The organism is Microbacterium sp. ANT_H45B (assembly GCF_008369345.1).
Taxonomy (GTDB): Bacteria; Actinomycetota; Actinomycetes; order Actinomycetales; family Microbacteriaceae; genus Microbacterium.
On the sequence record NZ_VOBK01000001.1, the window covers coordinates 624,065 to 680,031 of the forward strand.

Sequence of the window (55,967 nt, forward strand, 5' to 3'; positions counted from 1 at the left end):
GCGACCATCTGCGTGTGGAACGCCTTCGGCGCGAGCTTGGTCGTCACAGAGAGACCCACCGGCGAGATCAGCAGCTCGGCGATCGTGAAGACGAGCAGGATCCCGACGATCGCGAGCAGCGGTGTCGAGTTCGGCCCGCCACCCGCGAAGGGGAGGAACAGCAAGAAGGCGGAGCCCATGATCATCGCCCCCAGCGCGAACTTCACCGGCGTCGACGGCTGGCGGGTGCCGAGACGCGTCCAGATCGCGGCGAACACCCCGGAGAGGATGATGATGAACACCGGATTGATCGACTGGACCCATGAGACCGGCATCACGAACCCGAGGATGTTGCGATCGAGTCGCTCGTCCGAATAGACCGTGAGCACGGTGAACTGCTGCTGGTACAGCGACCAGAACGCGACGCTGGTGACGAACAGCGGCAGGAATCCCCACACGCGCGAGCGCTCGGTGCCGTCGATGAGACGGCTGCTGAGGATCACGGCGAAATAGGCCACGGCCGCGACGACCGTGCCGATGATGACGATGGTCGACAGGTTGTCGGCCCTGATCACCCCGACCATCACCAGCACGACGATCGCGGCGATCGCGGCCAGCGCGATGATCGCGACGAGCGGGTAGCGCGCGGAGGGCAGCGGATTCGGGACGCGTCGGGCCTCGTCGGGCAGAGCGCGGCGCCCGAACGAGTACTGCACGAGACCGAGGGTCATGCCGATCGCGGCGAGGCCGAAGCCGTAGTGGAATCCGAGCGAGGATTGCAGGATGCCGGTCAGGATCGGCCCCATGAACGCGCCGAGGTTGATGCCGAGGTAGAACAGCGAGAAACCGGCGTCGCGGCGGGTGTCGTCGGCGCTGTACAGGGTTCCGACCACCGAGGTCGCGTTCGCCTTGAGACCGCCCGAGCCGAGGGCGACCAGGACGAGACCGACGCCCACCCCGAGGAACCCGGGGAGCAGGGCGAGGGCCACGTGCCCGGCCACGATGACGATCGCGCTGAGGAACAGCACCCGCTCCGAGCCCAGCATCCGGTCGGCGATCCACGCTCCGAGAATGGTGGAGAGGTAGACGGATCCGCCGTACGCACCGACGATGCCGCCGGCGACGGCCTGGGAGAGCCCGAGCCCGCCCTCGCTGACCGAGAAGTACAGGTAGATCAGCAGGATCCCCTGCATGCCGTAGAAGCTGAAGCGCTCCCACATCTCGACGCCGAAGATGTGGACGAGGGCCCAGGGCTGCCCGAAGAACCGGGTGTCGGACGTCTCGGCGGTGGTGTCGCTGGTTGACATCCCTCCACGGTACGCCGAGCGAGCGCGCACGGTATGCCCATCCGCCTGCCGTTCGGCCGTTTCCGGGGCGGGCGATTCCGAAATCGGCGGTGGGGAGGGCAGACTGGGGGCGTGCGAACCATCCGTGATCTCGACACCGTTGAACTCATCATCGACGCGCAGGGGCTGCTCGACTCCATCCGTGGACCCGAGCGAGTCATCGACGCGGGGACGCTGCGCGCGCTGCAGCAGTCCGGCAACTACGTCGTCGGCCTGTTCGATGCCGAGGGCGGAGAGGAGCGGATGGTCGGTGCGTCGATCGCCTTCTTCGGCGCTCCGGCACGACGGGCGATGCACTCCCACATCACCGCGTTGCGACCCGAGTACCGCGGACGCGGCTGGGGCCGGGAGCTCAAGGAGCACCAGCGTCAGTGGGCCTTCTCCCGCGACGTCGGCCGCATCACCTGGACATTCGATCCGCTCGTCGCCCGCAACGCGCACTTCTTCCTCACGGTGCTCGGCGCCCGCGCGACCGGATACTCGGTCAACCGCTACGGCATCTTCGGCGGTGGCGACGCGGGAGATGAGAGCGACCGGCTCGATGTCGAATGGGCACTCGCCGACATCGCCAAGCCCCCGGCATCCGAATCCGTCGTGGAGACGCTGGAGATCCCGTCCGACATCGAGACCATCCGCGTCGAGAATCCGCAGGCCGCGCACGAGTGGCGCACCCGCCTGCGCGCGCAGATGGAGGGGCTTCTCGGCAGCGGCCTCACCCTCGCCGGATTCGACGTCGCGAAGGGCTACCTCTTCACGGCCTGAGAGTCGTGGCCCCGTGACCGCTCGTGTCGCGCGGATAGGATCGAAGTGCCCGTCGTCACGGGCTCGCCCCTGCGACCTCTGGAGCCACCGTGGCCGAACAGTCCCGCCTCGACAAGGTCATCGCCCTTGCTCGCCACCGCGGGTTCGTCTTCCAGACCGGTGAGATCTACGGCGGCTCCCGGTCGGCGTGGGACTACGGGCACCTCGGCACCGAGCTCAAGGAGAACATCCGCCGCCAGTGGTGGCAGACGTTCGTCCGTGGCCGCGGCGACATGGTGGGACTCGACTCGAGCGTCATCCTCCCTCGGCGGGTGTGGGAGGCCTCGGGCCACGTCGCGACCTTCAGCGACCAGCTCGTGGAGTGCCTGAACTGCCATCGGCGCTTCCGTGCCGATGCCGTCGTGGAGGAGGCCGAGAGGCGCGCGGCCCGCACCGTCGACGCCGCTCTCGCGGTCGCCCCGTGCCCGAACTGCGGAACCCGAGGGCGGTACACCGAACCCGCATCGTTCTCGGGGCTCGTGAAGACCCATCTCGGCGTCGTGGACGACGAGTCCGGCCTGCATTACCTGCGTCCGGAGACCGCGCAGGGCATCTTCGTCAACTTCTCGAACGTGCTCACCACCAGCCGCAAGAAGCCGCCGTTCGGGATCGGGCAGGTCGGCAAGGCGTTCCGCAACGAGATCACCCCCGGCAACTTCATCTTCCGCACCCGAGAGTTCGAGCAGATGGAGGTCGAGTTCTTCACGGCGCCGACCGACGCGCAGACGTGGTTCGCGCACTGGGTCGAGGCCAGCTGGGACTGGTATCTCGATCTCGGCCTCGACCCTGCCAACCTCCGCCGGGTCGACGTGCCCGACGGTGACCGCGCGCACTACTCGGCCGCCACGATCGACGTCGAGTACCGCTTCGGATTCGCGGGCAGGGAGTGGGGCGAGCTCATGGGGGTGGCGAACCGCGGCGACTACGACCTCGCCCGTCACAGCGAGGCGTCGGGGCAGAGCCTGACGTACTTCGACCAGGCGACGGGCGACCGGTACACCCCGCACGTGATCGAGCCGTCGTTCGGGCTGACGCGCTCGATGCTGGCCTTCCTCGTCGACGCCTACCGCGAGGAGGAGGCGCCCAACGCCAAGGGCGGCACGGATGTGCGCACGGTGCTGCGGCTCGACCCGCGCCTCGCTCCCGTCAAGGTCGCGGTGCTGCCGCTGAGCCGGAACGAGCGGCTGTCGCCGCTGGCGCGCGAGGTGGCGGATGCGCTGCGGGGCTCCTGGGCCGTGGACTTCGACGATGCGGGGGCGATCGGCCGACGCTACCGACGCCAGGACGAGATCGGGACTCCGCTGTGCGTGACCGTCGACTTCGACTCGCTCGACGACCACGAGGTCACCGTGCGCGATCGCGACAGCATGGCGCAGGAACGCATCCCCATCGACCGCCTGCACGACCACCTCGCCGCGCTCCTGCGCGGCGCCTGACAGCAGTGCGCCTGACAGCAGTGCGCCTGACTACCCGGTGCTGACTGCCCGGTCCTGAAAGCAGCGCGCCCGGCTCGCTATTTCGTCTTCGCCGCCGCCTTCACGGCCTTCTTGTGCTCGCGGACCTTCGTGAGCGACTCGGGCGAGACGATGTCGGCGACGCTGCGGAACGATCCCTCGACGCCGTAGTCGCCCGCCGCCTCCCGCCATCCGTCGCCGGTGAAGCCGTACTGCTTGCCCAGCAGCGCGAGGAAGATCTTGGCCTTCTGCTCCCCGAAGCCCGGCAGGGCCTTGAGACGTCTCAGCACCTCAGCGCCTGAGGGATCGCCGTCCGTCCAGATCGCGGACGCGTCTCCGCCCCACCGGTCGACGAGCTCCTGGCAGAGCGACTGCACGCGGGCGGCCATCGAGCCGGGGAACCGGTGCACGGCGGGCGTGGTCTTGAAGGCGTCGAGGAACTCGTCCGGGTCCATCCGGGCGATCGTGGCGGCATCCGCGGCCCCGGTGCGCTGTTCGATCTTGAGCGGACCGGCGAACGCCGTCTCCATCGGCACCTGCTGATCGAGCAGCATCCCGACGAGCAGCGCGAGCGGGTTGTCGGACAGCAGGGCGTCGGCGTCGGAGTCGCCGGTGATGTGCAGGGCCATGAATCCAGTGTGGCACCGGCTGCTCGCCGCCGCGATCAGGCGCCGCTGTGATCAGGCTGTGTCGAGCACCCGATCAGGCGGTGGCGGCGTCGTCCGCCGCCGGGGCGACCTGGTCGATCCCGTACAGGGTCGACAGCGCCGCAGCGAACTCGTCCGCGCGGCCGGTGGCGGCCAGCTCGTGCGCCCGTGTCGTCGGGGTGTGCAGCAGGACGCCGGTCAGGTGTCGGAGCGCCTGCTCGACGCGTCCGTCCTCGTCGCCCCGGGCGCGGGCCCGCGAGATCTCGGCCTCGAGAAGACCGAACATGTGCGACCGCAGTGCCACCACCGAGGGGGTGACGCTCTGTCGGCTGCCGACGACGTGGAAGGTCTCGGCGGCCTCGCGCACGACCGAGCGGGCCGCATCCGTCGCCTGCAGCTCTTCGAGCGGTGCGTGCAGGCTGATCGTCTCGAGGTCGAGGAGGGCGACCCCTTCGAGGGTGGCGACGGCGGGGTCGACGTTGCGGGGCATCCCGAGGTCGACGACGAGCTGGCTGTGCGACGCCACGGGGCATCCCTCGACCGCGATGCCGGTGGGGGCGTGCAGGTGCTCGGGTGTCAGCACGGGTGCGGTCGCGGTGGTGCAGGTGATCAGCAGGCTCGAGCGCGATGCGACCCGCGCGTAGTCGGCCTCGGCGACGGGGCGGATGCCGTGCTTCGCCGCGAACTTCTCGGCTCGCCCCGACGGCGAGTACACCGAGATGTTGACGGCACCCCGCTCGCGCAGCGTCGCAAGCGTGACCGCGGCGTAGGCGCCGGTGCCCACCAGCAGCACGCGCTCGGTCGACCAGTCGACGACGCGGCTGTCGGCGAGCTCGAGTGCGAGGCGCACGAGCGAACGGCCGGCGCGGCCGAGCGCCGTGACGTTCTTGACCTTGCGCTGGGCCTGGCTCGCCCGCTGGAACAGGCGCTCCAGTTCGGGGGAGGTGGTGCCCTCCTTGCGAGCGGACTTGAGTGCACGGCGCACCTGGCCGGCGATCTCGCCCTCGCCGGAGACAACGGATTCGAGGCCGGAGGCGACCGAGAAGAGGTGCTCGGCCACGCGGCGACCGGCGTGCACCTCGTAGGCGCCCTCAAGTTCCTCGGCGCGGATGCCGGTCGACGACTCGACGGCCTCCAGCACGGCCTCGACGCCGATCGCGCCCGCGGCCGTGACCGGTTCGTCCATCTCGACGTAGGCCTCGAAGCGGTTGCAGGTAGCCAGAACGACCGCACCCTGCACGCAGGACGCCATGTCCACCACGGTGGAGGCGACGTCTTCGGGGGTGCGGCTCAGTCGTTCGAGCAATTCGAAGGAGGCGGTCTTGTGACTCGCCGTGACAACCAGCAGCACAGATCGATTCTACCTGAGCCGCAGGGCACGTCGGCCCGGACGCGGGTGGGAGGATGGAGGCATGGCTCTCTCCGACGCTCCGCTGCTGCGCGCCCTCACCGGCCCCCGCCCCGAGCACGCCCCCGTCTGGTTCATGCGACAGGCCGGACGATCGCTGCCCGAGTACCGCGAACTGCGCGTCGGCACGCGGATGCTGGACGCCTGCCTCACCCCCGATCTCGCGGCGGAGATCACGCTGCAGCCGGTGCGCCGCCACGGCGTGGACGCCGCGGTGTTCTTCAGTGACATCGTGATCCCGCTGCGTCTCGCCGGGGTCGATGTCGAGATCGAGCCCGGCCGCGGACCGGTGTTCGCGAACCCCGTGCGCTCGGCCGCGGACGTCGATCGTCTCACCGCGATCGATCCGCTCTCCCTCGATGGCACGGCCATCGCCGAGGCCGTCGGCATCGTCACCGCCGAGCTCGGCGACACCCCGCTCATCGGCTTCGCGGGCGCGCCGTTCACGCTCGCCGCCTATCTCGTCGAAGGCGGCCCGTCGAAGGAGCACCTGCGCGCGAGGGCGATGATGCACGCCGACCCGGACTCCTGGAACCGGCTCGCCGGCTGGCTCGCCCTGGTTTCGCGTCGCTTCCTCGAGGTCCAGCGCAACGCCGGAGCCTCCGTCGTCCAGCTGTTCGATTCGTGGGCAGGGTCGCTGAGCACCTCCGACTACCGGAGGTTCGTCGCTCCCCACTCGCGCGTGGCGCTCGACGCCATCGGCGTGCCGAGCATCCACTTCGGCGTGGGCACGGGGCCGTTCCTGCAGGACATGCGCCTCGGAGGCATCGCTGACGCGGTGGGGGTCGACTGGCGGCTTCCTCTCGACGAGGCGGCGGGGATCCTCGGACCCGACGTCACGGTGCAGGGCAACATCGACCCCGCGCTGCTCGCGGCGCCCTGGCCGGTGCTGGAGGCGCACGTGCGCGATGTGGTCGATCGTGGGCGCGCGGCGCGCGGTCACATCGTGAACCTCGGACACGGTGTGCCGCCCGAGACCGACCCCGACCAGCTGACGCGCATCGTCGAGCTCGTCCATTCGCTCTGATCTGATCCCGGCCCCGGACGCCCCGACCAGCTGACGGGCATCGTCGAGCTCGTCCACTCGATCTGATCGGACCCGGCCCGGACGCTCTGATCGGATCCTGGTCCCGGACGCCTCGACCATCGCTCTTGCCGACCCCGCGGCCCTCGCAATATAGCCTGAGTGCTAGATTGCGAACATGGCAGATGACGCGTCCGACATCTTCTCGGCGTTGGCCCACCCGACGCGACGGCAGATCCTGCAGGATCTGAAGGAGGGTGAGCTGGCGGCGGGCGAGATCGCCTCGCGGTTCTCGTCGAGCGGCCCCACCATCTCGCGTCACCTGGGTGTGCTGCGCCAGGCGGGGCTCGTCACCGAGCGGCGCGACGCGAACCGCATCCTGTACTCGCTCGTGGGGGAGCGCCTGGCGCTGTCCGTCGGCGACTTCCTCTCGGCGGTGTGCCCGGAGCAGATCGTGCTCCGCGAGGTGCGCAAGCGCGGCACCGGGAGCAGCGCGCACACCCCCGCCGAGGCGTGATCCGGTTCTTCCGGCCCGAGACCGGATCGACGCCGCGTCGTGGATGAAAGGATTGATCCATGACCTCGAAGCCCGTGAAGCCCGCGAACAGTGAGTCGTCCCGCCCCGAGCCCGTCGACCTGGCCGCCCGTGCCGCGACGCGGCACATCGTCGTGGTCGGCGGGGGCGTCGGCGGACTGATCGCGGCACGCGAATGCGTCAAGGTCGGCATGCACGTGACGCTGCTGGAGGCCTCGGATGCCGTCGGCGGTGCGATCCGGCGCGCGGAGCTCGACGGGGTCGTGGTCGATGCCGGCGCCGAGAGCTACGCGACGCGGGGCGGGCGGGTCCGCGCGCTGCTCGCCGAACTCGACCTCTCCGATCGCATCGTCGCCCCGGCGGCAGGAGGAGCCTGGCTGGCCGGCATCCCCGGAGTCGGCGCCGCTCCGCTTCCGGTCGGCGGGATCCTCGGCATCCCCGGCAACCCGTTCCAGGAAGACGTACGCCGCGTCATCGGATGGTCGGGAGCGTGGCGGGCATACCTCGACCGGATCCGCCCCCCTCTGACGATCGGCCACAACCAGAGCCTCGGCAGACTCGTCTCGTCGCGCATGGGGGCGAAGGTGCGCGATCGCCTCGTCGCCCCCGTCACGACCGGCGTCTACTCCGCGTCACCCGACGACGTCGACGTCGACATCGCCGCCCCCGGACTCAACGCGGCGCTCACGAGCGTCGGCTCGCTGTCGGGAGCCGTCCAGGCGCTCCGCGAGCAGGGGGCCGCGCGCGCCGCCCAGGCGCAGGTCCCGGCCCAGGCGCCCGGCGCCGCGGTGGAAGGGCTGCAGGGCGGGATGACGGTGCTCGTCGAGGCGCTCGTCGCCGACATCGAGAAGCTCGGCGGCGTCGTGCGCACCGGGGCCCGAGTGACGCGGATCGCGTCGTCGGGGGACGGCTGGGTCGTGCGCGCCGACGCCGCGGATGTCGGCCTGAAGGATTCCGACGCCGCAGATGCCGACGCCACGGCGGGACTCGCCGAGGAGGCGACGGAGCAGCTCGACCTCGCGGCCGACGGGGTCGTGCTGGCCACGTCGGAGCACGCCGCGCGACGTCTTCTCGAGGAGGCCGCACCGGAGCTCTCCCTGACGACGGCGGCGGATGCCCCGGAGATCGAGATCGTGACGCTGCTGCTCGCCGCTCGGGCGCTCTCGGGCGCTCCACGCGGTACCGGTGTGCTGACCGTCCCGGGGAGCCACACCGCCAAGGCGCTCACCCATTCGAGCGCGAAGTGGGACTGGGTGCGCGAGGCCGCCGGTGACCGCCACCTGGTGCGCGTCTCCTTCGGCGCGCAGGGCGAGCCTGCTGCGACGGCCGGGCTCGATGACGCCGCCGCCGCCCGAGTCGCTCTGCGTGAGGCGTCGGCCCTGCTCGGGGTCCCGCTGGCGGAGAGCGATCTCGTCGACGCGCACCGAGCGCGCTACGTGCAGTCCCAACCCGCGTCGATCATCGGCTCCGGCGCTCGACGCGAGGCCGCACGCCGCGCGATCCACGCGGTGCCCGGCATCGCGGCGGTGGGGGCGTGGCTCGCCGGAACCGGTCTCGCGCAGGTCATCCCCGATGCGCAGGAGGAAGCGGATCGGCTGCGCCGATCGCTGCTCTGGGACTGACGGCGACTCCCTGGGCGGGGCCGACGAGCCGCGGATGCGGGAGCACGGGTGACCCGCAGGATGAAGAGGAAAGTCGGCCCGCTGTCAACCCTCTGCCCCGGTAGATGCCGAATTCGGCATACGGGGCTACGCTGGACTCCTGCCAGGCGGCACCGGGCCGTCAGTTCGCCCCAGGGCGTTCTACCGGAACAACGTGAGGAGACCCCATGAAGGGGAAGATCGGACTCGTCGTAGGGCTCGGAGCGGGATACGTCCTCGGAACGCGCGCGGGCCGCGAGCGCTACGAGCAGATCAAGACGCAGTGGCTCAAGGTCTGGAACCTCGACCCGGTGCAGGAGCAGGTCGACAAGGTCAAGGGCTACGTCGGCGACAAGGCCGCCGCGGTGCCCGGCGCGATCTGGAACGGCGTGCAGAAGGTCGTGAAGTCGGTCGGCGGGAACGACAAGACCGCCGGACAGCGACTGGACTCCGCCGTCGCCGCGGGCAAGAAGGCTGCGGACGACATCGTCGATGCGACCGAAGACGCCGTCGACGAGGCGAAGGACACCGCGAAGAAGCCCGCCGCGAAGAAGCCGGCCTCATCGCGGTCCACCGCCGCGAAGTCCGGGAGCTGACATGCCCCGCGGATACCGCGATCGTGCAGAGGACAGCCTGCTGTCGCTGATCGGCGACCTCCCGGAGCTCATCACGAGCCTCGTCAAGGCCGAGATCAACGCGGCCAAGGCCTGGGTCTCGCGCGTCGCGAAGGATGCAGGCATCGGATCCGTCTGGTTCCTCGTCGCGCTGTTCTTCCTGTTCTGGGCCGTGCCGGTGATCTTGGTCTTCGCGATCGCCGGGTTGTCGTCGTGGTGGCCGGTCTGGCTGTCGGCGCTCGCCGTGCTCGGCATCCTGATCCTCGCCGTGCTGCTGTTCGCGCTGCTCGGCATCCTGAAGTTCCGCAAGGTGCTCGCCCGGAAGAACCCCGTCCAGGCGGTGGGCGAGGACGTCCGACTCGTGAAGGAGGCCGGCCGTGACGAACTCTGACATCACGAGATCGCTGCCGAAGACCGCGGTCCCCGCAGGGATCGTCGACCCCGTCGAATCGGCGCGCGCCGAGCTGAAGGCCGCTCTCGCGGCGATCGAGGTCAAGGGCAACTTCCCCCGCCGCATCGACAAGGCCTCGAAGCGCGCCGTCGCCAAGGCGCGGGTGCTCGCCGACCGCAACCCGGGTGCCGCCATCGCCGGTGCAGTCGGTGTCGCCGTGGTCGTCGGAGGGGCCGTCTGGGCGATCGCTCGGGCACTCGCCCGCTGACCGAACGCCCGTTGGCCGGACGCCCGACCGACGGCACATCAGCGCAATCCGACTCGCGTTCGCGAGCTCTCCACGAAGGGGGCAGACTGGAGCCATGTCCGATGAACGCGAAGAGAACCCGTCCGGCTTCACCCTCTGGGCGGTCTGGCGACGGAACCCCGATGTTCCGGTCACCGAATCCGATTCCACCGAACTCGAGACGATCGTCTCGTACGTCGAGGATTCCGGCGTAACGGTCCGCGGCTTCTACGACCTCTCCGGCCTGAAGGCCGACGCGGACCTGCTGGTCTGGCTGCACGGCGACACGGCGGAGGGTCTGCAGAAGGCGCTGCGTCGCCTGCGCCGCACGGAGCTGCTGCGCACCCTCCTCCCCGTCTGGAACGTGATGGGCGTGCACCGTGACGCGGAGTTCAACCGCGCGCACGTTCCCGGATTCCTCCGCGGTGTGGAGCCCAAGGACTGGCTGTGCCTGTACCCGTTCGTGCGCACGCCCGAGTGGTACCTCGCACCGGAGGAGGAGCGTCGCAAGATGCTCGCCGACCACGGTCGCAAGGGTGCCGCGTTCACGGGCGTCATCGCGAACACGGTCGCGGCCTTCGCGCTCGGCGACTACGAGTGGATCCTTCCGCTCGAGGCCGACGAGGTCACCGAGCTGGTCGACCTCATGCGCGACCTGCGGTACACGGATGCGCGTCTGTACGTGAAGGAGGAGATCCCCTTCTACACGGGACGTCGTCTCCGGTTCGACGAGATCGCAGACGTGCTGCAGTAAGCCGACCATGAGCATTCTTCGCACCAGGACCGCCCCGATCCGACTGGGGACTCGACGCAGCGCGCTGGCGCAGGCCCAGTCCGGCCACGTGGCCGCGGCTCTCGAGAAGATCACCGGGCATCCGGTCGAGCTCGTGCCGATCACCAGCGAGGGCGACACCAATCGTGCATCGCTGTCGGAGATCGGCGGACAGGGCATCTTCGCCACCCGTCTGCGCGAGGCGCTGCTCGCAGGGGAGTGCGACTTCCTCGTGCACTCGCTGAAGGACCTGCCGACCGCGATCCCGGACGGTCTCGTGATCGCGGCGACACCCCGTCGCGAGGACGCCCGCGACGTGGCGATCACTCGCGGAGGCACACCGCTGCATGCGCTGCGTGCGGGCAGCCGAGTGGGCACGGGTTCGCCGCGTCGCATGGCGCAGGTGCATCGCCGGGCCCCGCATGCCGAGGTGGTCGACATCCGCGGCAACGTCGACTCGCGTCTGCAGCGGGTCGCGTCGGGGGAGCTCGAGGCCGTGATCCTCGCCGCCGCGGGCCTCTCGCGTCTGGGCTCCGATTCGCCGCTGCGGCGTGAGGAGCTCGGCCTCGCCGAGTGGCCGACCGCGCCCGGGCAGGGCTCGCTCGCGGTGGAGACCCGCACCGATGCTCCGGCCGACCTTCTGGCTTCGCTCGCCGAACTGGACGATCACGACACCCGTGTGGCCGTGACCGCGGAGCGCGCCGTGCTCGAGGGGCTGGACGCCGGATGCCAAGCTCCGATGGCCGCACATGCGGTCGTCGAGGGAGGGGATATCCGCGTGCGGGCGGTCGTCTACGCCTCCGACGGGGGCCGTCGGATCGGCCTCGACGTCACCGAACCCCTGAACGGGGAGTATATTCGTCGGAACGGCAGCGGCAACGGAGCGGATGCTGCCGATGGTGCACCCCCGATGCACGCGGCACGCGAGATCGGGTTGTCTGTCGCCCATCGGCTGCTCGATCAAGGGGCGGCCGACCTCGTCTCCCGAGAGCATCCTTCATCATGACCAATACGAAGCAGGACCGACCGTTGGACGGCTGGCGCATCCTCGTTCCCCGTGGGGGCCCGTGGGGCGACAGCGTCGCCGCGAGCCTGCGCGCGCAGGGTGCTGTGCCCGTCGTCGCGCCGCTGATCAACTTCGCGCCGACGACCGACCAGGCGGCGCTGGACGTGGCCCTCGCGCAACTCGCCGGCGGATCGTACGACTGGCTGACCGTCACGAGTGCGACGACCGTCGACGTCATGTTCGCGCACCGGGCGGTGGTGCCGCGCAGCACGCGGATCGCCGCTGTCGGCGAGACCACCGCGGCGGCGCTGCAGGCGGTCGGGTACGAGGTCGCGCTGGTTCCCGAGCAGGACAACTCGGCCGAGGGGATGGCGGAGCAGCTGATCGCTCTCGAGACGCAGCCGCGCCGCATCCTCGCCCTGCGCAGCGAGATCGCGAAACCCGTGCTCAGCGTGCTGCTGCAGGACGCGGGCCACGATGTCGACAGCGTCGTGGCGTACCGCACGGTCGGCGTTCCGGTGACCGATCGCATCAAGCGTGACGTCGAGAACGGCCGCATCAACGCGATCCTGATCACGAGCGGATCGGTCGCGGCTCAGGTGCGCGAGCAGTTCCCCGAGATCCCTGACGACACGCTGCTGGCGGCCATCGGACCGCGCACGGCGAAGGATGCCGACAAGGCCGGCCTCCCGATCACGGTCGTCGCCGACAAGCAGACCGTCGATGCGCTGATCGATGCCGTGTCGAGCTTCACCCTCCCGCACGCGGCGGATGAGCTCGCACCGTGAGCTTCCCTGAGGTCCGGCTGCGCCGGCTGCGCCAGTCGCCCGCTGTACGCGGTCTCGTGCGGGAGACCTCGCTCGAACCCCGGCAGCTGGTGCTGCCGCTCTTCGTCCGCGAGGGTCTGACCGCGGCGGCACCGATCGGATCGATGCCGGGAGTGGCGCAGCACTCGCTCGACTCTCTGCGGGTCGCGGCGACCGAGGCCGCCGAGGCGGGTGTCGGCGGCGTGATGCTCTTCGGCGTCCCGGCGGTGCGCGATGCACGGGGCTCGGGCGCGGATGACCCCCAGGGCATTCTGAATGTGGCGACCGAGGTGCTGGCCGCCGAGGTCGGCGACGCCCTGGTCGTGCAGACCGATCTCTGCCTCGACGAGTTCACCGACCACGGGCACTGCGGTGTCCTCGGGGCCGACGGCTCGGTCGACAACGATGCCACGCTCGAGCGCTACGCCTCGATGGCGCTCTCCCAGGCGCGCGCCGGATCCCAGCTGCTGGGTCTGTCGGGAATGATGGACGGCCAGGTCGCGGTCATCCGCGAGGCGCTCGATTCCGAAGGATTCACCGACACTCTGCTGCTCGCGTACGCCGCGAAGTACGCGAGCGCCTTCTACGGGCCGTTCCGCGAGGCCGTGGACTCCCAGCTCACCGGCGATCGCCGCACCTACCAGCTCGACCCGGGCAACCGGCGCGAAGGCGTGCGGGAAGCCGTGGTCGACGAGGAAGAGGGAGCCGACATCGTCATGGTGAAGCCGGCGATGGCCTTCCTCGACGTGCTGCGCGAGGTGCGTGACACCGTCCACATCCCGGTGTGGGCGTATCAGGTGTCCGGCGAGTACGCGATGATCGAGGCGGCATCCGCGAACGGCTGGATCAACCGCCGCGCGTCGATCCTGGAGTCGCTGCTCTCGATCCGTCGGGCCGGCGCCGACGTCGTGCTGACCTACTGGGCCATCGAGGCCGCCCGCTGGCTGCGCGGCTGACCTGAGTCGGCCCGGCCCGGGTACTTCACCCAGCCCAGGTCTTCGGGTCTGAGTCCTGTCTTCGGGTCTGAGTCCTGTCTTCGGGTCTGGGTCCTGTGCCCAGGTCTTCGGGCTAGCCTGGAGGAGATGCCGGGAGACCTCCGCGCATCGCTGAGGAGTGTGCTGTGACCGACCGCAATGACGACCTGTTCTCCGCTGCCCGTGCGGTGATCCCCGGTGGCGTGAACTCGCCGGTGCGCGCGTATGGTTCGGTCGGTGGAACGCCGCGCTTCCTCGCGTCGGCGTCGGGTGCGACGGTTACCGATGCCGCGGGCACCGACTACGTCGACCTGGTCGCGTCGTGGGGTCCTGCACTGCTCGGCCATGCGCAGACCGAGGTCGTCGCCGCGGTGCAGGAGGCGGCGACCCGCGGTCTGTCCTTCGGCGCTCCGACCGAGGGCGAGGTCGAACTCGCGTCCGTGATCGCCGAGCGCGTGCGTGTCGGCGAGGCCCGGCCCGTCGAGCGCGTGCGTCTGGTGTCGACCGGCACGGAGGCCACGATGACGGCGATCCGTCTCGCTCGTGGTGCGACGGGACGCGACCTGCTGGTGAAGTTCGCCGGCCACTATCACGGACATTCCGACGGCCTGCTCGCCGCGGCAGGTTCGGGTGTCGCCACGCTCGCCCTGCCCGGTTCGGCGGGTGTCCCCGCACCGATCGCGGCACAGACGCTCGTGATCGACTACAACGACCCCGGGGCGCTGGAGGCGGTGTTCGCCGAGCACGGCGATCGCATCGCCGCGGTGATCGTCGAGGCGGCTGCGGCCAACATGGGCGTCGTGCCCCCCGCGCCCGGCTTCAACCGGCTGCTGGCCGACACCGCCCACGCGCACGGCGCGCTGCTGATCCTCGACGAGGTGCTCACCGGCTTCCGCGTGCATCCGGCGGGATTCTGGGGCCTGCAGGCGGAGGCGGGAGAGCAGTATCTGCCCGACATCATCACCTTCGGCAAGGTCGTCGGCGGGGGGATGCCTCTTGCTGCTCTCGGTGGACGCGCAGAGGTCATGGACATGTTGGCGCCGCTCGGCCCGGTGTACCAGGCGGGCACGCTCTCGGGTAACCCGCTCTCGGTCGCCGCGGGTCTCGCCACGCTGAGGCTCGCGACGCCGGAGGTCTACGCCACGGTCGATGCCGCGGCCGCCCGGGTCTCGGCGGCGCTCGATGCCGCGCTCACGGATGCCGGCGTGACCCATGCCGTCGCTCACGCCGGCAGCCTGTTCAGCGCGTCGTTCCGCGCGTCGTCGCCGCGCACGTACGCCGACGCGCTGGCGCAGGAGTCGTTCCGCTACGCGCCGTTCTTCCACGCGATGCGTGAGCAGGGCGTCGCCCTGCCGCCGAGCGTGTTCGAAGCATGGTTCCTCACCGCCGCGCACGGCGAAGAGGAGCTGCAGAGGATCGAGGCGGCGCTGCCGATCGCGGCTCGTGCCGCTGCCGCCGCCACGGACCCGGCAGCGACTGCCCCCGACGCGACGGCGTGAGCACGCGGCCGTCTTCGCTCTGACCGTCACGCGAACGTCTCGGGTCGTCACGCGAACGTCTCGGGTCGTCACGCGAACGCATTCGGCGTCACGGTCACGGGTCGTCACGCGACCGTGCCACGTCGTCATGCGAACATCTCGGGCCGTCACACGTCCGCCCCACGTCGTCATGCAAACCCCACGGGTCGTCATACGAACATGACCCGGCGCGGCGGAGTATCGCGGTAGGTGCGTCCGAGCGGACTCCGCCAGTCGATGGTTCCGTCAGGGAGCTGATGGGCGGTCCATCGATGGTCTTCGCCGACGTCGGGATGCTTGAGCACATGGTGGGTCGCGCACAGGTGACCCAGGTTGTGGATCTCGGTCCTGCCGCCTTTCGCATGATCGAACGTGTGGTCGAGCTGGCATCGATGCACCGGCATCCTGCATCCCGGGAATCGGCAGTGCTGATCTCTCGCCCGCAGGAATCGTCGCATCGATTCGGTCGGGGTGTAGGCATCCGTCTCCACGACGAGCCCTGATGGATCGAGGAACAGACGTGACCACCCGCCGTTGCGTCCCGCGAGGTCGCGGGCCACGTCGGGGTGCAGCGGTCCGTGTCCGTCGAGGTGGGCAGGACGGTCATCGATCCCGGCGAGCGTCGTCGCCGCGACGGTCACCTGGATCCGAGCCTGGATGTTGTCGAGACCCGAGCCGTTCGCCGCGCTCGGGTCGGAGGTCAGGAGCAGGTCGATGAGGAGGTCGGTGCGCACCTGGTCGATGGAGCGTGAGTCCGTCATCTCGACCTGGATCCCGTCGCCGCCCCGCCCCGCGATCACCACCCGCGCCAGCCGGGTGAGACGGTCGTGGATCGCCGTGGCGAGGTGTTCGGGGAGGACGACGCTCAGGACGGAGAGGCCGTCGTCGGCGGACCGCAGCGTGACGGTGCGCTCCGATGTCGCTCGTGCGTGACGCTCCACCGTCGTCGAGCCGGCGAGGGCGGCGGCGAGCTCGCGCATGTGCGCGCGGGTGCGGGCCGGCGTCTCGTGCTCTGCGACGATGACCGCCGCGCTGTCGTAGAACGGCAGCGCATCGGAGTCGGCCCGTCCGTTGTTCACGGCCTCTCGGACCACTCCCGCCGCCCGCACGATCTCGCGGACGTGTGCGGCCGAGATCGCTCCGGCTCGGAACGCCTTCTGCACGCGCGGGTGGCGGCCGTCGGCGAGGAATCCCGCGTCTGTGAGCGCGTACTCGACGCTGCCCTGGCTCATCTGCCCGGCGGCCGCGTACTCCGCGACCATGGACCGATGGATCGCGTCACGGTGGTACGGGTGCTCTTCGGACTCGGCCGTGCAGAGCCGCATCCGCTCGGCGAGGATGTCAGACGCCTCCGCCTCCAGTCGGGCGATCTGACGTCGCTTCTCGACCCAGGAATCGAGCAGCGCACCGCGCTGCTCGAGGCTGAGGTCTGTGGTCGAGGTCATGCTCCGATTCTAGTACGTTTGTTCGAATGTCGAGCAGAACATCGGAATGGGAGAAAGACGTGGACACCTGGGAACCGACAAGGGATCGTTGCCTTCCTGTGAGCAAGACACAGACATCTGGGCGGGTGCCGCTGGCAGACTGGACGCATGGTGACGTTGCTGCTTGATCAGACGCGACTCGAGATCGTGCTCTCGCCGATCGAGCGGGCTGCGAGCTTTCACCGCGACAATCTCCGCATCGAGCGAGAGACCATCGCGAAAGTGCAGCTGATCGACGACGCGTGGACGTGGCTTCGGGGAGTTCCCAATCCCGGGACGCATATTCCGGGCATCCTCGCCGCCGGAACGTGGAAGGCCGCCGGCAGTACCGACTTCGTGCTGATCCGCAGGCGGCGACCGAGCGTCGTCGTCGACCTCCTCGGCGATGACCAGTACCGGCGACTGATCCTCACCACGAGCCACGGTCTCGCACTGACGCAGGCGCTCCGGCTCGACGTGACGGATGAGCCCGCGGATGTCGAGGAGATCGTCGCCACCTCCCCGATCCCCGTGTCGAAGGGAAGCCGGCGTCCGGTGATCCGCCCGCGTCCGGCGTGAGGCCGGGGAGCGCCGAGACTCCCTCATGAACGAGGAACGCCCTCCATCGCCGTGCGGCGTGGAGGGCGTTCTCGTCAGGTCTCAGTAACGATGAGGCTCGGAGTCGTCCTGCTCCGAGTCGTCGTTCCTGTCCGCCTCGTTCTCGGCAGCATCGTTCTGGTGCTCCGAGTGGTGGTCCTCGGCGTGCTCGTGGTCGTCGGCAGCACCCTCGTCGGCAGCACCCTCGGGCGCAGCGCCCTCGGGCGCGGCCTCGTCGATGCTCTCGACGACGCTGTCCTCGCTCGACGCGTTCTCGAGCGGGTACTCCCTCGGCTCGTCCTCGTAATACGCCCGAGCCGCCTGGGCGAGCATGGAGCTGACGGCTGCGGACCGCGGGTCCTCGTCCTCCGCCTCGTCGTCTGCAGTACTCGCCGGCGTCGTGCCGAACAGGATCTCGTCGAAAGACGGTGCGATGGCGGACTCGGCAGGTGCCTCGAATCCGGTTGACGCCGCATCCTCGGCGGATTCGGCGGGTGCCTCCTCCTCCTCGGCTGCCGACTCCTCGGCAGGTGCCTCGGACTCGACAGGCGCCGACTCCTCGGCAGGCGCTTCGCCCGGGACGTCGGTCTCGTCGTCCGCAGCCGCGACGGCAGAATCAGTCTCAGCCTCGACAGCCGCATCCGCCTCGACAGCCGCATCCGCCTCGACAGCCGCATCCGCCTCGACAGCGGCAGGCGCCTCGATCGCCGCAGGTGCCGCGTCGGCGCGCGGCTCGAACCGGCCGCCGCGCACGAGATCGATGAAGACGTCTTCGAGGGTGGGTCCGCGCTGCACGAGCGTGCTGAGCGCGATCCCGGCCGATGCCGCGATCGCACCGACCGTTCCGGCGTCGCTGCCGCGCACCGTGAGTCCCGAGCGGAGCACCTCGACCTCGAGCCCGGCGGCCGAGAGCGCGGTGGTGAGCGCGGCGCGATCGGCGGCGTCGACGACCACGGATCCGGACGACGGATCGGCGAGCGTCTCGATGCCGCTCGAGAGCATCAGCTGGCCCTTCGAGAGCACGAGCACGTTGTCGGCGACCTGTTCGACCTCGCTCAGGACGTGCGAGGAGACGAGCACCGTGCGACCTTCGTCGGCGAGCCGGCGCATCAGGAGGCGGATCCAGCGGATGCCCTCGGGGTCGAGGCCGTTCGCCGGCTCGTCGAAGACGAGAGCGCCCGGGTCGCCGAGCAGGGCGTGCGCGACGCTCAGACGCTGGCGCATGCCGAGGGAGAAGCTGCCGATGCGGCCCTCGGCCTCGTGCTCGAGACCGACCAGCGCGAGCACCTCGTCGACGCGGGAGAGCGGGATGCCGTTCGCCTTGGCCGCGATGGTGAGCTGGCGTTCGGCCGAGCGGCGGGGACGGTAGGCCGTCTCCTCGAGGACCGATCCGATGGTGCGCAGCGGATGACGCAGGTCGGGGAACGCGACACCGCCGATCGTCGCGGTTCCGCTGGTGGCGCGCACCTGACCGAGGAGGATGCGCAGCGTCGTCGTCTTTCCGGCTCCGTTCGGGCCGAGGAAAGCGGTCACGACGCCGGGCTCGACTCGCGCGGAGAAGTCGGACACCGCCGTCACGTCATTGAAGCGCTTGGTCACGTGCGTGAACTCCAGCACCTGTCCGTCGGGCATCTGCGACCTCTCGTTGCAGTGGGCAGTTCCGTCTATCCTGCCGGAAAAGCCGCCGGATCGCGTATTTACCCCACGAACGGCCGCCGTGGCAAGGCCGAATGTACGGGGTAGCCTGGCACCCGTGACCGATTCCCTCGACGTCTCCCGGGTCCTCGTCCGCACCGACGGCGCCCTCGGCAGGCTCACCCTGAACAGGCCCGAAGCCATCAACGCGCTCGATTTCGGAATGGTCCGGCTGCTGGCCGAGGCCCTCGAGGCGTGGCGGGACGACACCGACGTGCAGATCGTCGTCATCGACGGGGCGGGCGAGCGGGGGATGTGCGCCGGCGGCGATGTGAGGGGCCTGCATGCGCAGATCGTGGCGGGTCATGCGGACGAGGCGGCGGAGTTCTTCCGTGCGGAGTACGCGCTCAACGCGATGATCGCCGAGTACCCGAAGCCGATCGTGTCGATCGCCGACGGCATCACGATGGGCGGCGGGGTCGGGCTCTCCGGGCACGCCTCGATCCGCGTCGTCACCGAGCGCTCGAAGATCGCTATGCCGGAGACTCGCATCGGGTTCACCCCGGATGTCGGCGGGACGTGGCTGCTCGCGCGGGCGCCCGGGCGATTCGGGGAGTACTTCGGTCTCACCGGCGGCACCATGGACGGCGCCGATGCGGTGCTGCTCGGGTTCGCCGACCATTTCGTGCCCTCGGACCGGCTCGACGCCCTGCGCGAGGCGCTCGCCTACCGCGCGGACCCGACCGGGCCCGCCGAGATCGTGCTGCTCTTCGACGAGACCCCCGAGCCGTCCGCTCTTCCCGAGTCCCGCGGATGGATCGACGAGGCGTTCTCCGCCGACACGGTCGCGGGCATCCTCGAGCGCCTGCACGCGCACGATGCTCCCGAGGCCGCCGCGGCCGCCGAGGTGCTTGAATCCCTGGCGCCGACCGGGCTGGCGGTGACCCTCGACGCCGTCCGCGAGGCGCGCGAGCTCCCGGGGCTGCGCGCAGCGCTCGAGGGCGAATACCGGCGTGTGATGTGGTTCGTCACGCGGCACCCCGACCTCGTCGAGGGGATCCGTGCGCAGCTGATCGACAAGGATCGGAACCCGCGGTGGGATCCGGCATCCATCGCCGACCTGCCCGCGGATGCCGGTTCCGGTGCCCGCGAGTTCGTGCCGGAGCCGCGGCTGTTCTGACGACGGCGAGGCCGCCGGGCGGGTGGCGTCGGTTCGCTGTGAGCGAAGGTCCACCGGCAGGGGGATACGAATGTCGGCGGTTCGTGGCACTCTAGCTTGTGCGCGATCGTCGGCCCGCGTCCGCCCGCCGAGAGATCAGCGACGCCATCCTTCCTAGAAAGTCCGCCTGTGCTGGGAAAAATCCTCGTCCGATATCTGTCCCGCTATAAGTGGTTGCTCGTGGCCGTGCTGGTCTTCCAGTTCGCCAGCGCGATCGCGACCCTCTACCTGCCCCGTCTGAACGAAGACATCATCAACAAGGGCGTCGCGCAGTCCGACACCGACTACATCTGGCGCACCGGGCTGTTCATGCTCGCCGTGTCGCTCGGGCAGATCACCGCGTCGGTCATCGCCACGTACTTCGCCGCGCGCGCGTCGATGAGCGCCGGTCGCGACATCCGCGCCGACGTCTTCGGAAAGGTGAGCGGATTCTCCGAGCGCGAGGTGTCGCAGTTCGGTGCGGGCTCGCTCATCACCCGCAACACCAACGACGTGCAGCAGGTGCAGATGCTCGCGATGATGGGTGCGACGATGCTCGTCACCGCGCCCCTCCTCGCGATCGGCGGCATCATCTTCGCGGTGCAGACGAACATCGGCCTCAGCTGGCTGATCGCGGTCTCCGTTCCGCTGCTGCTGATCGTGGCGGGTCTCGTCGTCAGCCGGATGGTGCCCCTCTTCCGCAGCTACCAGGGCAGGCTCGACACCGTGAACCGGGTCATGCGCGAGCAGCTGACCGGAGTCCGCGTGGTGCGCGCCTTCGTGCGCGAACGCATCGAGGAGGAGCGCTTCCGCGGCGCGAACACGGACATCATGGTCGTCGGTCGCAAGGTCGGCTCCCTCTTCGTCCTCCTGTTCCCGCTGTTCATGCTCATCCTCAACGTCACCGTGGTCGCCGTCGTCTGGTTCGGAGGAATCGAGGTCAACAGCGGCACCGTGCAGGTGGGAACGATCTTCGCCTTCATGCAGTACATCGGTCAGATCATGGGCGGCGTGATCATGGCCAGCTTCATGGCGATCATGATCCCCCGTGCGGCCGTCTCGGCCGAGCGCATCGGAGAGGTCCTCGACACGGAGTCCAGCATGGAGCGTCCGACGAACGGCGTGACCGACTTCCCGACGCCCGGATCCGTCGCCTTCGACGGCGTCGAGTTCACGTACCCGGGTGCCGATTCGCCTGTGCTCACGGGCATCAGCTTCGGCGCAGAACCCGGAGAGACCGTGGCGATCGTCGGATCGACGGGTGCGGGCAAGACCACGCTGGTGTCGTTGATCCCCCGCCTGTTCGACGCCTCGGGCGGCGCTGTCTCCGTCGGGGGCGTCGACGTGCGCGAGGCCGATGTGGAGTCGCTGTGGGCGACGATCGGCCTCGTGCCGCAGCGCCCGTTCCTCTTCACCGGAACCGTGGCATCGAACCTCCGTTACGGACGCGAGGAGGCCACCGACGAGGAGCTCTGGCATGCGCTCGAGATCGCGCAGGGTCGCGACTTCGTCGAGGAGATGCCGCAGGGGCTCGAGTCGCGCATCACGCAGGGCGGTACGAACGTGTCGGGCGGTCAGCGGCAGCGTCTCGCGATCGCCCGCGCGATCGTCCGGCAGCCGCAGATCCTCGTCTTCGACGACTCGTTCTCCGCTCTCGACCTCACCACGGACGCCCGTCTGAGGCAGGCGCTGTGGCGCGAACTGCCCCATGTCACGAAGATCGTGGTCGCTCAGCGAGTGTCCTCCATCACGGATGCGGACCGCATCGTCGTGCTCGAGGGAGGCACCATGGTCGGCGTCGGCACGCACGCGGAACTGCTCGAGACGAGCACGACCTATCGGGAGATCGTCGAGTCGCAGCTGGGGGTGGACGCATGAGCGAGCAGAACACGCCGAAGACCCGACGTGGTCGCGCCGCCGCCCAGACGGACGTCGCGCAGCCGGCCGAGCCGGAACTGACCGAGGAAGAGAAGTACGAGGCCGAGCTCGCCGAGAAGGCACGCCAGAACGGCGGCGGCTGGGACAGCGTCGCACCGGGCAAGGCCGACAACTTCGGCAAGAGCTTCAGCCGGATGATCGGTCTGCTCAAGCCGTCCGCCGTGTGGTTCATCCTGGTGTCGATCGCGGGTGCCGTCGGCGTCGTGCTGACGGTGGCCGCCCCCAAGGTGCTCGGCGAGGCGACCAACCTCATCTACAAGGGCTTCATCTCGGTGCAGCTCGCGCAGGCGAACGGGGACTTCCCGGGCTTCCCCGCCGGCACCGCGAAGGACGACGTGGTCGAGGCGCTCCGCCAGGGAGGACAGGACGACTACGCCAACCAGATCTCGGCCCTCGGCGACTTCCGGGTCGGCGAGGGGGTGGACTTCGAGGCGCTGCGGTGGGTCATCATCGCCGTGCTCGCGATCTACATCGTCGCGGCCTTCCTCAGCTGGATCCAGGGCTACGTCATCAACGTCATCATGGTGCGCACCATGTGGCGCCTGCGCGAGTCGGTCGAAGCGAAGATCAACCGCCTGCCGCTGTCGTACTTCGACAAGGTGCAGCGCGGTGACCTGATCTCGCGTGTGACCAACGACATCGACAACATCACGCAGACCATGCAGCAGTCGCTGTCGGGCGCGATCACCGCCGTGCTGACGGTCGTGGGCGTGCTGGTGCTGATGTTCTCGATCTCCTGGCAGCTCGCTCTCGTCGCCCTCGTCGCGCTGCCTCTCATGGGCGTGATCTTCGGCGTCATCGGTCCGCGGTCGCAGAAGGCCTTCGGAACGCAGTGGCGCAAGGTGGGGCGTCTGAACGCCCGCGTCGAGGAGGCGTTCTCGGGACACGCGCTCGTCAAGGTGTTCGGTCGCGAGAAGGACGCCCTCGACAAGTTCAAGGACGAGAACGAGGAGCTGTTCCAGGCGAGCTTCAAGGCGCAGTTCCTCTCCGGCATAATCATGCCGGCGATGACCTTCGTCGGCAGCCTCACCTACGTCGGCATCGCCGTGCTCGGCGGGCTCATGGTCGCGAGCGGCCAGCTGCGTCTCGGCGACGTGCAGGCGTTCATCCAGTACTCGCAGCAGTTCACGCAGCCGCTGTCGGAGCTGGGCGGCATGGCTGCGGTCGTGCAGTCCGGAACCGCATCGGCGGAGCGCGTGTTCGAGCTTCTCGACACCGACGAGCAGGAGGCCGACGAGCCCGATGCGCCGATGCTCGCCGACGGCGAGGGCGTCGTCGAGTTCGAGAACGTCGCGTTCTCGTACACGCCCGATCGTCCGCTGATCACCGACCTGTCGTTCCGCGTCGAGCCCGGTCAGACCGTGGCGATCGTCGGACCGACCGGAGCGGGAAAGACGACACTGGTCAACCTGATCATGCGGTTCTACGAGCTCGACGGCGGACGCATCCTCCTCGACGGCCAGGACATCTCCGAGATCACGCGGGACCAGCTGCGCTCGCGCACGGGCATGGTGCTGCAGGATCCGTGGCTGTTCGCGGGCTCCATCCGCGAGAACATCCGGTACGGGCGGTCCACTGCGACCGACGCGGATGTGCTCGAGGCCGCGAAGGCGACGTACGTCGACCGCTTCGTGCACGCCCTCCCCGAGGGATACGACACCGTGCTCGACGAAGACGCCTCCAACGTCTCCGCGGGAGAGCGCCAGCTCATCACGATCGCGCGAGCGTTCGTCGCCCAGCCGTCGATCCTCATCCTCGATGAGGCGACGTCGGCCGTCGACACCCGCACCGAGCTGCTGCTGCAGAACGCGATGGCCGCGCTGCGACAGGGGCGCACGTCGTTCGTGATCGCGCACCGGCTGTCGACGATCCGTGACGCCGATCTCATCCTCGTCATGGAGCACGGAGACATCGTCGAGAAGGGCACGCACGACGAGCTCATCACGGCACAGGGCGCCTACTGGCGGCTGTACCAGTCGCAGTTCGAGCAGGCCGCGACCGACATCGATGCCGAGGACGCGCTCACCGGGACGACTCCGGTGGTCGTGAGCGGCGATGCCGACGATGCGGCGAGTGCCGCGCAGATCGGCGCGTCGGTCGGGGCGCAGGTCCCCACCGCCGAGGCGGCCGCGGCCCAGGCGGTCGTGGAGCGCCCGGATGCCGGAGAGACCACGCACTGACCGCAGACGGCGAACGCCCCACCCGATCATCCGGGTGGGGCGTTCGCTTTCTCGTTCCTGCGCCGAAGCCGCTCGCTGCCGGGGTCAGCGCTGCTCGTCGGCGAGGCCGAAGAGCTCGAGAGGGTGCGTCAGGCGCCACCAGGGACTCGGTCCCTCGACGTCGTCGACCAGGGAGACCGAGGTGGTCACGGTGTTCAGCGGACCGACGCTCGTCGCCGTGCCGATCGCCTCACCCGACTCACGGTTCTCGCCGAGGGTGAATGTCGTGGTCGTCTGCGCGGATGTTCCGTTCCACAGCACGAGTTCGGCGTCGGCATCCGTCACGACATCCGTGGTCGTACCCCAGCGGGTCGTGACGGCGCCCACGACCGTGCCCTTCGGGACGGCGGGTGCCTGGCCCGTCAGTGCGGTCTCGATCTGCGAGAACAGGGAGCGCGTCTCCGCCAGCCGCTGTGCATCGTCGGTCTGGCCGAGCACGGCGGCATACAGGTGCACCGTCGTGTCGTCGACGGTGATGTCCTTCGCCGTCAGCAGATTCCAGCTGTCGTCGAGCGTGCCGGTCTTCACTCCGACCACTCCGGGGTCTGCGAGCATGCCGTTGGTGTTCACGACGGTTCCGGCTCCGGGCAGATCGACCGACGGGGTGCCCACGATACCTACGAACACCGGATTCTGCATCGCGAGTTCGGCGAGCGCCACCAGCGCTTCCGGGGTGGCCGTGTTGCGGGCGTCGAACCCCGAAGGCGTGACGATCGTGATGCCGTCGAGACCCCGATCGCCCAGCCATTGCGCGGCGGCGGAGGTGAACGCCGACTCCGACCCCCAGATCTCGCGGGAGAGACGATCGATGTAGTTGTTCGCGGATCCGAGCAGTGTGCCCTGCAGCATCTGCAGCTCGGTGAGGGTGCCGCCCACCGGCACGTCCAGGGCGGACTGGTCGGAGCGGCGGTAGTCCCAGTAGGCGAGGTTGTCGGCGCGGGTGAAGGCGAACTCGGGCCCCTGCTCGCCGACCGCGAGCGGCATCCTGTCGAGCACCATCAGGCTCGAGACGACCTTCGTGACGCTGGCGATCGCGGCCTGGTCGACGGAGGACGACGCGGTGCCGATCCCGGCGATGCCGGCGGCAGCGCTTCCCTGCCCCGGCCACGTCAACGCCGCCGCGGAGGCGGCGACCGGAGCGATCTCCACGGCCCGCACGGTCGGCGCCACCTCGTGCAGCGGCCACAGCAGGGTGGTGCCGGTGTATGCGGCGACGAGTCCGACGAGGATGCCGGCGGGCACCAGCAACCCGGGACGGGCGATCGCCGGGCGCAGGCTCGCGTCGCTCAGCAGCCCGGTCTCAGAGGTCGGATGCGGCGCGGTGTCCAGGGAGCCCGAGGACGTGTGCTCGGCGACGTCGAGCGGGTCGACCCAGGTGAGGGGAGTGCCGCCGCTGCCGGCATCCGCCCACTGCGGCTCGGCATCGACGGCCGCGGCGTGGAGCGTCTCCGCATCGACGATCTCGGCATCGATCATCTCGGTATCGATGATCTCGGCATCGAGCGCCGCAGGGGCGGCGGTCGCAGCATCGGGTGTCTCGGCGTCGACGGTCTCAGCATCCCCGGTCTGAGCATCCCCGGTCTCGGCATCGGCGGTCGCGACAGCACCGGGGGCATCGGTGCCGGGTGCATCGGCGCCGAGGGCGTCGGACGGGGTGGCCTCGGCGGAGTCGGGAGCGGTCACCTCCTCACGGTACCGAACCCGCACGCAGATCAGCGGCGCGGCAACGGAAGCAGACGGGAGTGTCGGCACTGGGTAAGATCGAGAGCACAACCACGGGAGTCCGGCGAGCCGGGCTGAGAGGGAGCGAATCGCGCTTCGACCGTCGAACCTGATCTGGGTCATGCCAGCGCAGGGAGGAGTCACTGATGAGCACATCCACGTCCGGATCCACCACCGGGTCCGCACCCGCATCGGCGTCCGCCGCCTCGGCCTCCCGGGGCCTCGGCCGCCCGGAGCTGTGGCGGTGGCGGGTCGTCGACATCGTCGTCGCCAGCGTCATCGCCGTCGCCTGCGCGCTGATCTTCCTGCTCTGGAACGTCGGGTACGAGGTGCCGAGCAGCATCCTGAAGCCCCTGCTCCCCGGAGTGCAGGGGCTCCTCGCGGGCCCCTGGCTGATCGCCGGCGTGCTCGGGGCACTGATCATCCGCAAGCCGGGTGCGGCGCTCTACACCGAGCTGGTGGCCGCGGTCATCTCGGCCCTCGTCGGCAATGCCTGGGGCCCGCTCACCATCGTGTCGGGCCTCGTGCAGGGTCTTGGTGCCGAGCTCGTCTTCCTCCTCTTCCTGTACGGGGTCTGGCGCCTCCCGGTCGCGATGCTGGCCGGCGCCGGGGCGGGACTCGCCTGCGGCATCAACGACCGCATCCTCTGGTACGCGGGGGCGGACACGCTCTTCACCACCGTCTACATCGTCTCGACCACCATCTCGGGTGCGGTGATCGCCGGGCTCGGAGCCTGGCTGATCGCCCGGGGTCTCGCGGCCACGGGCGCGCTTGGCCGGTTCGCCGCCGGTCGTGAGGTCACCGCACGGGTGTGAGCGCCCCCACGACACCCGCCACCCTCGAAGCCCGTGGCTGGGGGTGGCGGTACGCCACGCGACTGCGGTGGGCCGTGCGCGCCGTCGACCTGCGTATCGAACCGGGGGAGCGGGTGCTGCTGCTCGGCTCCTCCGGTGCGGGCAAGTCCACCCTGCTCCAGGGCTTCGGCGGCGTGCTCGGCGGGGCCGACGAGGGCGAGACGCACGGCGCGCTGCTCGTCGACGGTCGTCCGGCGGCCGCTGAACGCGGCCGAGTGGGCATGGTGCTGCAGGATCCCGACACGCAGACGATCCTCGCGCGGGTCGGTGACGACGTGGCTTTCGGATGCGAGAACCTCGGCGTTCCCCGTCAGGAGATCTGGACCCGTGTGCGAGCGGCGCTGGATGCCGTGCGGCTCGACGTCCCGATGGATCGCTCGACCTCGGCGCTCTCGGGCGGGCAGAAGCAACGACTCGCACTCGCCGGCGTGCTCGCGATGCGACCCGGCGCGATCCTGCTCGACGAGCCGACCGCCAATCTCGACCCCCGGGGAGTGCGTGACGTGCGGGATGCCGTGGCCGCGGCGCTCGAGGTCAGCGGCGCGACCCTCGTCGTGATCGAACACCGCATCGACGTCTGGCTGCCGCTGGTCACCCGGGTGATCGTGCTCGGCGCAGACCCCGACGGCACCGTCGTGCTCGCCGACGGCAGCCCGGACGAGGTGCTCGGGGCACGCGGCGCGGAGCTCGCGGCATCCGGGGTCTGGGTGCCGGGGCATCCGCCGATCGCGCCCCCCGCTCCCGCACACGACGCCGGGGAGCGCCTCCTTGAGGCCCGCGGCGTCACCGTCGCCCGGCAGCGCGGCCTGCCCGTCGCCGGTCCGCTCGACCTCGAGGTGCGCCCCGGCGAGGTGCTCGGGGTGACAGGTGCGAACGGCACGGGCAAGTCGACGCTCGGGCTGACCCTCGCAGGCCTGCTCCCGCCGGAGGACGGCCGTGTCCGCGCTCTTCCCGCCCTGGCCGCAGGCGAGCGGGACGATCCCTTCCGATGGTCGTCGCGCGCGCTGCTCACCCGCATCGCGACCGTGATGCAGACTCCCGAGCATCAGCTGCTCGCGAAGACCGTGCGCGACGAGCTGGCGGTCGGCCCTCGGGCGCTGCGGATGCCGGAGCCCGAGATCACCGCGCGCGTCGACGAGCTGCTCGACCGTCTGCGACTCGCAGCGGTCGCCGGGGCGAATCCGTACACCCTCTCGGGGGGCGAGAAGCGGCGGCTGACCGTCGCCGCTGCGCTCGCCACCCGCCCACGGATGCTGGTCCTCGACGAGCCCACGTTCGGTCAGGACGCCACCACGTGGGCCGAACTGGTCGGGCTGATCGCCGATCTGCGGGATCAGGGCGCCGCTGTCGTCGCGATCAGCCACGATGAGGCCGTCCTCGAGGCCCTGCACGCCCGACGTCTCGAGGTCGTCCGGTGATCGACCCGCTGACCGCCCGCATCGAGCGGCCGGGACCCGTCGCTCCGCGCTCCGCGCTTGCGAAGCTCGCCGCCGCCCTGCTCATCGCGGTGCCGCTCGTGCTGACGATCGACGTCGTCTCGGCATCCGTCGCGCTGCTCCTGGAGATCCCGCTGCTGCTGCTCTCCGGTCTGCGTGCCCGAGAGTTCTGGATCCGCACCGCCGTGCTGTGGGTCGCGGCGCCCCTGAGCGCCGTCACCATCGCTCTGTACGGCGCGACGAGCGGCACGGTCCACTTCGAGTGGCTGGTCATGCGCGTCAGCGACGGGTCACTGGCGCTCGCCGCGGCGACGGCCGTGCGCGTGCTCGCGATAGGGCTCCCCGCGGTGGTGCTGTTCGTCACCGTCGACCCCACCGACCTCGCGGACGACCTCGCGCAGCGCGCGAAGCTCCCCGCCCGTTTCGTGGTCGGAGCGCTCGCCGGAATGCGCATGCTCGGTCTGCTCGTCGATGACTGGCGTGCGCTCGCGCTGGCACGCCGTGCCAGAGGCGTCGCCGACGAGGGGCGAGTGCGCCGCGCGTTCGGCATGGCGTTCGCCCTGTTCGTGCTCGCCATCCGGCGTGGGTCGTCGCTGGCGACGGCGATGGAGGCACGCGGCTTCGGCGGTCCGGAACCGAGATCCTGGGCCCGCGAATCGACGTGGGATCGTCGCGACACCCTGCTTGTGCTCCTCGCCGCCGTCATCCCGGCCTCGGCGATCGCGGCGGCCGTGGCGACGGGGGCGTGGAACTTCATCCTCGGCCCGACAGCCTGACCCGCCGACTGCCCGACCCGACCGCCTGACCCGGCGACCGCCTGACGATATTCAGCATTCTCATAGCTGGAATGCCGATGTATTCGCTAGCATCGAGTGAACCCAAGGGGAGTACTCCACCACGGGCGGCTCGTCATTACGGATGTCCCTGCATCCCGGGTCCCCGGTCCTCGTTCGCGATGATGGAGAAGACCTTGGCGTCGACATCGTCACGCCTACGTCTTCTGGAGACCTCTTGAACATCACGCCTCTCGTGTGGATCATCACGATCGCCGTCACGATCGCCTTCTTCGTGTACGAGTTCTTCGCCCACGTGCGAAAGCCCCATGAGCCCACCATCGGCGAGTCCGCCCGCTGGTCGGCGTTCTACATCGGCCTCGCACTGCTGTTCGGCGTCGGAATCGGCGCGGTGTCGGGCTGGACGTACGGCGGCGAGTACTTCGCCGGATACCTCACGGAGAAGGCGCTGTCGATCGACAACCTCTTCGTCTTCCTCATCGTGATGACCGGCTTCGCCGTGCCGCGCAAGTATCAGCAGAAGGTGCTGATGATCGGCATCGTCATCGCGCTGATCATGCGCGGTGGATTCATCGCGCTCGGCGCGGCTCTGATCGAGAACTACTCCTGGATCTTCTACCTCTTCGGCGCGCTGCTGCTGTTCCTCGCCTACCGCCAGGCCTTCGCCCACGGCGAGTCCGACCCGGCCAACGGCCGCTTCATGCGCCTCGTGCGCCGCATCCTGCCCGTGAGCAACGAGTACAACGGCGACCGCCTGACCGTCCAGCGCGACGGCAAGCGCTTCTTCACCCCGATGTTCCTCGTGATCATCGCGATCGGGTTCATCGACCTGATCTTCGCGGTCGACTCGATCCCCGCGATCTACGGCCTGACCGAAGAGGCGTACATCGTCTTCACGGCCAACGCCTTCGCCCTCATGGGTCTGCGTCAGCTGTACTTCCTCATCGGCGGTCTGCTGGAGCGCCTGGTGTACCTGGCGCAGGGTCTCGCGGTCATCCTCGCCTTCATCGGCGTCAAGCTCGTGCTGCACGCGATGCACGTCAACGAGCTGCCGTTCATCAACGGCGGCGAGCCGATGCTGTGGGCGCCCGAGATCCCCATCTGGTTCTCGCTCGTGTTCATCGGCGCGACCATCGCCGTGGCGACCGTCGCCAGCCTCATGAAGACGCGCCGCGACGACCGGATCGATGCGGCCGCGGCCTCGTCCTCCGCACCCCTCACCACCGACACACAGAAGGAACACTCGTGAACCAGTCGCGCCGCTCCGACGCGTCCGCAGACCCTGACAGACCCGGTGCCCGAGTGACCTCGGGCACCCCCGCACCGCTCGAGGTGACCCGCTGATGGGCGATCTCGCGGTCAACATCGCCCTGGTGTTCGTGTTCGTCCTCGTCGGCGGAGTGTTCGCCGCGACGGAGATGGCACTCGTCACCCTGCGCGAGAGCCAGCTCAACGCGATCGCCGCTCGCGGCAAGCGCGGCGAGAAGGTCGCGGGCCTGGCGAGGAACCCGAACACCTTCCTCTCGGCGGTGCAGATCGGCGTGACCGTCGCCGGGTTCGCCTCGGCGGCGTACGGTGCGACCTCGATCGCCCCGTCGGTCGCGCCGCTGCTCGAGAATCTCGGCGTCGCGGCACCGCTGGCGCTGACGCTCGCGACCGTGCTGCTCACCCTCGTGATCGCGTACCTGTCCCTCGTGCTGGGCGAGCTCGTGCCCAAGCGCCTCGCCATCCAGCGCAACGCGCAGTTCGCCTACGCGGTCGCACCGGTGCTCGACGGCTTCGCCACGATCATGCGACCCGTCATCTGGCTGCTATCGGTGTCGACGAACGCGGTCGTGCGCCTGCTGGGCGGCGACCCGAACAAGGCGGCGGACGAACTCAGCGACGAAGAGCTGCGCGACATCGTCGCGACGCACCAGAGCCTGCCCGACGAGGAGCGACGGATCCTCGACGACGTGCTGTCCCTGCGGGGACGCCAGGTGAGCGAGGTCATGCGGCCGCGGCCCGAGGTCGTCGCGCTCGACGGCGCCGCGCCCCTGGCCGAGGCGATCGCCCAGGTGCGGGAGCTGCCGTTCTCGCGGTACCCGGTGATCGACGCCTCGCTCGACGACATCGTCGGCTTCGTGCACGTGCGCGACCTGTTCGAGGCCGCGGCGGCAGATGCGGAGCGACCCGTGGTCGACCTCATGCGCCCGGTCGAGTACGTCCCGTCGACGGCCGGGGTGCTGCCGACGCTGACCCGCCTGCGGGCGTCGTCGCACCACATCGCGGTCGTCGTCGACGAGTACGGCGGAACCGACGGCATCGTCACCCTCGAAGACCTCGTCGAAGAGGTCGTCGGCGAGATCTTCGACGAGTACGACACCGAAGAGCGGATGCCGGCCGCCGCCGGCGCCCTCGACGGCCGCCTGAATCTGCAGGACTTCGCCGAGATCACCGGGATCGCTCTGCCCCGCGGGGCATCGGACACGGTCGCCGGGTTCGTCACCGAGATGCTCGGACGCCTCGCGGTGGTGGGCGACGCGGTCGAGGTGCCCGGTGCGACGATCCGCGTCACGGCCGTGGATCGTCGACGGATCTCGGAGATCCGCGTCGCGCTCCACGAGGAAGCGGATGCTCCGGTCGAACCCGCCGGCGGGAACTGACGCTCAGGTCTCGTTCCACAGCCTCCGGTAGTACTCCAGCCGCTCCCGATCGGGGGCGACGCCGTAGGCCTCGATGAGCGCATCGGCCCACCCCGGGCCGAAGTTCCACTCCGTGCTCATCGAGGCCGCGGCGAGGTCCGCCCAGCGATCGGCGACCCCGAGGGCTGCGAGGTCGACGTGCGCGAGCGGGCTACCGTCGTGGTCGAGCAGGGTGTTGGGCATGCACGCATCGCCGTGGCACACCACCAGCAGGTCGATGCTCGGCGGCGTGCGCAGGTCGTCCGGCACGGCGACGCCGCGCTCGAGGGCGTTCGAGATCCGCCACTGCGGGCTCCAGTTCCAGGGGCAGTGCTCGACGGGCAGGGCGTCGTGCAGGCTCCGCAGCGCCCTCCCGACCGCGCGCACCGCCGTCGCGGGCTCGTCGGCCCAGCGGGGGTCGACGGCGCTGACGCCGGGCAGCGCCGCGGTGACCAGCCACTCGTGGGTGGCGTCCTGGCCCTGATCGAGGACCTCGGGCACCGCGATCCATCGGCGAGCCCAGCGCATGCGCGCGGCCTCGTCGCGCATGTTCGCCTCGGCATCGTGCGGACCCCACTTGATGTAGCGCCCGTCGTCGGTGCGGAAGGTCACGCCTCCGATGCCGTTCACCCAGACGGGGGCCAGTGCGGCCTCACCGGCGAGGGTCCGCACGACGGCCGGGATCTCGACGGCCTGGCTCGGAATGCTCACGGTGCGGGTCTTCCCTCCGGTCGGTGGCGGCTGCACGACCATTCTCTCGTGCGGCCCTTCCGTCCGCCTCCCGCGGCGTAAGCTCGTGGTCGACGGGCCGCCCCGCGCGGACCGAGGCTCAGTCTGACACTCCGAATCAGCTAAGCTGACACTGAGTCGCACACGTTTCGAAGGAGAACCGCATGCAGATCCAGGGCTCGAGCGCTCTCATCACCGGCGGTGCGTCCGGTCTGGGCCTCGCCACCGCGCGCAGGCTCGCCGCCGCCGGCGCCGTCGTCACCGTCCTCGACCTGCCGTCGTCGCACGGCGCCGACATCGCCGCCGAGCTCGGCGGGGTGTTCGTCTCCGGCGACGTGACGAACGCGGACGACGCGGCCGCAGCCGCCGCCGCGGCACAGGCCGCCGCCCCGCTGCGCATCGTCGTGAACTGCGCCGGCATCGCGCCGCCCGCCAAGGTGCTGGACCGCGAGGGCAACCCCGCCGCGCTCACCGACTTCGAGCGCGTCGTGCGCATCAACCTGGTCGGCACCTTCAACGTGCTGTCGCAGGCCGCGGCCGTCATGGCGAAGAACGACCCGACCGACGATGGCGACCGCGGCGTGATCGTGAACACGGCGAGCGTCGCGGCGTTCGACGGACAGATCGGGCAGCCCGCCTACTCCGCCTCCAAGGGCGGCGTGCATGCCATGACCCTGCCGGTCGCCCGTGAGCTCGCCCGCCACGGCATCCGCGTCTGCACGATCGCGCCCGGCATCATGGAGACCCCGATGCTGATGGGGCTGCCGCAGGCCGCCCAGGATTCGCTCGGCCAGCAGGTGCCGTTCCCCTCGCGACTCGGGCGTCCCGACGAGTACGCCGCCCTCGTGCAGCAGATCGCAGAGAACGGCTATCTCAACGGCGAGACCATCCGGCTCGACGGCGCGATCCGCATGGCACCGAAGTAGACCGCGCCCCCCAGACCGCGACCCTCGCACCGCCGCCCACGCTCCAAGGAGACCGCATGTCCCTCGCAGGAAAGACCATCCTCATGTCCGGCGGCAGCCGTGGCATCGGCCTCGCGATCGCGCTGCGCGCCGCGGCCGACGGCGCCAACATCGCGATGCTCGCGAAGACCGACACCCCGCATCCCACGCTCGAGGGCACCGTGCACAGCGCTGCCGAGCAGATCCGCGCCGCGGGCGGACGCGCGCTGCCCATCGTCGGCGATGTGCGCGACGATGACGACATCACCGAGGCCGTGCTGAAGACGCAGGGCGAGTTCGGCGGCATCGATATCGTCATCAACAACGCCAGCGTCATCGACCTCTCGCGCTCGCTCGACCTCGGCGCCAAGAAGTACGACCTGATGCAGGACGTCAACGTGCGCGGCACGTTCATGCTGTCGCGCGCGGCGATCCCGATCCTCACGGATGCCGAGAACCCGCACATCCTGTCGCTGTCACCGCCCCTGAACCCCAGCCCGAAGTGGCTCGGAGCGCACACCGGATACACGCTCGCGAAGTTCGGGATGACGATGGTCACACTCGGGCTCGCCGCAGAGTTCGCCCGCGACGGGATCGCCGCGAACACCCTGTGGCCGCGCACCACGATCGCGACGGCGGCGGTGCAGAACCTGCTCGGCGGCGACCGGGTGATGGCCGCGAGCCGCACCCCCGACATCTATGCGGACGCGGCTTACGCCGTGCTGTGCAAGCCCGCCGCCGAGTACACCGGGCAGACGCTGATCGTCGAGGATGTGCTCGAGGCCGACGGCGTCACCGACTTCTCGGGCTACGCCGCGGTGGCGGGCACCCCGGACGCGCAGCTGTTCCCCGACATCTTCCTCGACTGACGCTCCGCCGGCGGCATCCCGGCCGACCCTGCGCCGGCCTCGGTCCTCGCCTCAGGGGGGCGCCTCAGAAGAGAAGGTACACGGCGCCGGCGATCGTCAGCGCGATCACGATGCGATCGAACAGCACCTGGTCCATGCGCTTCGCCAGGCGGATGCCGCCGAGGGCGCCGATCACGACGAGCGGTGCGAGCACGGCGTCCATGAGCAGCACGTGCCCGTCGAAGAGTCCCAGTCCCGCGAGGAACGGGATCTTGACGAGGTTGATGATGGCGAAGAACCAGGCTGAGGTGCCCAGGAACACCTGCACCGGCGTGCGCGTCGCCAGGAAGTACATCGACAGGACGGGCCCGCCCGCGTTCGCGACCATCGTCGTGAAACCACCGAGCGTGCCGTAGACGCCGGAGAGCAGGATGCCGCCCGGGACCGGTGCGACCGCATCCGCTCTGTGCTGCCGCCATCGCCGCCACAGGGTGACGGCGATCATCGCGAGCAGGATCACTCCGATCGCGCGCCGCACGATCCCGTCGCCCGCGAGGGCCAGGAACGCGAACCCGGCCAGGAGTCCGGCGACCACGGCCGGGGCCAGGCGCAGCAGAGTGGGCCAGTGCGCATGCCGCCGATAGGTGATCAGGGCGAAGACGTCGCCCACGATCAGCAGCAGGAGCATCGCCGCGGTCGAGGTGCGTGCGGGCAGGACGGTCGCGAACAAAGCGATCGCCAGGATGCTGCCGCCAGGCAGCGCGGTCTTCGAGACGCCGATCGTGAGGGCCGCGACGCCGAGTGCCGCCCAGGCGAGGGGCTCGAGTCCGATCACCGTCGCGTGAGGGGACGTGCGGTCATGAGCGGTGCTGAACCGGTCATGAGTGGCGCTGCACTGGCCAGGCCTCGACGACGTCCTTCGACGCCTTGAGCCCGAGACCGGTGTGCTCGCGCACCAGCTTGATCGCATGGATCTTCTGGTCGGCGGCGACGAGGCGGTCGACCTCTGCCGCGACGGATGCCGCAAGGGCGCCGCGCACCGACGACGGCGTGGCCGTGATCGATGAGTGTGCGGCCGAGGCGTTCGAGACCGCCGCGAGATGTGGGGCCGTGGTGCTGACCGACCAGTGGTCGATGCGGTCCTTCGCCTCCTGTAGGCGCACACCGGTGTTCTCGCGGTAGACCTTGATGGCCTGGATCTTCTGTCCGGCGGCGACGAGGCGATCGATCTCGGCGATCGCGGTCGGGCTGAGCGCCGAGGCCGACGCGGTCGAGGTGGAGGTGGCGGCGACAGAGCGCCCCATCGTGGGGGACGGGGTGTACGTCTGCGGCTCGGGGGGCTGCGGGCGCATCGACCGCAGCGCGGCAGCGAGGATCAGCACGCCGACGACGATGACGAGGATGACTCCGCCGATGACGAGGATGGTGTCCATCCGCTCAGTCTAGGGACGCCTGCGCTCTCGCCGCAGGTCCTTCCCATCCGCCACCGCGTACCCTGGAGGTATGACCGAGACTCCCCGCACGCCCGAGACGCGCCCCGCCACGGCTCCCGCGTCGTCCCGTTCGGGGGCTGTCCGCTCCACCGGACCCGCCCAGGTGCGTCCGGCGACCGAGGGCTGGACCCAGCTGAAGGATGCCGAGGGGCGGCCGCTGCTGCAGTTCGCGAGCCCCAAACGCGGCAAGCCGCCGGTGCACCTCGCCGATCTGACCCCTGCCGAGCGCATCGAGAAGGTCAAGGAGCTCGGCCTGCCCGGCTTCCGCGCGAAGCAGCTCTCGACCCACTACTTCCGCCACTACACGTCGGATGCGGCGGCGATGACCGATCTTCCGGCCGACACTCGCGAGCAGCTCGTCGCAGGCATGCTGCCGCCACTGCTCACCGAGGTGCGCCGCCTCGAGACCGACCGCGGAGACACGATCAAGTTCCTCTGGCGTCTGCACGACGGTGCGCTCGTCGAGTCGGTGCTCATGCGGTACCCCGGCCGGATCACGCTGTGCGTGTCGAGCCAGGCGGGATGCGGCATGAACTGCCCGTTCTGCGCCACGGGGCAGGCGGGTCTGACCCGCAACATGTCGACCGCCGAGATCATCGAGCAGATCGTCCGCGCCAACCGTCTGATCGCCGAGGGCGGTCTCGGCGGCAAGACCCTTCGTCAGGCTCAGGGACCGGGGCAGACGCCGGAGCGCGTGTCGAACATCGTCTTCATGGGCATGGGGGAGCCGCTCGCCAACTACAAGCGGGTGATGGACGCGGTGCGTTCGATGGTCGCACCGCAGCCCGACGGCCTCGGCATGAGCGCACGCGGCATCACGGTCTCGACGGTGGGTCTCGTGCCCGCGATCAAGAAGCTCGCCGACGAGGGCATTCCGGTGACCTTCGCCCTCTCGCTGCACGCGCCCGACGATCACCTGCGCGACGAGCTCATTCCGGTGAACTCCCGCTGGAAGGTCGACGAGGCGCTGGATGCCGCCTACGACTACTACGCCAAGACCGGCCGTCGTGTCTCGATCGAGTACGCGCTGATCAAGGACATGAACGACCATGCCTGGCGTGCGGACCTGCTCGCCGACAAGCTCAATGAGCGCGGTCGCGGCTGGGTGCACGTCAACCCGATCCCGCTGAACCCGACGCCCGGCTCGATCTGGACCTCGTCGGACAAGGACGTCACGGACGAATTCGTGCGCCGACTGAACGACGCAGGCATCCCGACCACCCTGCGCGACACCCGCGGCAAGGAGATCGACGGCGCGTGCGGTCAGCTCGTCGCGACGACTGAAGACGAGGCCACCTCCGCAGCGATGGCCTGAGGCCCGGCGGAACCGCTCCGATCGCGGAGGCCGTCCCGGCGACCGAGGTGCTCGGCGCGCGACAGCCATGACTCGATGCGTGCGGGGCTCGCGTCCTTGACGCCGAGCATCCGGGTGGTCCGAACGGAGCGGATGCCGCAGAACCGCAGCGTTCCTCGGGCGACGTGCGTCTGCGCCGGCAGTCCGGTGAACGGCGTCAGGAACCACGGGGTGTCCGCCAGCAGGAACAGCCGACCGTTCGCGGCGGTCAGCAGTCCCTCGGGCATCCCGAGCCTCGAGTAGCGGTACTCCTGCTGCGGCAGGAGTGCCCGATCGAAGAATCCCTTGAGCAGCGCGGGCACCGATCCCCACCAGAGCGGCGTGAAGACCACGACCGTCCGCGCCTCGGCCAGTGCGCGCTTGGCGTCGATCAGATCGGGCTCGAGCGGCATGCGCTCGCGGTAGCCGAAGCGCAGCGACGGGTCGAAGTCGAGATCGCGCAGGGCGAGGATGCGGGCGTCGCCGTGGGCCGCGGCGTACCGACGCGCGAGTTCTGCGGTGAGGGATCGGGCATCCGGGTGGCCGTCGATGATCAGTGCGGAAGACATGCGGACTCCTATGTTGACAGTGTCAATCTTGGTGGACACTGTCAAGATAGGCAACAATGTTGCTTGTGTCAAGTTCTCGATCCGGCTATCACCACGGCGACCTCGCCCACGCGCTCGAAGCGGCGGCGATGCAGCTGCTCGTCGACAGGCCGGCGCAGGAGATCAGCCTGCGCGAGGTCGCGCGCGCGGCGGACGTGAGCCACAACGCGCCCTATCACCACTTCTCCGACCGCCGCGGTCTGCTCAAGGTGCTGGCTGAGCGGAGCATGGCCGATCTGGTCACGGCGGTGCGCACGTCGATCGAGGGCGCCTCCGACCCGGCCTCCGCCGCGGTCGAGGGCGGAGCCGCCTACATCCGCTTCGCCGTCGAGCACCCGCACGGCTTCGACGTGATCTACGACCCGACCGTGTGCATCCCCGGTGAGCCCAGCGAGACCATGGCGCCGCTGATCGCCGAGCTCGAAGAGCTGCTGTCGACCGCATCCGTCGCCGCGGGCCTCGAGAGCGAGAGCGGCGTCACCGCCGTCTGGGGACTCGTGCACGGCCTCGGGACCCTGTGCGCCGCCGGGCACTTCTCCCTCGACGATGCGCTCGCCGCGAGTGCCGAGGCGCTCGCGCGCATGCTCTCCCGCTGACCTCCGCGCGCCCTCCCCGCACGGGCCGCGCGCCCGCCCCGCGCCGACGGAACAGAGCCGCAGAGGCGGAAACACAGGCTTCGTCCACGCTTTCCACAGGCGGCGTTTCGTAGATTATCGGAATGCCCTATTCTGCTCACCGTCCCGGACGGTTCGATTCCCAGGGTCGGATCATCCTCGACAGCGACCCGAGCGCTGACACGGACGACCTCGACTTCCTGCGCGAGTACGAGCCGACCGGCGCCGATCTGCAGGAGCCGCGGCAGGCCGACCCGACCCCCGCGTCCGAGCCCATGCAGGAGCAGGACGCCACGGCATCCGCTCGTCCGGTGCGCGAGCCGAAGCCGCGCCGCCAGCCGCGCGAACGCGCTCCCCGCGTGCCCGGATCCCGCCTTCGTCAGCTGGCGATCCTCGGCGGAGCCGACGGCGAGATCCTCGATCGTGTGCCCGGCGAGACCCCGCGCTTCGTGCAGATGTTCTTCGTGCTCGCCGGGACCGCGCTGGTCTCGGCCATCTCGATGCTGTTCGCGCTGACCACCGGCGTGCAGGCCGCGATCTGGCTCGCCGCCCCGCTGGCGATCGTGTGGGCGCTGATCATCTTCAACCTCGACCGCTTCCTGACCTCGACCATGACCTCGACGAAGAACGTGTGGCGCCTCATCGGCCTCGCGATCCCGCGTGTGGTCATGGCGGCGATCATCGGTTTCGTCGTGGCCGAGCCGCTGGTGCTGCAGATCTTCCACAACGACATCGCCCGCGAGGTCGCCTCGACCAACATCACCCAGGCGCAGTCCGATCAGGACGCACTGGAGACCGGCCCTGAGCGCAAGGCGCTCGATGCCGCCTCCGACCGCGTCGCCGCGCTCGAGAACCAGGCGGCGACGGGGATCGTCGCCGGCACCGACTCGGCGTCCGCGAGCGAATCGGCCGCGCAGGGCACGGTCGACGACCTCACCGCCAAGATGACCGCCCAGCAGGGCGTCATCGACCAGGCGCGGGTGCTGTACCAGTGCGAGCTCACCGGCGAAGGCGCGGGCACGGTCCCCGGCTGCACCGGCGTCAACGGCGAGGGCGCGAGCTCGGATGCCGCGCAGGCGCAGCTCGCCGAGGCGCAGCAGACCTACGACGCGCTCGCCGCGCAGCTGCGCACCGCGAACGAGGAGCTGGCTGCAGCCGGCACCGCGGCCAAGGAGAACACCAGCACGTCGGAGACGCAGAACCGCGAGGAGGCGCAGTCGCAGCTGCCCGCCGCCCGTGACAGCTACGACACCGCGCTCGCCGCCTACAACGCGCGTGCCGAGTCGGTCGCCTCCGGCAACGCCGGCGCCATCGGGCTGCTCAGTCAGATCAGCGGACTCAACAGGCTGAGCGAGAAGGAGCCCACGATCCTCTGGGCGCACATCCTGATCGCCGCGCTGTTCTTCATGATCGAGCTGCTTCCGGTGCTGGTGAAGGTGCTCACGTCGTACGGCGACCCCTCGCTCTACGAGAAGGCGGCCGCGATCCGCAAGCAGGTCGCGCTCGATCGGGTCACCGCCGAGGGCTTCCGCGACCGGGCGGCGATCGTGACCGAGCAGTCGCAGGGCATGACGGCGGATGCCGCGACCGGCGAGCCGCAGACCCGCGCCGAGCGCAGGGAGGCGGCGCAGGCCGCCGACGCGCGTGCCGAGGCGCAGGAGCGCGAGCTCTCCGAGAAGCGCGCGCAGGCCCAGACGCTCGCCGAGCAGGAGCAGCTGGTCGAGCCCCGCGTCTGAGACGCGGGGGAAGGGCACGGCTCTGAGACCGGTCACGGAGTTCCGGCCCCGGTGTCGGTGGCGGCCGGTAGCGTTGTCCCATGGTCAACTATCGCTATCTCGGCAACAGCGGTCTCAAGGTCTCTGAGATCACCTACGGCAACTGGGTCACGCACGCCTCGCAGGTCGGCGACGACGCCGCCGTGAAGACGGTGCACGCGGCCCTCGAGGCCGGCATCACCACGTTCGACACCGCAGACACGTACGCCAACACGGCGGCCGAGGTCGTGCTCGGCAAGGCTCTCGAGGGCCAGCGCCGCGACGGCCTCGAGATCTTCACGAAGGTCTACTTCCCGACGGGTCCGAAGGGGCCCAACGACACCGGTCTGAGCCGCAAGCACATCCTGCGCTCGATCGACGGCTCGCTCGAGCGCCTCGGCACCGACTACGTCGATCTGTACCAGGCGCACCGCTTCGACTACGAGACCCCGCTGGAGGAGACCTTCCAGGCGTTCGCCGACGTCGTCCGTCAGGGCAAGGCCCTCTACATCGGGGTCTCCGAGTGGACGGCGGAGCAGCTCCGCGAGGGGCACGCTCTCGCGACGCAGCTCGGCATCCAGCTCATCTCGAACCAGCCCCAGTACTCCATGCTCTGGCGCGTGATCGAGGACAAGGTCGTGCCGGCCTCCGAGGAGCTCGGCATCTCGCAGATCGTCTGGTCGCCGATGGCGCAGGGCGTGCTCAGCGGCAAGTACCTGCCCGGCCAGCCGGTTCCCGACGGGTCGCGCGCGACCGACACGAACAGCGGCGCCGACTTCATCAAGAGCTTCCTGCAGGACGACATCCTCACCGCCGTGCAGCGCCTGAAGCCGATCGCCGACGAAGCGGGTCTGTCGATGCCGCAGCTCGCGATCGCCTGGGTGCTGCAGAACCCCAACGTCGCCGCCGCGCTCGTGGGGGCATCGCGCCCAGAGCAGCTCGCCCAGACCGTCAAGGCCTCGGGCGTGACGCTCGACGCCGACACGCTCGCCGCGATCGACACAGCGCTCGGCGACGCGGTCACCAGCGACCCCGAGCACACCTACTCGAGCTCGCCCAAGACGCGCCTGGTCTGAGACCGGTCTGCTCTGAGGCCCGCGTGGTCTGAGAGCGCACACGACGAAGGCCGTCGCCCCTCGGGGCGGCGGCCTTCGTCGTATCGCGCGGGTTACTCCTTCACCGCGCCGGCGGTCAGGCCCTGCACGATCCAGCGGCTCGCGAGCGCGAACATCGCCATGGTCGGCAGGATCGTCAGCACGGCGGCGGCCGACATGGAGCCCCAGTCGATGTTGAACGTCGAGATGAAGCCGTTCAGCGCCGAGGGCACCGTGCGGTTCGCGTCCGTGTTCATCAGCACGACCGACAGGAACAGCTCGTTCCAGCAGTTGACGAAGTTGAAGATGAACGCGGCGATGATTCCGGGGGTCATCACCGGCACCAGCACCCGGAACAGCGCGCCGAAGCGCGAGCATCCGTCGATCATCGCCGCCTCTTCGAGCGCGTCGGGGACGTTCTCGAAGAAGCCGCGCAGCATCACGGTGGAGAACGGGATGCAGATCGCGATGTAGACGAGGATCAGGCCGGGCTTCGTGTCGACGAGGCCGAGGTCGGTCATCATCGAGTAGAGCGGTCCGAGCGCGATGAAGGCGGGGATCATCTGCGTGAGCAGGAACGCCACGAGGACCGTGCCCTTGCCGCGGAACTCGAAACGCGCGATCACGTAGGCGCTCAGCAGGGCGATCAGCGTGGCCACGGCCCCCGCGATGATCGCGACGAGCGCCGAGTTGCCCAGGAACGTCGCGAACGCGCTCTGCTGGAAGAGCGTGACGTAGTTGTCGAACGACGGCTCGCTGGGCCAGTACTCGATCGGGAACCGGTTGATGGTGCCCGGGGACTTGATCGAGGTCAGCGCGATCCAGTAGAGCGGGAACAGGGTGATCACGAGCCAGAGGCCGAGCCCCACCACGCGGACCACGCCGCCGGGGGTGATCCGCCGCTTCGGCTTCGGCCGCGGGGCCTTCGCGAGATCGGGGACGGTGAGACGCCGGGTCTCGGTGACCGTGGTGCCGGTGATGGTCATCGCTGGACCCTCCGCATCGCCATCAGGTAGAACGCGCAGAACACGAACAGGAACGCGACGACGATGAGTCCGATGGCGCTCGCGATGCCGTAGTTGCCCTGCTGGGTGTAGTTGATCATCCACGTCGTGATGATGTGCGTCTGGTTCGCCGGCCCGCCGTTCGTCATCGCGTAGATGATGTCGGGGAAGTTGAAGATCCAGATGATGCGCAGCAGGATCGTGAGCAGCAGCGTCATCGAGATGTACGGGATGATGATCGAGAACAGCTGCCGGGCCTTGCCCGCGCCGTCGAGGCTCGCGGCCTCGAGCATCTCATCGGGCACGGACTGCAGGGCCGCGAGGATCATGATCGCGAAGAACGTCACGCCGTACCAGACGTTGGCCGCGATCACCGCGAACATCGCCAGCTTCGGATCCGCGAGCCACGGAAGCGGTGCCTCGATGAGTCCCGCCTTCATGAGCAGGTCGTTCACGACACCGAACTCGGCGTTGAACATCCAGCGGAACAGCATGCCGATGAGGAAGCCCGACACCGCCCACGGGAAGAACACGAGCGCCTGGTAGAGGCCGCGGAAGCGGAAGCGCTTGCGCAGCGCGAGCGCGATCAGGAACCCGATCACGAGCTGCGGCACGAGCGACCCGACGACCCACAGCACCGAGTTCCACGCGACGATGGGGAAGGCCGGGTCCTGGAAGACGGTGACGAAGTTGTCGAAGCCCACCCAGGGGGTGGAAGTGAGATCCCACAGGTTCCAGTCGTGGAAGGCCATGCGTGCGCCCTGCAGCATGGGCCAGTAGGTGAACCAGCACACGAACACGATCGCCGGGGCCATGAAGGCCAGCAGCGTCAGCGCGTGGCGGCCACGGAAGGGGCGGCGCCGGCGGGATGCCGGGGAGGCCCCGCCGGCGGTGCCGACGGAGCCCCCTTCGAGTGCGGTCCGGGTCACGGATCAGCCCTTTTCCGCTGCGTACTTCTCGGTCCAGAACGCGTCCCACGACTCGAGCAGCTCGCTCGTCGACATGTTGCCGAGGAGCACGTTCTGCACGTCCTGGTCGGACTTCTGGATCCACTCGGTCCACCAGCTGACGCCGCGCGGCTGGCGCACGTTGACGTAGGTCTCGGGGTCCTCGGTCATGGTGACGTAGCTGGTCCACGGTCCGGTCGAGTAGAACTCGTCATCGGCCGCCTCCGAGATGATCGGCACGAGGCTGTTGGCCTGCGCGAACTCGGTGGCGGGCTCGGCCGAGGAGAGGAACTCGACGAGCTTGACCGCGGCATCCTGGTGCTCGCTCTTCTCTGCGACACCCCATCCGGCGACGGCCAGCGGCTGAGCCGCCTTGCCCGAGGGGCCGACGAGCAGCGGGGCGGTGTCCCACTGGTCCTCGGTCAGCGACGAGTCCTGCACGGTCGCGATGACCTCAGGGTCCTGCAGCAGGAACGCGGTGGTGCCGTTGGTGAAGCCGGCGACCATCTCGGGGTATCCCCACGAGACGGCGGACGGAGGCGACGCCTTCTCGAACAGCGCGAAGTAGTCGTCGACCGCGTCCTGCGCTTCGGGGGCTGCGAAGATCGTCGAGCCGTCCTCCAGCAGGAAGGCGTCGTCGACGTCGAGGTCGTCGATCGTGTAGGCCTCGATCGCCGCGACCACGTTGCTGTTGGCGTTCGCTCCGCCGCGGAACGCGTAGCCGTAGATGTTGTTCGACGGGTCCTGGATGGCGCTGGCCTGCTCGAGCAGATCCTTCCAGCTGTGCGGCGGGCCGTCGAAGCCGGCGTCGGCGACGAGGTCGGTGCGGTAGAAGAGCGAGAGACCGTAGAAGCCGTACGGCACGAAGTAGCTCTTGCCGTCAGCCGCGACCGACGCCGCCTGTGCGTTGTCGGTCAGTGCGTCCCAGCCGTCCCACTTCTCGAGGTCGCCCGAGATGTCGTGCAGCCAGCCGTTGTTGGCGAACGGGCCGACCGTGATGTCGCGGACCTCGAGGACGTCGACGCCCTTGCCGGACTGCAGCATCTGCTGGATCTTCTGGTCGGCCTGCTCGGTGGGCGGCGAGACGAGGTTGACCTTGATCTTCGGGTTGTCCGCCTCGAACTCGTCGAGCAGGCCGCGGATCAGGTCGGTGCGGGCGGGGTTGGTCAGGCTCTCGACCATCTGCAGGGTGACGGTGCCGTCGGCGGATTCGCCGCCGCTGCCGCCGGAACAGCCGGTGAGCGCGAGGACGGCGACGGTGCCGAATCCGGCGGCCGTCAAGATTCTGTTCTTCTTCACGAGGTGCCTCTCGATTGGTGGTTGTGGTGTGTCGGGTGAGGGATGGAGCGGGTCAGGAGACGACGATCGCGTCGGCGGTGCGGATGCCGGCGCGGCGCAGGATCTGCGGGATGCAGCGTTCGACGAAGGCCTCGAAGTCAGACGCCTCGCTGTACAGGTGCGCAGACAGGCGGAAGTAGCCGATGCCGCGGAAGCTCGTGAACGCCGTCTCGACGCCGGTCGCGTCGAGCAGGTCCATCCGCAGCGCGTCGGCCTCTTCGCGGGTGGAGCCGAGTCCGAGGGGCAGGCGCACGAGGCGCATCGACGGCACGGGAGAGGGCAGCGGGGTGAGCGGGTCGTCGTCGCCGTAGGGTCGCAGGCCCTCGGCGATGATCTCGGCGCCGGCATCCGCCATCTGCGCCATCACCCGCCGTGTGTTCGCCCAGCCGAACTCGGTCTCGATGAAGTCGATCGAGGCGGGAGTCGCGAGGTAGGTCGTGGCGTCGATCGTGCCCTGAGTGTCGAAGCGCTCGGGATACGGCTCGTTCGCGGCCCAGGAGTCGATCAGCGGCCAGAGGTCGTCGCGGTCGGGCGCGGTGGTGACGAGCAGAGCCGAACCGCGCGGTGCGCAGGGCCACTTGTGCAGGTTGCCGAACCACCAGTCGCCCCCTGCGACGGCCGCCGCGTCGGCGACGAGGCCGGGGGCGTGCGCTCCGTCGACCAGTGTGCGGATGCCGCGCTCGGCGGCCAGGTCGGCGATGCGGCGGGTGGGAAGCATGCGGGCGGTGGGCGAGGTGATCTGGTCGACGACGATCAGGCGGGTGCTCGGGGTCAGTGCGTCGGCGAAACGCTGCACGACCTCATCGTCGGAGGCGAGCAGCGGCAGCTCGACCGCGCGCACGGATGCTCCGAAACGACGGGCCAGGCGCTGGGCGCCCATCGTGATCGCGCCGTAGCCCTGATCGGTGACGAGGATCTCGTCGCCCGCGCTCAGCTGCAGGGCGTTGTAGACGACGGTGGCGGCCGCGGAGGCGTTGGGCACGAAGGCGCTGTCCTCGGGGCGGGCGCCCACGAAGGGCGCGGTGCGCTCGCGGGCGGCCTGCACCCGCTCGGCGATGCGCGGGAACCACTCGACCGGGCTGAGGTCGGCGCGGCGACGCAGAGCATCCTGCTGCGCGACGACTGCGGTGGGCACGGCGCCGAACGAGCCGTGGTTGAGGTGGATGACGTCGGGGTCGAGGGGCCACGCGTCACGGGCTCGCAGGCCGGAGTTCAGCGTGAGCGGTGCGGGGAAAACTGGTGCGGGCATCGGTCCTCGTCGGTGCATCAGGGGGAGTTGTTGCACAACTTTGCCACAGAGGTTCCGAAATGACCACGAAAAGGTGAAGATGAAACATAGTCGTCATACGAATTTGACGAGGCCGGTATGTCCGACAGACTCTCAGAGGAATCGGGCGGTGTCAGGAGGATGTCGATGAGCGCTCTGGATACTGCTCTGCATGGACTGCGCGCACTGATCGCCGACGGAGCGCTGCGACCCGGTGATCGGCTGCCCAGCGAGGGCGAGCTCTGCGAGCGGCTCGGCGTCTCTCGCGGGTCGCTGCGCGAGGGCATCCGGATGCTGGCCGCCCTCGGCGTGCTCGAGACCCGCCACGGATCGGGCAGCTATGTGAGCGAGCTTCGCGCCGCCGACCTCATCGGCAGCCTCTCGCTCACCGTCGGGCTGCTGCCGATGGAGGGAGTGCTCGAACTGACCGAGCTGCGTCGGGTGCTCGAACCGCATGCCGCCGCACTCGCCGCCGCCCGCATCGACACCGAGACGGTCGAGGAGCTCGGCCGGGTGCTCGACGAGATCGAGGGCAGCGATGATCTCGAACTCCACTCGCGCCTCGACCACGCCTTCCACATGACGATCTCGCGGGTGGCGGGCAACGACGCGCTCACGAGCCTGATCGACGTGCTGCGCTCACGCTCACGGGCCTACCGGATCCCGGATGCCGGCGACGCCGCCGAACTCAAACTGCACTCCGACGCGGGGCACCGCGCGATCCTCCGTGGACTCGCGGCGGCAGACCCGGTCGCGGCATCGGCTGCGGCATCCGCGCACGTCGCCCAGACCGAGTACTGGGTGCGCCGGTACACCGACGTGAGTCTGATCGAACCCACGTCGGCGCCGGCATCCGACTGACCCGTGCGTCCGCGCTCGCGCCGCAGATCGTGACGATGTCCGCTGATCGAGCGGTCGGTCAGCTCGATCGAGGGGCGAATCTCAGGACGTTCGTGTCTCGGCGCACGAAGCCGACCGACTCGTAGAGGCGCAGCGCGGATTCGCGAGCCGGGCGGGACGTCAGATCGAGCTTTGCCACACCCCGGCGCTGCGCCTCATCGATGATCGCCTCGAGCAGCAGGCGCGCGATGCCGCGCCCACGGGTGCTCTGATCGACCACGACGTCTTCGATGCTGCCGTGCCATCCGGTGACGAGCGGTGCCATCACGAGGGTGGCCATCCCCACGATCCGGCCGGAATCGCGCGCGACGAAGAGGTCTGCGTTCTGCGCATCGAGCAGAGAGAGCACCCGTTCCGGGGCGAATCGAGCGGTCGATGAGAGCTGGGGGAGAAGCGCCTCGATCCGCTGAAGGTCGCTCTGGGTGAGGCTGTCTGCGATCGAGATGCGGAGTCCGTCGGCCATGGGCGCCGACTCAGGCGAGGGTGATGTCGACCTGGATCTCGGTCGCGATGCGCTCGAGATCACGACGCAGCGCGTCGAGGTCGACAGAGGCGGGAACCCGCGCGATCACGGATGCCTCGAACAGGCGGCCGCCGGCCATCGCGGCATCCCGGGTCTCGGTGGCCAGCTCTTCGATGCTGAGCTCATGCGCGCTCAGCACGTTCGAGATCTCACGGACGATCCCCGAGCGGTCGTTGCCGAGCACGCGGATCTCGAGCACCTCCGCCTCGGCGTCCGTCGCGGGTGAGCCGGCGAGCACCGCGAGAGTGAGCAGCCCCTGGCCCTGCAGCTCGCGGAGTGCGCTCTGCAGCCCGTCCGAGTGTTCCGGAGCGACCGAGACCTCGATCACGCCCGCGAAGGTTCCGGCGAGTTCGGCCAGCGAGCTGTTCTCCCAGTTGCCGCGGTGGGCATCGACGACATCGGCGACGGCGGCGACGAGACCGGGGCGGTCAGCACCCGCGACAGTGAGGATGAGAGTAGTCATGCGGCCAGCGTAGGGCGCGTGCGCGAAAACAGCCGAATCTGTCTACGAAGATGCGCGGACACGAGCGTGCCGCTTCCCTTCAGTTCCGCGCGCACCCACGCATCGGCGGGGCACATCTAGGGTGGACGGATGAATTCTCAGGACGCGGTCCCGTATGGCAGCCAACTTCTTGTGCGCGCGATGACTCTTCTGATGTCCGGGCCTCTGATTCCCTCGTGTCGAGCCCAGGTCGCCCTCCGGGTGGGGGCCGACGCACCGGTCGACCGTTTTCTCATCGACGCTTCGCCAAGAGACCTGGTCTACACCGTCTATCGGGCAGACGGCGAGCTGGTCGACGACTATGACGGCTACACGCACACCCGCAGGAGCGAGACTCCGGTGCAGGATATCCCCCGCAACTCCTTCAATGTCGAGCATTTCGCCGCACGTCTCGCGTTCCCGCTGTCGTTGCCCGTGTGGGGCCGCAGCTTCGACAACTACCGATTCACCGGTGAAGCGCTCGTTGAAGGCGAACACATCCAGCTCGCCCTCGTGCACACGAAAGACGACCGGCTGAAAGGGTCGCTTCTGGTCAGTGACGACTTGCGTATGGCGGTGAAGCTGGACACTCCGACACTCCTGATCGAGTACACAGAGATCGCCGCGGCCCGCCCCGCTCAGCCGGCGGGCCGGCTTTTTGGCCGTCAGGGCAGTAGCCGCTGACGTCCTGCATCGCACACAAGGCGGCCAGCGTAGCTGTTCGCAATTCAGCACCCAGCGGTCCCATCCCCGGCGATCGGCTGATCAGGTGGGAGAACGAGGGCATCCGTGCTGAATTGTGAACGAGTAGGTCAGCGACACCGAGGTCACGCGGGAACCGGCAGAGGGATCAGTCGGCCCACACCCCGGTCTCGAGGAGGTGGTCGAGGCGGGCGCGGTGCGGGGCGAGGTCCCAGCCCTGCTCGGCGACCCAGTCGTCGTTGAAGTACGTGCCCGCATAGCGGATGCCGCTGTCGCAGATCAGCGTGACGATGCTGCCGGTCTCGCCCGCCGCGCGCATCCGCGCGATGAGCTGGAACGCCCCGTAGAGGTTGGTGCCCGTCGAGCCGCCGGCGAGATGCAGGGTGCGCTCGCGCAGCATCCGGATCGCCGCGATCGAACCGGCGTCCGGCACCTGGATCATCTCGTCGATCACGGTCGGCACGAAGGACGCCTCGACGCGTGGGCGGCCGATGCCCTCGATGCGGCTGGGGCGCCCGACGGGCGGATCGACCGTGCCCGCCCAGCCGTCGTAGAACGCCGAGCCCTCGGGATCGACGACCGCGATCTGCGTCTCGTGGCGGCGGTACTTGACGTACCGGCCGAAGGTCGCGCTCGTGCCGCCGGTGCCTGCGCCCACGACGATCCAGCGGGGGATCGGATGCCGCTCCTGCGACAACTGGCTGAACACGCTCTCGGCGATGTTGTTGTTGCCGCGCCAATCCGTCGCACGCTCGGCGAACGTGAACTGGTCGAGGTAGTGGCCGTGGCACTCGGACGCCAGGCGCTGCGCCTCGGGCGACATGTCCTCGGCGCGGTCGACGAAGTGGCAGCGTCCGCCGTAGAACTCGATGAGGTCGATCTTCTCCTGGCTCGTCGAGCGCGGCACGACCGTCACGAAGGGCAGCCCGAGCATCCGGGCGAAGTACGCCTCGGAGACGGCGGTCGATCCGCTCGAGGACTCGACGAGCGTGGAGTTCTCGTCGATGCGTCCGTTCACGAGTCCGTACAGGATGAGTGAGCGCGCCAGGCGGTGCTTGAGCGACCCCGTGGGGTGCACCGACTCGTCTTTCAGGTAGAGATCGATGCCCCACTCCGGCGGCAACGGGAACAGGTGCAGATGGGTGTCGGCGCTGCGGTTGGCGTCGGCCTCCAGCAGGGCGATCGCAGTGCTGGTCCAGTCGCTCATCCTTCGAGCGTAACGGTCGCCTACTTCGGCGTGAACCCGCCCTCGCCCGTCTCGCCGTCGTACGTGAAGATCTGGTCCTCCAGCGTGATCTTGATGTCGTCGCCGAGCGGCTGCTGGGCGAGAAGACGCTCCTCGAGCATCGTCATCCGCTCCTCGTACTCCTGCGCCTGCGCCGCGTCGACGCCCCAGAGAGTGGCGACCTTCATGTCGGTGAGGAAGAAGAGGAAGGCCGCGACCGCGGTGCGGTTGAAGTCGTTGTCGGGAATGCTCTGCCAGAGCGCGCCGCTGTCGCGGAGGCGCTTGTACTCGTCCATCTTGGCGTCGAGGATGTCGGCGATCTCGGCACCGGCCCCGGCATCCGGGCCGCTGGGAGGCTCGCTGATCGATGTGGGGAGCGGCGCGGTCGACGGATCGGTCCTCGTCGCGGTGAGGGAACCCAGCAGCACGGCGACCGCGATGATGCCGACGATCAGCACCGCTCCGATCGAACCGAACACGATCCCGATCGCGCGGCCGGACGTCCGCGCCGGGGCGGGCGCGCCGATGCCGGGGTAGGCGGCAGTCGGGTAGATCCCGGGCTGCGAGGCCGCGCCGAACTGCGAGGCCGTGCCGGGCTGCTCCGCTGTGCCGGGCTGCCCCGTCGACGCGTAGGGCGGAAGCTGCGGGGGCGGCGGAGGGCCGTATCCATCGGGGGAGGCCGCTGGCGGAGCACCCGGTGCAGGAGAGGCGGGCCCGCTCAGCGGAGGAGCGAGCGGTACGACGTGCGGCGCCGTCTCGGACGTGCCGGGAATGGCGGGCGGCGGAGGGATGACAGGGTCGGCGCGCGGATCGGGCTCGTGCGGATCGACCATCGTGCTCCCCCTCCGTCGACGACACCGGCTCGGCGCGCTCTCGCCCCCAGGCTAGCGGCCTCGGATCAGTGCCGGATCAGTGCCGGATCACCGCTCAGATCACCGTGCCGGCTCGCGAGGTGCCGCCGTCGCCGTCGATGTGCAGCAGTGAGGCCTGCGACTGCTCCTGCTGCAGCTGGAACTCGAAACGCGAGCGATCGCCGCGGTGATACGCGACGAAGTACTCGATCGGGATGCCGTCGGACGCCCGGCTCACGCTGCGCAGCCGCAGGAGGGCGGAGCCGGCGCTCACGCCCAGATGCTGTGCCTGGTCATGGGTCGCGACGGTGGCCTCGGCCGAGCGCACCCCGCTCGTCGCGACGATGCCGTTGTCGGCGAGGAGGCGGTAGAGGGACGCCTCGGAGAGATCGACGCCGAGGGTGACGTGGCCGACCGTTTCCGGCATCCAGGTCGTGGAGAGCGACCACGGCTCGCCGTCGACGTGGCGCAGCCGCTCGAGCGCCACGACGGGTGCGCCGGGCTCGAGGTCGAGGGCGGCGGCGATCTCGTCGTCGGCGACGGCGGGCTCGTGGCGCAGCACATCGCTGTGCACATGTCCGCCTCGTCGCTCGACGTCGTCGTAGAGACCGATCAGGGTGTGCACGAGGCTCTCACTGGTGCGGGGGCGGGACACGAACGTGCCCTTGCCCTTGACGCGTTCGACGAGCCCCTCGTGCTCGAGCTGCGCCAGGGCCTGTCGCACGACGGTGCGGGAGATGCCGTAGCGCTCGCAGAGCCGGTGCTCTCCCGGCAGCGGATCGCCCGGCTGCAGGCCGTCGCGCGAGATGCCCTCGACGATGAGCTGGCGCAGCTGGTCGTACATCGGCGCCGCGGAATGGCGGTCGATCGCATCCTCCATGTCAGTACGCGACGCCCGCATGCAGGATCACGTTGGCGTAGGGGGTGAACTCGCCCGAGCGCACGAACGCCCGCGCGGAGTGGGTGAGCGCCTTGAACTCGACGTGCGGGACCATGGCGATCTCGAAGTCCTGGCCGGCGAACCTCTCGCGCAGCGCCGCCAGGATCTCGGGGCTCTTCTCGGCGACCTCTTCCGAGACGGTCGCGCCCTCGACGACGAGCTCGGCGAGCACCGTGTCGAGCACGTCGAGGAACGCGGGCGCGCCCGGGCGGTAGGCCAGATCGATGCGCTCGGATCCCGGAGGGATGGGCAGCCCCGCATCGGTCACGACCAGCAGATCGGTGTGCCCGGTCTCGCTGATGACTCGGGAGAGGGCGGGGTTGATGGTCGTCGCTGTCTTTCGCATGATGTCTCCTCGTGCGGGGTCGGACGGATATCGGGGCCGGAGGGCGGATGCGGTCAGAGGGCGTCGCGGGCCGCGAGGAAGGCGTCGACCTCGGCGCGCAGCGGCAGGCTCGGCGACGCGCCCTGCTTGGTGACGGCGAGCGCTCCGGCCGCGGTGGCCAGACGCACGGCATCGGTCAGCTCCCACCCGTTGGCGAGCGCGGCGCCGAGGTATCCGGCATACGCGTCGCCGGCCGCGGTCGTATCGACCGCCTCGACGGGGAAGGGCGGGACGACGAAGGCGGCGTCCGCCGTGACGACGCACGACCCCTGCCCCGCGAGGGTGATCACGGCCGCGCCGACACCCCGGTCGAGGAACCAGCGGCCCGCGAGCTCGGCACTGGTCGCGTCGACGACCTCGATGCCGCTGAGCACCGAGGCCTCGGTCTCGTTCGGGGTGACGATGTCGATGTTCGCCCACACCGAGTCGTCGAGCGGAGCGGCGGGGGCCGGGTCGAGGATGACGGTCATGCCGTGCTCGCGTGCACGGGCGGTGATGTGCGCGGTGAGCGCCGAGGGCGTCTCGAGCTGGGTGAGCAGCACCGAGGTCGTGGGCGCGAGGGCGGCCAGCGCCGAATCGATCTGTTCGGTGCTGAGGGCCGCGTTGGCGAGCGGAACCATGACGATGTCGTTCTGCGCCGATGCGTCGACGCGGATGTGCGCGACACCCGTCGGACCGGGCACGGTGCGCAGATGGGCCAGGTCGACGCCCGCCTCGCTGAGGCCGTCGACGACGAGGTCGTGGAAGAGGTCGTCGCCCACGCATCCGACGAAGCTCGTGCGAGCCCCCGAGCGTCCGGCCGCGACGGCCTGGTTCGCGCCCTTGCCGCCGAGCATGAGCGTGAACTCGTCACCGAGGATGGTCTCGCCCCGTGCCGGAAGGCGGGTCGAGAAGGTCGTCACGTCTGCGGTCACACTGCCGACGATGACGACGCCGGTGCGATCGGGCGAGGTGGCGGCTGTCATGGCACTCCTGATCGTCGTCGATGCGGGGTGCTTTGACATCCTCCGCGGCTGTCATTACATTAGCCGAATCTGAACCTGTAACGACAGGTTGTGCACAAGGAGACCCGATGACTGCCGCGGCCCCCCGTCTCTATGTCGACAGCGCGGACGTCGATCGCGTCGCCTCGCTCCTCACCGCGGGCGTCGTGCACGGTGTGACGACGAACCCGACGATCCTCGAGCGGGGTGGGCGCACTGCCGCCGAGATCCCCGACCTGTACGCGCGGTGGTCCGCAGAGGGCGCGCGGGAGATCTTCTTCCAGACCTGGGGCGGCGACACGGCATCGTTCCTGCGCAATGCCGAGACCATCCGGGCGCTGGGAGACCGCGTGGCGGTGAAGGTCCCCGCCACGCGCGACGGCTTCGCCGCGGCATCCGCTCTCGTCGCCGACGGCGCCACCGTGCTCGTCACCGCCGTCTACTCCGTCGCGCAGGCACTGGTCTGCTCCTCGATCGGAGTGCAGTACATCGCCCCCTACCTCGGCCGGATGCGGGACGCCGGCATCGACGGGGATGTCGTGATCGCCCGGATGCAGGAGGTCTGCGCCGGGAGCGGCACCGACGTGCTCGCCGCGAGTCTGCGCTCGCCTGACGACATCACCGGGCTGCGTCTCGCCGGGGTGCCGTATTTCACCGCCGCCCCCGATGTGATCGAGCAGATGCTGTTCCACGAGGTCAGCGACGGCTCGGCGGTCGAGTTCGACGCGGCGATGGTGCGGCTCGGAGCCTGAGTCCTCGCGTGCCGGTCGGGCGGGTCTAGGCGGCGGCCGCCTGGCGCAGCCACCGCTCGACGCCGGCGATATGCGCGGTGGCGAGCGAGGTGGCGAGCGCCGGGTCGTGCCGGGCGATGGCTTCGGCGATGGCGCGATGCTCCGAGAGCGTGCGCTCGACCGCCCCGGCCTCGGTGAGCCCGCGCCACACCCGGGCTCGCACGGTCTGACTGCTCAGGTGCTCGATGAGGCTGGCGAGGTAGGCGTTGCCGGCCATTCCGACGATCTCGCGGTGGAAGCGGATGTCGTGCTCGACCAGCTCCTCGACGCTGACGCCGGCGTCGATCGAGCCGACCTCGCTCTCGAGGTGCGCGATCGCCTCGTCGCTGCCGAGGGTCGCGGCGAGGCCGGTCGCCTGCGACTCGAGCATCCGTCTGACGGCGAAGATCTCGAGCATCGAGTCGTCATCGTGCATGTCGACCACGAACGACATCGCTTCGAGCAGCAGGTGCGGTTCGAGGCTCGTCACGTAGGTGCCGTCGCCGCGGCGCACATCGAGCACTCGGATCACCTCGAGGGCCTTCACGGCTTCGCGCATCGAGTTGCGTGACAGGCCGAGGCGTTCGGACAGCTCCTTCTCGGGAGGGAGCCGGTCGCCCGGCGCGAGCTCGCCCGACACGATCATCGCCTTGATCTTCTCGATCGCCTCGTCAGTCACTGCCATGGCGTCATCCTAGCCAGTCATCGGATGTCTGCGGCAGGATGGGCGTATGCGCGCACTCGATTCGCACCTGCATCTCTGGGACCCGGAGCTTCTGCACTACACCTGGCTCGAGGGGCCGCTCGCGTGGCTGTTCGCGGAGACCGAGATCGAGCACGCGCGCATCCCGCGTGCGACGACCGAGCGGGCGGTCTTCGTGCAGGCCGAGACGGTCGAAGACGACTTCCTCGAGGAGGTCCGCTGGGTGGCGTCTCTCGCGCAGCGCGTCGGCGTCGTAGGCATCGTCGCCGGCGCGAGGCTCGACCGCGGCACCGACACGACCGCGCATCTCGAGGGCCTCGCCGGCGAGCAGCTCGTGGTCGGCGTGCGGCACAACCTGCAGGGCGAACCGGACGGACTCGCGGTGTCGGCCGCGTTCGTGACCGGCGCGCGCGAGGTCGCCGCCCGCGGCTGGTCGTTCGATGCGTGCGTGCGCGCCTCGCAGCTGCCCGAGATCGCGCGCCTCGCGGGAGCGGTGCCCGAGCTGCGGACGGTGCTCGATCACCTCGGCAAGCCGGAGGTCGGCACTGCGGATGCTCCGGTGGCGCCGACGATGGAGTGGGTGCGCGACCTCGACGATCTGGCCCGGCATCCGAACGTGTGGTGCAAGCTGTCGGGGCTGCCTGCGGAGGCAGGCGGCGACTGGTCGCCGGAGCAGCTCGCGCCGTACCTCGACGCGGCCGCGGATGCCTTCGGCGTCGAACGGCTGATGTGGGGCAGCGATTGGCCGGTCTCTGTCATCGGCCCTGCGGAGGAGGGCGACCCGCACAGGACCCCCGACGGATCGCCGATGTATCAGCCGACGGCGCGGAGCCGATGGGCCGATGCCGTGATCGCCTGGGCCGAGCGCCGCGGGCACGACGTCGACGCCCTCATGTGGAGGAATGCCGAGGAGTTCTACCGGATCGGCCGGCGGCCGACGCATGAGGATGCTCGCGAGGGGCGACCACGACGCGGCATCCTGGGCTGGTTGCGGGGGGAGCGCTCGTAGCGCGATCGTGATCGCCCGCGCGATCGCGATCGCGGGCAGCGCAGACGGCCCAGAACACCGTGACCCGGCGGGACGCGGCGAGTCAGCTCCCGACGGGACGCAGGCGCAGCTGGGCCATTCCGCCGTCGACCTCGATGAACGTCCCGGTGGTGGAGCCGGCCGCAGGGCTCACCAGATACGCGACGGCCGCGGCCACCTCGTCGGGCGAGACCAGCCGGCCATGCGGCTGACGGGCTTCGAGGGCGGCGCGTTCGGCGGCGGGGTCGTCGGCCGCGTCGAGCAGTCGGCCGACCCACGGAGTGTCGGCGGTGCCGGGGTTGACGGCGTTGACGCGGATGCCCTCTCGCAGATGGTCGGCGGCCATGGCCCGGGTCAGCGCCGAGACGGCACCCTTCGACGCGCTGTACAGGGCGCGCTGCGGGAGTCCGGTCGTCGACGCGATGGATGCCGTGTTGCACACCGCCGCGCTCGGCGACCTCTTGAGCCAGGGCAGCGCGGCCGACGTCACGCGGGCGATCCCGGTGACGTTGATCGAGAGCACGCGCGCCCATTCCTCGTCGTCGTTCGCGCTGATGTCGCCCTGCGCGCCGACGCCGGCGTTGTTGACCACGATGTCGATGCGGCCGAACTCCGCGGCGACGGCGGCGACGGCGGCATCCACCGATGCGCGGTCGGACACGTCGGCGGTGAACGCCGCGAAGGCGGCATCCGCCCCCGAGGTGTCGCGGTCGAGCACGGCGATCCGCGCTCCGTCGGCGTGCAGGCGGGCGGCGATGGCGGCCCCGATGCCGGATGCTCCGCCG

The 55,967-nt window shown here is 69.7% G+C and carries 55 protein-coding genes and 1 riboswitch (2 of these 56 running past the window's edge); of the genes, 32 read left to right on the forward strand and 23 right to left on the reverse strand.

Annotation, left to right across the window (positions count from 1 at the left end):
* On the reverse strand, positions 1 to 1,286 hold the 5' portion of the coding sequence (locus FQ142_RS03030; RefSeq protein ID WP_149422152.1) for a peptide MFS transporter. The gene continues 178 nt to the left of window position 1, outside the view; the window shows 1,286 of its 1,464 coding nt (coding positions 1–1,286); it begins with the start codon at positions 1,284 to 1,286; its stop codon lies off the left edge, out of view.
* Between the two features lie 111 nt (positions 1,287 to 1,397).
* Here FQ142_RS03030 and FQ142_RS03035 point away from each other — a divergent pair, with 111 nt between their 5' ends.
* Positions 1,398 to 2,087: a GNAT family N-acetyltransferase gene (locus tag FQ142_RS03035; RefSeq protein ID WP_149422153.1), complete on the forward strand. Its 690-nt coding sequence runs from the start codon at positions 1,398 to 1,400 to the stop codon at positions 2,085 to 2,087.
* Positions 2,088 to 2,176: 89 nt separating this feature from the next.
* Positions 2,177 to 3,562, forward strand: a complete 1,386-nt coding sequence (locus tag FQ142_RS03040; RefSeq protein WP_149422154.1) for a glycine--tRNA ligase — start codon at positions 2,177 to 2,179, stop codon at positions 3,560 to 3,562.
* Between the two features lie 77 nt (positions 3,563 to 3,639).
* Here the strand turns inward: FQ142_RS03040 and FQ142_RS03045 are convergent, their stop codons facing one another.
* Positions 3,640 to 4,209 carry an HhH-GPD-type base excision DNA repair protein gene (locus FQ142_RS03045; RefSeq protein ID WP_149422155.1) on the reverse strand — a complete coding sequence of 190 codons (570 nt, stop codon included), beginning with the start codon at positions 4,207 to 4,209 and terminating at the stop codon, positions 3,640 to 3,642.
* A gap of 73 nt (positions 4,210 to 4,282) precedes the next feature.
* Positions 4,283 to 5,578: a glutamyl-tRNA reductase gene (locus FQ142_RS03050; protein ID WP_149422156.1), complete on the reverse strand. Its 1,296-nt coding sequence runs from the start codon at positions 5,576 to 5,578 to the stop codon at positions 4,283 to 4,285.
* Between the two features lie 61 nt (positions 5,579 to 5,639).
* Between FQ142_RS03050 and hemE the strand changes: the two genes are divergently transcribed.
* The 11 genes from hemE (at position 5,640) to FQ142_RS03105 (ending at position 15,182) form a co-directional block, all read left to right on the forward strand.
* Complete coding sequence (gene hemE, locus FQ142_RS03055; protein WP_149422157.1) at positions 5,640 to 6,662, forward strand: uroporphyrinogen decarboxylase; 1,023 nt, start codon at positions 5,640 to 5,642, stop codon at positions 6,660 to 6,662.
* A 175-nt stretch (positions 6,663 to 6,837) separates the two neighbouring features.
* The gene (locus FQ142_RS03060) at positions 6,838 to 7,176 is read left to right on the forward strand and encodes a metalloregulator ArsR/SmtB family transcription factor (RefSeq protein WP_149422158.1); all 339 of its coding nucleotides are present in this window, start codon (positions 6,838 to 6,840) and stop codon (positions 7,174 to 7,176) included.
* A 59-nt stretch (positions 7,177 to 7,235) separates the two neighbouring features.
* Positions 7,236 to 8,816, forward strand: a complete 1,581-nt coding sequence (gene hemG / locus FQ142_RS03065) for a protoporphyrinogen oxidase (RefSeq protein WP_149422159.1) — start codon at positions 7,236 to 7,238, stop codon at positions 8,814 to 8,816.
* A gap of 206 nt (positions 8,817 to 9,022) precedes the next feature.
* A complete protein-coding gene (locus FQ142_RS03070) occupies positions 9,023 to 9,430 on the forward strand; it encodes a hypothetical protein (protein WP_056415131.1) in 408 nt (135 codons plus the stop codon).
* A gap of 1 nt (position 9,431) precedes the next feature.
* Entirely contained in the window at positions 9,432 to 9,839 is a 408-nt protein-coding gene (locus tag FQ142_RS03075) for a phage holin family protein (RefSeq protein ID WP_045253313.1), read from the forward strand.
* On the forward strand, positions 9,826 to 10,107 hold the full coding sequence (locus FQ142_RS03080; protein ID WP_188042287.1) for a hypothetical protein: 282 nt from the start codon (positions 9,826 to 9,828) through the stop codon (positions 10,105 to 10,107). Before FQ142_RS03075 ends, FQ142_RS03080 begins: the two co-directional genes overlap by 14 nt.
* Before the next feature lie 94 nt (positions 10,108 to 10,201).
* Entirely contained in the window at positions 10,202 to 10,879 is a 678-nt protein-coding gene (gene hemQ / locus FQ142_RS03085; RefSeq protein WP_149422160.1) for a hydrogen peroxide-dependent heme synthase, read from the forward strand.
* 7 nt (positions 10,880 to 10,886) lie between these two features.
* Complete coding sequence (hemC, locus tag FQ142_RS03090; RefSeq protein WP_149422161.1) at positions 10,887 to 11,903, forward strand: hydroxymethylbilane synthase; 1,017 nt, start codon at positions 10,887 to 10,889, stop codon at positions 11,901 to 11,903.
* Positions 11,900 to 12,691 (forward strand): uroporphyrinogen-III synthase, encoded by a 792-nt coding sequence (locus FQ142_RS03095; protein WP_149422162.1) that lies wholly within the window; start codon positions 11,900 to 11,902, stop codon positions 12,689 to 12,691. The genes hemC and FQ142_RS03095 overlap by 4 nt, the downstream gene beginning before the upstream one ends.
* Positions 12,688 to 13,665, forward strand: a complete 978-nt coding sequence (hemB, locus tag FQ142_RS03100; protein WP_149422163.1) for a porphobilinogen synthase — start codon at positions 12,688 to 12,690, stop codon at positions 13,663 to 13,665. The genes FQ142_RS03095 and hemB overlap by 4 nt, the downstream gene beginning before the upstream one ends.
* A gap of 164 nt (positions 13,666 to 13,829) precedes the next feature.
* Positions 13,830 to 15,182: a glutamate-1-semialdehyde 2,1-aminomutase gene (locus FQ142_RS03105; protein WP_149422164.1), complete on the forward strand. Its 1,353-nt coding sequence runs from the start codon at positions 13,830 to 13,832 to the stop codon at positions 15,180 to 15,182.
* A gap of 188 nt (positions 15,183 to 15,370) precedes the next feature.
* Here FQ142_RS03105 and FQ142_RS03110 read toward each other — a convergent pair whose 3' ends face one another.
* Positions 15,371 to 16,645, reverse strand: a complete 1,275-nt coding sequence (locus FQ142_RS03110) for an HNH endonuclease signature motif containing protein (RefSeq protein ID WP_149422165.1) — start codon at positions 16,643 to 16,645, stop codon at positions 15,371 to 15,373.
* Between the two features lie 147 nt (positions 16,646 to 16,792).
* On the opposite strand from FQ142_RS03110, the gene FQ142_RS03115 reads away from it, so the two are divergent.
* The gene (locus FQ142_RS03115) at positions 16,793 to 17,242 is read left to right on the forward strand and encodes a hypothetical protein (RefSeq protein ID WP_149422166.1); all 450 of its coding nucleotides are present in this window, start codon (positions 16,793 to 16,795) and stop codon (positions 17,240 to 17,242) included.
* Positions 17,243 to 17,323: 81 nt separating this feature from the next.
* On the opposite strand, the gene FQ142_RS17575 is transcribed toward FQ142_RS03115, so the two are convergent.
* A complete protein-coding gene (locus FQ142_RS17575) occupies positions 17,324 to 18,892 on the reverse strand; it encodes an ATP-binding cassette domain-containing protein (protein ID WP_223145261.1) in 1,569 nt (522 codons plus the stop codon).
* Between the two features lie 121 nt (positions 18,893 to 19,013).
* On the opposite strand from FQ142_RS17575, the gene FQ142_RS03125 reads away from it, so the two are divergent.
* From FQ142_RS03125 to FQ142_RS03135, 3 genes are all read left to right on the forward strand, one after another.
* Positions 19,014 to 20,075, forward strand: a complete 1,062-nt coding sequence (locus FQ142_RS03125; protein WP_149422167.1) for an enoyl-CoA hydratase/isomerase family protein — start codon at positions 19,014 to 19,016, stop codon at positions 20,073 to 20,075.
* Positions 20,076 to 20,243: 168 nt separating this feature from the next.
* Positions 20,244 to 21,971 carry an ABC transporter ATP-binding protein gene (locus FQ142_RS03130; protein ID WP_149422168.1) on the forward strand — a complete coding sequence of 576 codons (1,728 nt, stop codon included), beginning with the start codon at positions 20,244 to 20,246 and terminating at the stop codon, positions 21,969 to 21,971.
* Positions 21,968 to 24,211, forward strand: a complete 2,244-nt coding sequence (locus FQ142_RS03135) for an ABC transporter ATP-binding protein (RefSeq protein ID WP_149422169.1) — start codon at positions 21,968 to 21,970, stop codon at positions 24,209 to 24,211. The genes FQ142_RS03130 and FQ142_RS03135 overlap by 4 nt, the downstream gene beginning before the upstream one ends.
* Before the next feature lie 84 nt (positions 24,212 to 24,295).
* On the opposite strand, the gene FQ142_RS03140 is transcribed toward FQ142_RS03135, so the two are convergent.
* Complete coding sequence (locus tag FQ142_RS03140) at positions 24,296 to 25,933, reverse strand: D-alanyl-D-alanine carboxypeptidase family protein (protein ID WP_149422170.1); 1,638 nt, start codon at positions 25,931 to 25,933, stop codon at positions 24,296 to 24,298.
* Between the two features lie 82 nt (positions 25,934 to 26,015).
* A riboswitch (TPP riboswitch) is annotated at positions 26,016 to 26,125 on the forward strand.
* Between FQ142_RS03140 and FQ142_RS03145 the strand changes: the two genes are divergently transcribed.
* The 5 genes from FQ142_RS03145 to FQ142_RS03165 all read left to right on the forward strand — a co-directional run bounded on the left by FQ142_RS03145 (position 26,119) and on the right by FQ142_RS03165 (position 31,701).
* The gene (locus FQ142_RS03145; protein ID WP_149422171.1) at positions 26,119 to 26,787 is read left to right on the forward strand and encodes an ECF transporter S component; all 669 of its coding nucleotides are present in this window, start codon (positions 26,119 to 26,121) and stop codon (positions 26,785 to 26,787) included. Its footprint overlaps the riboswitch before it by 7 nt.
* Positions 26,784 to 28,244 (forward strand): ABC transporter ATP-binding protein, encoded by a 1,461-nt coding sequence (locus FQ142_RS03150; RefSeq protein ID WP_262492038.1) that lies wholly within the window; start codon positions 26,784 to 26,786, stop codon positions 28,242 to 28,244. Before FQ142_RS03145 ends, FQ142_RS03150 begins: the two co-directional genes overlap by 4 nt.
* Entirely contained in the window at positions 28,241 to 29,038 is a 798-nt protein-coding gene (locus tag FQ142_RS03155; protein WP_262492039.1) for an energy-coupling factor transporter transmembrane component T family protein, read from the forward strand. The genes FQ142_RS03150 and FQ142_RS03155 overlap by 4 nt, the downstream gene beginning before the upstream one ends.
* Before the next feature lie 235 nt (positions 29,039 to 29,273).
* Positions 29,274 to 30,305, forward strand: a complete 1,032-nt coding sequence (locus tag FQ142_RS03160) for a TerC family protein (protein WP_149422172.1) — start codon at positions 29,274 to 29,276, stop codon at positions 30,303 to 30,305.
* Between the two features lie 94 nt (positions 30,306 to 30,399).
* Positions 30,400 to 31,701, forward strand: a complete 1,302-nt coding sequence (locus tag FQ142_RS03165; RefSeq protein ID WP_149422173.1) for a hemolysin family protein — start codon at positions 30,400 to 30,402, stop codon at positions 31,699 to 31,701.
* A 3-nt stretch (positions 31,702 to 31,704) separates the two neighbouring features.
* Here the strand turns inward: FQ142_RS03165 and FQ142_RS03170 are convergent, their stop codons facing one another.
* Positions 31,705 to 32,430 (reverse strand): aminoglycoside 3'-phosphotransferase, encoded by a 726-nt coding sequence (locus FQ142_RS03170; RefSeq protein ID WP_149422174.1) that lies wholly within the window; start codon positions 32,428 to 32,430, stop codon positions 31,705 to 31,707.
* 182 nt (positions 32,431 to 32,612) lie between these two features.
* Here FQ142_RS03170 and FQ142_RS03175 point away from each other — a divergent pair, with 182 nt between their 5' ends.
* Both FQ142_RS03175 and FQ142_RS03180 read left to right on the forward strand, forming a co-directional pair.
* Complete coding sequence (locus FQ142_RS03175) at positions 32,613 to 33,374, forward strand: SDR family NAD(P)-dependent oxidoreductase (RefSeq protein ID WP_149422175.1); 762 nt, start codon at positions 32,613 to 32,615, stop codon at positions 33,372 to 33,374.
* A 56-nt stretch (positions 33,375 to 33,430) separates the two neighbouring features.
* Positions 33,431 to 34,261, forward strand: coding sequence for an SDR family oxidoreductase (locus FQ142_RS03180; protein WP_149422176.1), 831 nt, complete (start codon positions 33,431 to 33,433; stop codon positions 34,259 to 34,261).
* Between the two features lie 64 nt (positions 34,262 to 34,325).
* Here the strand turns inward: FQ142_RS03180 and FQ142_RS03185 are convergent, their stop codons facing one another.
* On the reverse strand, positions 34,326 to 35,075 hold the full coding sequence (locus FQ142_RS03185) for a sulfite exporter TauE/SafE family protein (RefSeq protein ID WP_149422177.1): 750 nt from the start codon (positions 35,073 to 35,075) through the stop codon (positions 34,326 to 34,328).
* A 43-nt stretch (positions 35,076 to 35,118) separates the two neighbouring features.
* Complete coding sequence (locus FQ142_RS17580; RefSeq protein WP_223145263.1) at positions 35,119 to 35,673, reverse strand: ribosomal protein L7/L12; 555 nt, start codon at positions 35,671 to 35,673, stop codon at positions 35,119 to 35,121.
* Between the two features lie 70 nt (positions 35,674 to 35,743).
* Between FQ142_RS17580 and rlmN the strand changes: the two genes are divergently transcribed.
* Positions 35,744 to 37,048, forward strand: a complete 1,305-nt coding sequence (rlmN, locus tag FQ142_RS03195; RefSeq protein WP_188042288.1) for a 23S rRNA (adenine(2503)-C(2))-methyltransferase RlmN — start codon at positions 35,744 to 35,746, stop codon at positions 37,046 to 37,048.
* Here rlmN and FQ142_RS03200 read toward each other — a convergent pair.
* A complete protein-coding gene (locus tag FQ142_RS03200; protein WP_149422178.1) occupies positions 36,997 to 37,635 on the reverse strand; it encodes an NAD(P)H-dependent oxidoreductase in 639 nt (212 codons plus the stop codon). The genes rlmN and FQ142_RS03200 overlap by 52 nt on opposite strands.
* Before the next feature lie 65 nt (positions 37,636 to 37,700).
* Between FQ142_RS03200 and FQ142_RS03205 the strand changes: the two genes are divergently transcribed.
* The 3 genes from FQ142_RS03205 (at position 37,701) to FQ142_RS03215 (ending at position 41,118) form a co-directional block, all read left to right on the forward strand.
* The gene (locus FQ142_RS03205) at positions 37,701 to 38,270 is read left to right on the forward strand and encodes a TetR/AcrR family transcriptional regulator (RefSeq protein ID WP_045253331.1); all 570 of its coding nucleotides are present in this window, start codon (positions 37,701 to 37,703) and stop codon (positions 38,268 to 38,270) included.
* A 122-nt stretch (positions 38,271 to 38,392) separates the two neighbouring features.
* Positions 38,393 to 40,024: a DUF4407 domain-containing protein gene (locus FQ142_RS03210; protein ID WP_149422179.1), complete on the forward strand. Its 1,632-nt coding sequence runs from the start codon at positions 38,393 to 38,395 to the stop codon at positions 40,022 to 40,024.
* Between the two features lie 80 nt (positions 40,025 to 40,104).
* Positions 40,105 to 41,118 carry an aldo/keto reductase family protein gene (locus tag FQ142_RS03215; protein WP_149422180.1) on the forward strand — a complete coding sequence of 338 codons (1,014 nt, stop codon included), beginning with the start codon at positions 40,105 to 40,107 and terminating at the stop codon, positions 41,116 to 41,118.
* A 92-nt stretch (positions 41,119 to 41,210) separates the two neighbouring features.
* Here FQ142_RS03215 and FQ142_RS03220 read toward each other — a convergent pair whose 3' ends face one another.
* Genes FQ142_RS03220 through FQ142_RS03235 form a run of 4 tightly spaced genes read right to left on the reverse strand, consistent with a single transcriptional unit; the run spans position 41,211 to position 45,674 of the window.
* The gene (locus FQ142_RS03220) at positions 41,211 to 42,122 is read right to left on the reverse strand and encodes a carbohydrate ABC transporter permease (protein ID WP_200946574.1); all 912 of its coding nucleotides are present in this window, start codon (positions 42,120 to 42,122) and stop codon (positions 41,211 to 41,213) included.
* Complete coding sequence (locus tag FQ142_RS03225) at positions 42,119 to 43,069, reverse strand: carbohydrate ABC transporter permease (RefSeq protein WP_045253334.1); 951 nt, start codon at positions 43,067 to 43,069, stop codon at positions 42,119 to 42,121. The genes FQ142_RS03220 and FQ142_RS03225 overlap by 4 nt, the downstream gene beginning before the upstream one ends.
* A gap of 3 nt (positions 43,070 to 43,072) precedes the next feature.
* The gene (locus FQ142_RS03230) at positions 43,073 to 44,386 is read right to left on the reverse strand and encodes an ABC transporter substrate-binding protein (RefSeq protein WP_149422181.1); all 1,314 of its coding nucleotides are present in this window, start codon (positions 44,384 to 44,386) and stop codon (positions 43,073 to 43,075) included.
* Positions 44,387 to 44,438: 52 nt separating this feature from the next.
* Positions 44,439 to 45,674 carry an aminotransferase class V-fold PLP-dependent enzyme gene (locus FQ142_RS03235; protein ID WP_149422182.1) on the reverse strand — a complete coding sequence of 412 codons (1,236 nt, stop codon included), beginning with the start codon at positions 45,672 to 45,674 and terminating at the stop codon, positions 44,439 to 44,441.
* A gap of 165 nt (positions 45,675 to 45,839) precedes the next feature.
* Here FQ142_RS03235 and FQ142_RS03240 point away from each other — a divergent pair, with 165 nt between their 5' ends.
* Complete coding sequence (locus tag FQ142_RS03240) at positions 45,840 to 46,553, forward strand: FadR/GntR family transcriptional regulator (protein ID WP_149422183.1); 714 nt, start codon at positions 45,840 to 45,842, stop codon at positions 46,551 to 46,553.
* Positions 46,554 to 46,611: 58 nt separating this feature from the next.
* Here FQ142_RS03240 and FQ142_RS03245 read toward each other — a convergent pair whose 3' ends face one another.
* Together FQ142_RS03245 and FQ142_RS03250 are read right to left on the reverse strand one after the other, a co-directional pair.
* A complete protein-coding gene (locus FQ142_RS03245; protein WP_149422184.1) occupies positions 46,612 to 47,055 on the reverse strand; it encodes a GNAT family N-acetyltransferase in 444 nt (147 codons plus the stop codon).
* A gap of 10 nt (positions 47,056 to 47,065) precedes the next feature.
* Positions 47,066 to 47,578, reverse strand: coding sequence for a glycine cleavage system protein R (locus tag FQ142_RS03250; protein ID WP_056415209.1), 513 nt, complete (start codon positions 47,576 to 47,578; stop codon positions 47,066 to 47,068).
* 129 nt (positions 47,579 to 47,707) lie between these two features.
* Here FQ142_RS03250 and FQ142_RS03255 point away from each other — a divergent pair, with 129 nt between their 5' ends.
* Complete coding sequence (locus FQ142_RS03255; RefSeq protein ID WP_149422185.1) at positions 47,708 to 48,280, forward strand: hypothetical protein; 573 nt, start codon at positions 47,708 to 47,710, stop codon at positions 48,278 to 48,280.
* A 166-nt stretch (positions 48,281 to 48,446) separates the two neighbouring features.
* Here FQ142_RS03255 and FQ142_RS03260 read toward each other — a convergent pair whose 3' ends face one another.
* From FQ142_RS03260 to FQ142_RS03280, 5 genes are all read right to left on the reverse strand, one after another.
* Positions 48,447 to 49,505, reverse strand: a complete 1,059-nt coding sequence (locus FQ142_RS03260) for a PLP-dependent cysteine synthase family protein (RefSeq protein ID WP_149422186.1) — start codon at positions 49,503 to 49,505, stop codon at positions 48,447 to 48,449.
* Between the two features lie 20 nt (positions 49,506 to 49,525).
* Entirely contained in the window at positions 49,526 to 50,356 is an 831-nt protein-coding gene (locus tag FQ142_RS03265) for a hypothetical protein (protein ID WP_149422187.1), read from the reverse strand.
* 94 nt (positions 50,357 to 50,450) lie between these two features.
* Positions 50,451 to 51,254 carry a GntR family transcriptional regulator gene (locus tag FQ142_RS03270; RefSeq protein ID WP_149422188.1) on the reverse strand — a complete coding sequence of 268 codons (804 nt, stop codon included), beginning with the start codon at positions 51,252 to 51,254 and terminating at the stop codon, positions 50,451 to 50,453.
* Between the two features lies 1 nt (position 51,255).
* A complete protein-coding gene (rbsD, locus tag FQ142_RS03275) occupies positions 51,256 to 51,660 on the reverse strand; it encodes a D-ribose pyranase (protein WP_056415226.1) in 405 nt (134 codons plus the stop codon).
* Between the two features lie 53 nt (positions 51,661 to 51,713).
* Complete coding sequence (locus FQ142_RS03280; RefSeq protein WP_056415229.1) at positions 51,714 to 52,664, reverse strand: ribokinase; 951 nt, start codon at positions 52,662 to 52,664, stop codon at positions 51,714 to 51,716.
* A gap of 107 nt (positions 52,665 to 52,771) precedes the next feature.
* Here FQ142_RS03280 and FQ142_RS03285 point away from each other — a divergent pair, with 107 nt between their 5' ends.
* A complete protein-coding gene (locus FQ142_RS03285) occupies positions 52,772 to 53,434 on the forward strand; it encodes a transaldolase family protein (RefSeq protein WP_056415231.1) in 663 nt (220 codons plus the stop codon).
* 25 nt (positions 53,435 to 53,459) lie between these two features.
* On the opposite strand, the gene FQ142_RS03290 is transcribed toward FQ142_RS03285, so the two are convergent.
* A complete protein-coding gene (locus FQ142_RS03290; protein WP_149422189.1) occupies positions 53,460 to 54,137 on the reverse strand; it encodes a FadR/GntR family transcriptional regulator in 678 nt (225 codons plus the stop codon).
* A 46-nt stretch (positions 54,138 to 54,183) separates the two neighbouring features.
* On the opposite strand from FQ142_RS03290, the gene FQ142_RS03295 reads away from it, so the two are divergent.
* Complete coding sequence (locus FQ142_RS03295) at positions 54,184 to 55,164, forward strand: amidohydrolase family protein (protein WP_149422190.1); 981 nt, start codon at positions 54,184 to 54,186, stop codon at positions 55,162 to 55,164.
* 82 nt (positions 55,165 to 55,246) lie between these two features.
* Here FQ142_RS03295 and FQ142_RS03300 read toward each other — a convergent pair whose 3' ends face one another.
* Positions 55,247 to 55,967 carry the 3' portion of an SDR family NAD(P)-dependent oxidoreductase gene (locus FQ142_RS03300; RefSeq protein ID WP_235564059.1) on the reverse strand. Its footprint extends 53 nt past the window's final position, so only the last 721 of its 774 coding nucleotides appear in the window; its start codon lies beyond the right edge, outside the window — the gene reads right to left on this strand; its stop codon occupies positions 55,247 to 55,249.

Excerpts from the sequence above, each read along its gene's own strand:
- FQ142_RS03045 (WP_149422155.1), bottom strand. The coding sequence starts at position 4,209 with ATGGCCCTGCACATCACCGGCGACTCCGACGCCGACGCCCTGCTGTCC.
- hemE (WP_149422157.1), top strand. The coding sequence starts at position 5,640 with ATGGCTCTCTCCGACGCTCCGCTGCTGCGCGCCCTCACCGGCCCCCGC.
- FQ142_RS03060 (WP_149422158.1), top strand. The coding sequence starts at position 6,838 with ATGGCAGATGACGCGTCCGACATCTTCTCGGCGTTGGCCCACCCGACG.
- hemG (WP_149422159.1), top strand. The coding sequence starts at position 7,236 with ATGACCTCGAAGCCCGTGAAGCCCGCGAACAGTGAGTCGTCCCGCCCC.
- FQ142_RS03070 (WP_056415131.1), top strand. The coding sequence starts at position 9,023 with ATGAAGGGGAAGATCGGACTCGTCGTAGGGCTCGGAGCGGGATACGTC.
- FQ142_RS03075 (WP_045253313.1), top strand. The coding sequence starts at position 9,432 with ATGCCCCGCGGATACCGCGATCGTGCAGAGGACAGCCTGCTGTCGCTG.
- hemQ (WP_149422160.1), top strand. The coding sequence starts at position 10,202 with ATGTCCGATGAACGCGAAGAGAACCCGTCCGGCTTCACCCTCTGGGCG.
- hemC (WP_149422161.1), top strand. The coding sequence starts at position 10,887 with ATGAGCATTCTTCGCACCAGGACCGCCCCGATCCGACTGGGGACTCGA.
- FQ142_RS03095 (WP_149422162.1), top strand. The coding sequence starts at position 11,900 with ATGACCAATACGAAGCAGGACCGACCGTTGGACGGCTGGCGCATCCTC.
- FQ142_RS03110 (WP_149422165.1), bottom strand. The coding sequence starts at position 16,645 with ATGACCTCGACCACAGACCTCAGCCTCGAGCAGCGCGGTGCGCTGCTC.
- FQ142_RS03115 (WP_149422166.1), top strand. The coding sequence starts at position 16,793 with ATGGTGACGTTGCTGCTTGATCAGACGCGACTCGAGATCGTGCTCTCG.
- FQ142_RS17575 (WP_223145261.1), bottom strand. The coding sequence starts at position 18,892 with ATGCCCGACGGACAGGTGCTGGAGTTCACGCACGTGACCAAGCGCTTC.
- FQ142_RS03135 (WP_149422169.1), top strand. The coding sequence starts at position 21,968 with ATGAGCGAGCAGAACACGCCGAAGACCCGACGTGGTCGCGCCGCCGCC.
- FQ142_RS03145 (WP_149422171.1), top strand. The coding sequence starts at position 26,119 with ATGAGCACATCCACGTCCGGATCCACCACCGGGTCCGCACCCGCATCG.
- FQ142_RS03165 (WP_149422173.1), top strand. The coding sequence starts at position 30,400 with ATGGGCGATCTCGCGGTCAACATCGCCCTGGTGTTCGTGTTCGTCCTC.
- FQ142_RS03175 (WP_149422175.1), top strand. The coding sequence starts at position 32,613 with ATGCAGATCCAGGGCTCGAGCGCTCTCATCACCGGCGGTGCGTCCGGT.
- FQ142_RS03180 (WP_149422176.1), top strand. The coding sequence starts at position 33,431 with ATGTCCCTCGCAGGAAAGACCATCCTCATGTCCGGCGGCAGCCGTGGC.
- FQ142_RS17580 (WP_223145263.1), bottom strand. The coding sequence starts at position 35,673 with ATGGACACCATCCTCGTCATCGGCGGAGTCATCCTCGTCATCGTCGTC.
- rlmN (WP_188042288.1), top strand. The coding sequence starts at position 35,744 with ATGACCGAGACTCCCCGCACGCCCGAGACGCGCCCCGCCACGGCTCCC.
- FQ142_RS03200 (WP_149422178.1), bottom strand. The coding sequence starts at position 37,635 with ATGTCTTCCGCACTGATCATCGACGGCCACCCGGATGCCCGATCCCTC.
- FQ142_RS03210 (WP_149422179.1), top strand. The coding sequence starts at position 38,393 with ATGCCCTATTCTGCTCACCGTCCCGGACGGTTCGATTCCCAGGGTCGG.
- FQ142_RS03215 (WP_149422180.1), top strand. The coding sequence starts at position 40,105 with ATGGTCAACTATCGCTATCTCGGCAACAGCGGTCTCAAGGTCTCTGAG.
- FQ142_RS03220 (WP_200946574.1), bottom strand. The coding sequence starts at position 42,122 with ATGACCATCACCGGCACCACGGTCACCGAGACCCGGCGTCTCACCGTC.
- FQ142_RS03235 (WP_149422182.1), bottom strand. The coding sequence starts at position 45,674 with ATGCCCGCACCAGTTTTCCCCGCACCGCTCACGCTGAACTCCGGCCTG.
- FQ142_RS03240 (WP_149422183.1), top strand. The coding sequence starts at position 45,840 with ATGAGCGCTCTGGATACTGCTCTGCATGGACTGCGCGCACTGATCGCC.
- FQ142_RS03245 (WP_149422184.1), bottom strand. The coding sequence starts at position 47,055 with ATGGCCGACGGACTCCGCATCTCGATCGCAGACAGCCTCACCCAGAGC.
- FQ142_RS03250 (WP_056415209.1), bottom strand. The coding sequence starts at position 47,578 with ATGACTACTCTCATCCTCACTGTCGCGGGTGCTGACCGCCCCGGTCTC.
- FQ142_RS03255 (WP_149422185.1), top strand. The coding sequence starts at position 47,708 with ATGAATTCTCAGGACGCGGTCCCGTATGGCAGCCAACTTCTTGTGCGC.
- FQ142_RS03260 (WP_149422186.1), bottom strand. The coding sequence starts at position 49,505 with ATGAGCGACTGGACCAGCACTGCGATCGCCCTGCTGGAGGCCGACGCC.
- FQ142_RS03265 (WP_149422187.1), bottom strand. The coding sequence starts at position 50,356 with ATGGTCGATCCGCACGAGCCCGATCCGCGCGCCGACCCTGTCATCCCT.
- FQ142_RS03270 (WP_149422188.1), bottom strand. The coding sequence starts at position 51,254 with ATGGAGGATGCGATCGACCGCCATTCCGCGGCGCCGATGTACGACCAG.
- rbsD (WP_056415226.1), bottom strand. The coding sequence starts at position 51,660 with ATGCGAAAGACAGCGACGACCATCAACCCCGCCCTCTCCCGAGTCATC.
- FQ142_RS03280 (WP_056415229.1), bottom strand. The coding sequence starts at position 52,664 with ATGACAGCCGCCACCTCGCCCGATCGCACCGGCGTCGTCATCGTCGGC.
- FQ142_RS03285 (WP_056415231.1), top strand. The coding sequence starts at position 52,772 with ATGACTGCCGCGGCCCCCCGTCTCTATGTCGACAGCGCGGACGTCGAT.
- FQ142_RS03290 (WP_149422189.1), bottom strand. The coding sequence starts at position 54,137 with ATGGCAGTGACTGACGAGGCGATCGAGAAGATCAAGGCGATGATCGTG.
- FQ142_RS03295 (WP_149422190.1), top strand. The coding sequence starts at position 54,184 with ATGCGCGCACTCGATTCGCACCTGCATCTCTGGGACCCGGAGCTTCTG.